At 58.5% G+C, this 51704-nt stretch carries 42 protein-coding genes; 12 read left to right on the forward strand and 30 right to left on the reverse strand.

Going from position 1 to position 51704, the window contains the following annotated elements; translation table 11 throughout:
- Window positions 1-140: 140 nt before the first annotated feature.
- The 11 genes from AC6FTP_RS08080 to AC6FTP_RS08130 form a co-directional block, all read right to left on the reverse strand.
- The gene (locus AC6FTP_RS08080) at window positions 141-416 is read right to left on the reverse strand and encodes a hypothetical protein (protein ID WP_497206398.1); all 276 of its coding nucleotides are present in this window, start codon (window positions 414-416) and stop codon (window positions 141-143) included.
- 23 nt (window positions 417-439) lie between these two features.
- A complete protein-coding gene (locus AC6FTP_RS08085; protein WP_497206399.1) occupies window positions 440-1063 on the reverse strand; it encodes a TylF/MycF/NovP-related O-methyltransferase in 624 nt (207 codons plus the stop codon).
- Between the two features lie 82 nt (window positions 1064-1145).
- Window positions 1146-1886: a class I SAM-dependent methyltransferase gene (locus tag AC6FTP_RS08090; protein ID WP_497206400.1), complete on the reverse strand. Its 741-nt coding sequence runs from the start codon at window positions 1884-1886 to the stop codon at window positions 1146-1148.
- 45 nt (window positions 1887-1931) lie between these two features.
- Window positions 1932-3119 (reverse strand): glycosyltransferase family 4 protein, encoded by a 1188-nt coding sequence (locus AC6FTP_RS08095; protein ID WP_497206401.1) that lies wholly within the window; start codon window positions 3117-3119, stop codon window positions 1932-1934.
- Between the two features lie 26 nt (window positions 3120-3145).
- Entirely contained in the window at window positions 3146-3934 is a 789-nt protein-coding gene (locus AC6FTP_RS08100; RefSeq protein WP_497206402.1) for a class I SAM-dependent methyltransferase, read from the reverse strand.
- 95 nt (window positions 3935-4029) lie between these two features.
- Entirely contained in the window at window positions 4030-6411 is a 2382-nt protein-coding gene (locus tag AC6FTP_RS08105) for a hypothetical protein (RefSeq protein ID WP_497206403.1), read from the reverse strand.
- A gap of 31 nt (window positions 6412-6442) precedes the next feature.
- Window positions 6443-7177, reverse strand: a complete 735-nt coding sequence (locus tag AC6FTP_RS08110; RefSeq protein ID WP_497206404.1) for a HEAT repeat domain-containing protein — start codon at window positions 7175-7177, stop codon at window positions 6443-6445.
- 57 nt (window positions 7178-7234) lie between these two features.
- A complete protein-coding gene (locus AC6FTP_RS08115) occupies window positions 7235-9067 on the reverse strand; it encodes a DUF7453 family protein (protein WP_497206405.1) in 1833 nt (610 codons plus the stop codon).
- 145 nt (window positions 9068-9212) lie between these two features.
- Window positions 9213-10460: an ABC transporter ATP-binding protein gene (locus AC6FTP_RS08120; RefSeq protein ID WP_497206406.1), complete on the reverse strand. Its 1248-nt coding sequence runs from the start codon at window positions 10458-10460 to the stop codon at window positions 9213-9215.
- Window positions 10461-10464: 4 nt separating this feature from the next.
- Entirely contained in the window at window positions 10465-11298 is an 834-nt protein-coding gene (locus tag AC6FTP_RS08125; RefSeq protein ID WP_497206407.1) for an ABC transporter permease, read from the reverse strand.
- Window positions 11299-11369: 71 nt separating this feature from the next.
- Complete coding sequence (locus AC6FTP_RS08130; RefSeq protein WP_497206408.1) at window positions 11370-12581, reverse strand: glycosyltransferase family 4 protein; 1212 nt, start codon at window positions 12579-12581, stop codon at window positions 11370-11372.
- A gap of 136 nt (window positions 12582-12717) precedes the next feature.
- Here AC6FTP_RS08130 and AC6FTP_RS08135 point away from each other — a divergent pair, with 136 nt between their 5' ends.
- The gene (locus tag AC6FTP_RS08135; RefSeq protein ID WP_497206409.1) at window positions 12718-13443 is read left to right on the forward strand and encodes an FkbM family methyltransferase; all 726 of its coding nucleotides are present in this window, start codon (window positions 12718-12720) and stop codon (window positions 13441-13443) included.
- Between the two features lie 33 nt (window positions 13444-13476).
- Here AC6FTP_RS08135 and AC6FTP_RS08140 read toward each other — a convergent pair whose 3' ends face one another.
- Genes AC6FTP_RS08140 through AC6FTP_RS08150 form a run of 3 tightly spaced genes read right to left on the reverse strand, consistent with a single transcriptional unit; the run spans window position 13477 to window position 17266 of the window.
- Window positions 13477-14667: a hypothetical protein gene (locus AC6FTP_RS08140; RefSeq protein ID WP_497206410.1), complete on the reverse strand. Its 1191-nt coding sequence runs from the start codon at window positions 14665-14667 to the stop codon at window positions 13477-13479.
- A 1-nt stretch (window position 14668) separates the two neighbouring features.
- On the reverse strand, window positions 14669-16198 hold the full coding sequence (locus AC6FTP_RS08145) for an MBOAT family O-acyltransferase (protein ID WP_497206411.1): 1530 nt from the start codon (window positions 16196-16198) through the stop codon (window positions 14669-14671).
- A 12-nt stretch (window positions 16199-16210) separates the two neighbouring features.
- Window positions 16211-17266 carry an acyltransferase family protein gene (locus tag AC6FTP_RS08150; RefSeq protein ID WP_497206412.1) on the reverse strand — a complete coding sequence of 352 codons (1056 nt, stop codon included), beginning with the start codon at window positions 17264-17266 and terminating at the stop codon, window positions 16211-16213.
- A gap of 178 nt (window positions 17267-17444) precedes the next feature.
- On the opposite strand from AC6FTP_RS08150, the gene AC6FTP_RS08155 reads away from it, so the two are divergent.
- Window positions 17445-18992, forward strand: a complete 1548-nt coding sequence (locus tag AC6FTP_RS08155; protein ID WP_497206413.1) for a hypothetical protein — start codon at window positions 17445-17447, stop codon at window positions 18990-18992.
- 21 nt (window positions 18993-19013) lie between these two features.
- Here AC6FTP_RS08155 and AC6FTP_RS08160 read toward each other — a convergent pair whose 3' ends face one another.
- Together AC6FTP_RS08160 and AC6FTP_RS08165 are read right to left on the reverse strand one after the other, a co-directional pair.
- Window positions 19014-19328: an HU family DNA-binding protein gene (locus tag AC6FTP_RS08160; RefSeq protein ID WP_497206414.1), complete on the reverse strand. Its 315-nt coding sequence runs from the start codon at window positions 19326-19328 to the stop codon at window positions 19014-19016.
- Between the two features lie 457 nt (window positions 19329-19785).
- Complete coding sequence (locus AC6FTP_RS08165) at window positions 19786-20754, reverse strand: hypothetical protein (protein WP_497206415.1); 969 nt, start codon at window positions 20752-20754, stop codon at window positions 19786-19788.
- Window positions 20755-20981: 227 nt separating this feature from the next.
- On the opposite strand from AC6FTP_RS08165, the gene AC6FTP_RS08170 reads away from it, so the two are divergent.
- Both AC6FTP_RS08170 and AC6FTP_RS08175 read left to right on the forward strand, forming a co-directional pair.
- Window positions 20982-21326: a hypothetical protein gene (locus tag AC6FTP_RS08170; RefSeq protein ID WP_497206416.1), complete on the forward strand. Its 345-nt coding sequence runs from the start codon at window positions 20982-20984 to the stop codon at window positions 21324-21326.
- A gap of 168 nt (window positions 21327-21494) precedes the next feature.
- Window positions 21495-21806 (forward strand): VF530 family protein, encoded by a 312-nt coding sequence (locus AC6FTP_RS08175; RefSeq protein WP_497206417.1) that lies wholly within the window; start codon window positions 21495-21497, stop codon window positions 21804-21806.
- Here AC6FTP_RS08175 and glsA read toward each other — a convergent pair.
- Both glsA and AC6FTP_RS08185 read right to left on the reverse strand, forming a co-directional pair.
- Complete coding sequence (glsA, locus tag AC6FTP_RS08180; protein WP_497206418.1) at window positions 21756-23576, reverse strand: glutaminase A; 1821 nt, start codon at window positions 23574-23576, stop codon at window positions 21756-21758. The genes AC6FTP_RS08175 and glsA overlap by 51 nt on opposite strands.
- 9 nt (window positions 23577-23585) lie before the next feature.
- Entirely contained in the window at window positions 23586-24299 is a 714-nt protein-coding gene (locus AC6FTP_RS08185) for a spermine/spermidine synthase domain-containing protein (RefSeq protein ID WP_497206419.1), read from the reverse strand.
- A gap of 104 nt (window positions 24300-24403) precedes the next feature.
- On the opposite strand from AC6FTP_RS08185, the gene recN reads away from it, so the two are divergent.
- Together recN and AC6FTP_RS08195 are read left to right on the forward strand one after the other, a co-directional pair.
- Complete coding sequence (gene recN, locus AC6FTP_RS08190) at window positions 24404-26062, forward strand: DNA repair protein RecN (RefSeq protein ID WP_497206420.1); 1659 nt, start codon at window positions 24404-24406, stop codon at window positions 26060-26062.
- A 19-nt stretch (window positions 26063-26081) separates the two neighbouring features.
- The gene (locus tag AC6FTP_RS08195; RefSeq protein ID WP_497206421.1) at window positions 26082-26651 is read left to right on the forward strand and encodes an acyl carrier protein; all 570 of its coding nucleotides are present in this window, start codon (window positions 26082-26084) and stop codon (window positions 26649-26651) included.
- Window positions 26652-26801: 150 nt separating this feature from the next.
- On the opposite strand, the gene AC6FTP_RS08200 is transcribed toward AC6FTP_RS08195, so the two are convergent.
- Entirely contained in the window at window positions 26802-28058 is a 1257-nt protein-coding gene (locus AC6FTP_RS08200; RefSeq protein ID WP_497206422.1) for a response regulator, read from the reverse strand.
- On the reverse strand, window positions 28055-29509 hold the full coding sequence (locus tag AC6FTP_RS08205; protein ID WP_497206423.1) for a sensor histidine kinase: 1455 nt from the start codon (window positions 29507-29509) through the stop codon (window positions 28055-28057). The genes AC6FTP_RS08200 and AC6FTP_RS08205 overlap by 4 nt, the downstream gene beginning before the upstream one ends.
- A 141-nt stretch (window positions 29510-29650) precedes the next feature.
- On the opposite strand from AC6FTP_RS08205, the gene AC6FTP_RS08210 reads away from it, so the two are divergent.
- Window positions 29651-30316, forward strand: a complete 666-nt coding sequence (locus AC6FTP_RS08210; protein ID WP_497206425.1) for a DUF1287 domain-containing protein — start codon at window positions 29651-29653, stop codon at window positions 30314-30316.
- A 16-nt stretch (window positions 30317-30332) separates the two neighbouring features.
- Here the strand turns inward: AC6FTP_RS08210 and AC6FTP_RS08215 are convergent, their stop codons facing one another.
- The gene (locus AC6FTP_RS08215; protein ID WP_497206426.1) at window positions 30333-31913 is read right to left on the reverse strand and encodes a hypothetical protein; all 1581 of its coding nucleotides are present in this window, start codon (window positions 31911-31913) and stop codon (window positions 30333-30335) included.
- 106 nt (window positions 31914-32019) lie between these two features.
- Between AC6FTP_RS08215 and AC6FTP_RS08220 the strand changes: the two genes are divergently transcribed.
- Window positions 32020-34398, forward strand: a complete 2379-nt coding sequence (locus AC6FTP_RS08220) for an MMPL family transporter (protein ID WP_497206427.1) — start codon at window positions 32020-32022, stop codon at window positions 34396-34398.
- Here AC6FTP_RS08220 and AC6FTP_RS08225 read toward each other — a convergent pair.
- Both AC6FTP_RS08225 and AC6FTP_RS08230 read right to left on the reverse strand, forming a co-directional pair.
- On the reverse strand, window positions 34388-35800 hold the full coding sequence (locus AC6FTP_RS08225; protein ID WP_497206428.1) for a DUF1501 domain-containing protein: 1413 nt from the start codon (window positions 35798-35800) through the stop codon (window positions 34388-34390). The two genes, AC6FTP_RS08220 and AC6FTP_RS08225, sit on opposite strands and share 11 nt — an antisense overlap.
- Before the next feature lie 4 nt (window positions 35801-35804).
- Window positions 35805-38576, reverse strand: a complete 2772-nt coding sequence (locus tag AC6FTP_RS08230; protein WP_497206429.1) for a PSD1 and planctomycete cytochrome C domain-containing protein — start codon at window positions 38574-38576, stop codon at window positions 35805-35807.
- 177 nt (window positions 38577-38753) lie between these two features.
- Between AC6FTP_RS08230 and AC6FTP_RS08235 the strand changes: the two genes are divergently transcribed.
- Entirely contained in the window at window positions 38754-38990 is a 237-nt protein-coding gene (locus tag AC6FTP_RS08235; protein ID WP_497201465.1) for a hypothetical protein, read from the forward strand.
- Window positions 38991-39000: 10 nt separating this feature from the next.
- Window positions 39001-39885 (forward strand): prephenate dehydratase, encoded by an 885-nt coding sequence (locus AC6FTP_RS08240; protein ID WP_497206430.1) that lies wholly within the window; start codon window positions 39001-39003, stop codon window positions 39883-39885.
- A 6-nt stretch (window positions 39886-39891) separates the two neighbouring features.
- Here the strand turns inward: AC6FTP_RS08240 and AC6FTP_RS08245 are convergent, their stop codons facing one another.
- The 3 genes from AC6FTP_RS08245 to AC6FTP_RS08255 all read right to left on the reverse strand — a co-directional run bounded on the left by AC6FTP_RS08245 (window position 39892) and on the right by AC6FTP_RS08255 (window position 44447).
- Window positions 39892-41190, reverse strand: a complete 1299-nt coding sequence (locus tag AC6FTP_RS08245) for a M20 metallopeptidase family protein (RefSeq protein WP_497206431.1) — start codon at window positions 41188-41190, stop codon at window positions 39892-39894.
- A 64-nt stretch (window positions 41191-41254) separates the two neighbouring features.
- Complete coding sequence (locus tag AC6FTP_RS08250) at window positions 41255-42583, reverse strand: hypothetical protein (protein ID WP_497206432.1); 1329 nt, start codon at window positions 42581-42583, stop codon at window positions 41255-41257.
- Window positions 42584-42698: 115 nt separating this feature from the next.
- The gene (locus AC6FTP_RS08255) at window positions 42699-44447 is read right to left on the reverse strand and encodes an SMP-30/gluconolactonase/LRE family protein (RefSeq protein ID WP_497206433.1); all 1749 of its coding nucleotides are present in this window, start codon (window positions 44445-44447) and stop codon (window positions 42699-42701) included.
- A 112-nt stretch (window positions 44448-44559) separates the two neighbouring features.
- Here AC6FTP_RS08255 and AC6FTP_RS08260 point away from each other — a divergent pair, with 112 nt between their 5' ends.
- Both AC6FTP_RS08260 and AC6FTP_RS08265 read left to right on the forward strand, forming a co-directional pair.
- Window positions 44560-45933, forward strand: a complete 1374-nt coding sequence (locus AC6FTP_RS08260) for a hypothetical protein (protein WP_497206434.1) — start codon at window positions 44560-44562, stop codon at window positions 45931-45933.
- 24 nt (window positions 45934-45957) lie between these two features.
- Complete coding sequence (locus tag AC6FTP_RS08265; protein WP_497206435.1) at window positions 45958-46809, forward strand: M15 family metallopeptidase; 852 nt, start codon at window positions 45958-45960, stop codon at window positions 46807-46809.
- A gap of 12 nt (window positions 46810-46821) precedes the next feature.
- Here AC6FTP_RS08265 and AC6FTP_RS08270 read toward each other — a convergent pair whose 3' ends face one another.
- The 4 genes from AC6FTP_RS08270 to AC6FTP_RS08285 all read right to left on the reverse strand — a co-directional run.
- Window positions 46822-47055, reverse strand: coding sequence for a hypothetical protein (locus AC6FTP_RS08270; RefSeq protein WP_497206436.1), 234 nt, complete (start codon window positions 47053-47055; stop codon window positions 46822-46824).
- A gap of 96 nt (window positions 47056-47151) precedes the next feature.
- A complete protein-coding gene (locus AC6FTP_RS08275) occupies window positions 47152-48063 on the reverse strand; it encodes a ThuA domain-containing protein (protein WP_497206437.1) in 912 nt (303 codons plus the stop codon).
- Between the two features lie 184 nt (window positions 48064-48247).
- On the reverse strand, window positions 48248-48565 hold the full coding sequence (locus AC6FTP_RS08280) for a hypothetical protein (RefSeq protein ID WP_497206438.1): 318 nt from the start codon (window positions 48563-48565) through the stop codon (window positions 48248-48250).
- A gap of 255 nt (window positions 48566-48820) precedes the next feature.
- Window positions 48821-51704, reverse strand: a 2884-nt coding sequence (locus tag AC6FTP_RS08285) for a DUF1592 domain-containing protein (RefSeq protein ID WP_497206439.1), incomplete at its 5' end; no start/stop codon positions are given.

The raw sequence follows: 51704 nt of genomic DNA on the forward strand, positions 1-51704 counted from the left end.
TTTCTGCGGAGCGAAGAGATGGATGCCCGCCGCGATCAAAGCCAGTCCCGCAGCCAGAATGAAACAAGCGGCGGCGATGAAGAAGAGAGGCTGGCCGATCTCCTCCGAAGGCGACACGGTGGCGAGCAGAAGAGCGATCCTCATTTGGTCTCGATGAAGAAGCCCGCAATACCCCAGGCGATGTCCTCGCGCGGCAGGATGCCATCGCCGCCGAGGTAGAAGCGGCTGGCGACGAGGTAGTTGTCTCGCTGGATGCCGCCTTTTTTCCCGCCGGAAAGCAAATCCGCCACGGCCATGCCGACCGTGCCAGCGATGCCTTCTTTCTTCCGCACATGCTCGCGGAAGTCGGCCTCACTTGGATTGGTGAGAGCGAGAACCACCGCGACGGCAGCAAGAAGGAAGAGGAGCTTTTTCATGAGGTTGGTAACGAATCACTAACCTATGCTTTTACCATGTAACAAACCCTTCCGTGAGTTCGGAGTCTCTCCGCTGCTGATTTTTTGCTCAGGAAGTCATGCACCGCCCGCGAACAGCCATCCCAGGCAAAATAGTCATCGATAACGATGATCCCGCCAGGCACCACCTGATCAAACAAGTAGTCGAGACAAACCATCGTCGAATCGTACCAGTCACCATCCAGACGCAACAGGGCGATTTTTTCAGGGAGCTTCAACTGGGGCACCGTGTCAGAAAACCAACCCTTGATGAGTTGGAACTTCTCCGCACCCGCCCGCTTCATGGCATCTGAAGCGTAGCCCTCCTCGGCACGGCAGTTATCGTGGTAGCCAGGGGCCGCTTTGTCAGCTTGCCATTCGAGTGCCGATTTTCCATCCACCTCCTTGGCAGGTGGTAATCCCTCAAAACTATCGAGAAGAAAATAATTCCGCGACGCGCCTAAAACACTGGCGATTCCGCCGCTCATCCCTCCACGCCAAACTCCGCATTCAACAATGCATCCCGGCACTGCCAGCGACATGCGTGCTATCTCGATGTTATCTACATAGGTTTCACAGGGCACCATGGTGAGGTCAGCAAAACGACGGTAAATGCGGTAAAGCGACATCCGTTTGGCGTTTGACCAGAGTAGTCTAAATATTGAAAGCATGTCTTCGTGATTCTTTAACGGGATAAAACAGTAGCGGTGCTTATGCGGGTTGCGGGGCCAAAGTCGGCTTCCGAACCACTAGAATGTTGCTGAAGTAAAGTCTCTCATTTCGAGGCATGATCAGATTCAATGCCAACGCAAGAGGGTTCACTATCGCGCACCAGACGATCTTGCCCATTCGATGCAGGCGCCCTTGACTCGGCAGAAGAGTCTGCACGGCATAAGTGAGCAGTAACTGCGCTACCGACAAGAACCATGTGCCGGTCTTTTCCATGCACTTCACTTCTAGTCCGGAGGATTTCACTAGGTGTGTTAGAGCGAACGGGGTGTAACGCGCATAGTCATAGGGCTCTTCATGCAGCGGCCAGACGAACGGGCAGGTGATGAGAGCAACCCCTCCTGGACGGAGAATGCGCCGGAACTCGGCCAGCAATTCTGCAGGATTAAAGACATGCTCCAGAACTTCGGTCATCAAGATGCTGTCCACACTTTCATCCTGAAGCGGGATGGTGTCGCCGCTGTAAAGCAATGTCGAGTGAGTATGCTTTAGAGGGTGGCCTGGAGCAGCAATCTCCAAGCCCAAGTATGTCTCAATTTGAAACAATGAACGATATGGTGCCGTCCCACAACCGAAGTCCAACATCTTGCCTCGCATCTCGCCTCGATGCTTGTAAATCGCCTCACCTAAGGCACGACGGATCAGGAATGAAGAGTTTACAAACATCCCAAGATGAGATGGGCAGAACTCCTCTTTTTTAAGCCATTGATAAAAGAATCCCATTATTCATTCAGTCATGCCACTCATGTCCATGGATTCAACCCGAAGTCATCGATTAAGTGCCCGCTGATAGACGCAACTCAACTGATCTATAATCCTCTCGATCTTGAACTTCTTCTCCACGAGAGAACCACCAGCGAAGGCGATTCTGGCTCGCAAGTCTCTATCGGCAGCCATCAACTCCAGCGCGGAAGCCCAAGCTTCCATGGTATCATCCTCCACCACTTGAACGACATCAGCCAGCTCAGCCTGTGGAAAGCCTCGAAAACGAGAACTCAATACGGGCAGGCCCGAGGCCATTGCTTCAAGCATGACGTTACCAAATCCCTCCTGCTCTGTGGGAAAAGCAAAAAGGTCCGCCGCCCGATAGACTTCCTCCATGTCGCTCCGTTCACCCAACCAGCGCACGCTTGGCGCTGCGGAATCTATGGCTGCAAAAAGGCGCTCCTGGTAGGCCGCTATTTCCGAACCCTCCTGACTCGAACCGATCGTGGGTCGTTTGGCAGACCCGGCGAGCAGGAGAATGGCATCAGGGAACTGTTGGCTGAGTCTTCTCCACGCATCTACTACAAGATGCGGACGTTTTCGGGGGATTAAATTCCCGGCCAGCAAGCAAACGAAGGAACCTCGGGGCAATTGTAGGCGAGCACGCGCCGCCTCGCGTTCATCCGCACTTGCCGAAGGGCGAAATCTGCTCGTATCGACTCCATTGGGGATGACATGAAGTTTCTTGTCTGGGATGCCAAACTGGCGATGCCAGTTTGCCATAACCTCGGAACTGGTAATGATGGATGTGCAGGGCTTCAAACTAAGCCATGTCGAGCAGTAAAGCTTCCAACGCTGGATGCCTGAGGCGCTTTCCAGTCCAGGTTCCACCATGGTGCAAACCTGTACTAGCCTACGCCCGGAACGCCTGATCTTCCACAGCGATGGAAGTAATCTTCGGTCACTTTTAATGGTCTGCACCAACCCTTTGCCAGGATTTGCGGAGATTCGTGCTGCGGCCCTTTGGTAAAGCACTAGATCTCTCTGCTTTGCATCCGAAGGGACATCCATTCGCTGAACCGGCAGGATGCCATCAATGACTTCGTTCTCAGCTAGGTCGGCAGGATCACGCGCAGTGATCACATCGATTTTAAAACCCACCTTTTGCAGATTTGGCGCATAGCGTCGGAACCGCTCGGCCGCACCTGCGAGCACTGGATGAAAATGAGGGAAGAGCCAAGTTACCATCATAGAGGCCGCACCTCACATTTCTTCGCTCAAACGGGCTTGGAGGCTTCGATGACAAAGATGCTTAGCTTGTCAGCGGTCATCACCGATTCTGGCGGCAGGGGAATCAAGGGTTCTGGAGTCGAATTGAGCACATCCTGAAGTGCCTGGCGGGTGCTGGCCACGGAGAGGGTTTGCTTGCCAAGAACTCGACGGAGAAGGTTTTCAATTTTCACCACCAAGGAACGCTGAAGGGCTAAATCCAACGCTTGAACATGGGCCGCAAGGACATGCGCCAAAGTTGAGGACTGATGGAGGACTTTCTCGATCGTGAGGTGACGCCCCATCAACCCGCGAAATTCGACCAACGTCATTTCATTCACATGGAAGGGGTTATCGTCTTTCTGTAACTGCCCCATCGAGTAGGCCAAACGATTCGGAGTGCTGGCCACCAAGCGCCCACCGGGTTTTAGGCAACGGGCAAACTCGGCCACAACCTTATCGGCCGCCAAAATGTGTTCCAAAGTTTCAAAAGAAACAATGACATCAAAAGAAGCGTCCTCGAACGGCAATGCCGTGCAATCCCCCTTGAGAAAACTGACACCCTGGGTTTGAAAATTTTCGCGCGCGTAGGCTAGAGCTTCGTCGTCAATATCCAAACCTGTTACGGACTTGGCACCTGACTCAGCAATGAAGTGCGAGCCGTAACCAACGCCACAGGCAGCATCCAAGACTACCTTCCCAGCATATAGATGCTGAAAAGTCCGATAACGTTCTGAGTGGTCCGCGTAGCTTTCACGCCAAGCGTTGGTTCCTGGGACAATGCGTTCGACAGCCATATCAATTTGAGGGTAAAACTTGCATAAGCTGCGTGGAGTGTAAGTGCATCTGTTTTTTCCAAGAATACAAATCTTGTACTATGCCAATCTCTGTTTCACGGAGATGCCACGTCGATTTCAAGCCTCAAAAACTTTCTCCCTACCGGTAGCATAGCTTGCTTTAGTCGGTAGGTCACCTGTTCCATCACACCGCCAAACACCGGGACAGGCAGCCCCACCTGTTCCACTTGAATTTGAGTTCTGTCCCAACTCATCAAGTCATCTGAGACTGCCACCGTGTAAACAATGCCAGTACTAACAATATACCTCTCAAAGGTAAGGGAAAAGAAAGGACCGCCACTCGCAGGATCTACAGATGCGGCCGCTGGAGCCTGGATTTGAACTTGTAACTCCACTTGCCCAACATCAAGACTCGACTCGCCACGGACCCGCAAATGATAAATTTGACCAGCCCGCGCCTCGAAAAACAAAATGCTACGCCCCTGTGGGCCAGCGTCATGATTTGCCTGAATCAGCGTCAGAGCAGAAGCATTGCTGCCAGTATAAACATGCAACACTGTGTCGAAGGTGCTGCCCAATGTATCCACTCGTACAATTCCTGTACTAGGTGCTTCCCAGGTCCACCAAGCCGTCTTGGCAGGGTCAAGCTCAGTGCCCGCATCAGGCTCGCCGGTTTCAGACCCAAACAATGCCGAGAGCTCAACACTGCCAGTGACAACAGCCGCGGAACCAAGAGCGATAGCGTTGATGAAATCATCATTGGTCACCACACCTCCACCGGTGAGATTAAGCTGGATGTTACCCTGCTCCCCATAAAAGCCATTGACGGCAATGTGATAGGTTTGTCCCGGAACCGCGATGAATACCACCTCGCTCTGACCAAACACACTGGAGGATTCATCGTTGACCGCCACTTCCGTGAGAGCGCCAAGTCCAACGCCTGTGTACACGGCGAGCACCGTATCAAAGTCACTGCCAAAAGTATCGACAGTTACGGTGGAGACACCAGAGGGTGCGGTCCATTTCCACCAGACAGAATTGCCGCCGATGTCCTCAAGTCCGCTATCATCCATTGGAAGCTCCCCCGTTTCCCGTCCAGTCAAAGCACCAAAGTTGTTACCAATGGAGGTGCCTGAAGTAAATATCCGCCGACTTGCCGCAAAAGCATCATTACTTGGTGCCGCTCCAGAAGGTTCAATGTTAAAGCTGACGTCTCCTTCGATATCTGATGAAGAAAAAAGATCCTCGAGAGATGAGATCGCAATGTGGAAGACTTCACCTGCTGAAGCATTGAAGATGAGCATGTTTGGCAATGCCGGATTGAACCAGGTGGTTCTGGCAATCTGAGTCAAAGAGGTCACGTTCGATCCTGAATACAATCCAATGTAAGGCTGGATCGCACTGCCTGAGGCATCAATGCGCCAGCGACCTGATGAAGGTGCCGTCCATGTCCACCAGACAGTATTGCCCTGACTCAAGGGCTCCAGAGTTTCGCCCACCTCAGCACCAGCGTTTACCGTGGTTCCAGATTGGAGCTGGTTCGCGTTGGCAACAAAACGTCCAGCAAAGCTGTCGTTTGCTGGAACTGGAATAAGCTGACCAACCGTTAAATTGAAGGGGCCCGAAAATCCAAAGTCGGCATCTGCGGCGATCTCATAGGTCACTCCAGCCGTGACTGAGGCTAATATGTCACAGGTGGCCCCTATGCTTTGGCGCTGAACTGGGACTGCTGTTAGGGCATTTAATGTGGTGCCATTATAGAGTGCCAGAGTCGCCAAAAATGCCCCTCCAGAACTGGTGAAGGTAACCCTCCCAGTTGCAGGTGCCGTCCAACTCCACCAAATAGAGCGCTCCCCCGAAGTGAGGTTCCCATGAACTGGCTCACCCACCTGTCGGGTAGCCAAGCTCGTCGTAGCCGCCACAGTTTGAGGGCCAGCAGTTAGGACAGTTCTGTCAGCGAAATGGTCATTGGGTGGCGGGAAAAAGGGGCCGGCTATGGCTAGACTTATCTGTCCCGTGCGGAAGTAGGCACCGTCCACGGCGATCTGATAGTTGACTCCTCCCGTTGCCTGAAAACTGACAAAACTTGTCGTGTCAAAACCGTCTTTGTCATCATTGCGAACCACCAAAGTCAGACCACCGAAGGCACTGCCGGTGTAAACCGCGAGCAATGTGTCGTAATTGCTGCCTGCAGTGCTCATGGTGTACAAACCTGAGGTGGGCGCTGTCCAACTCCACCATACCGAATTGCCTGTATCATCATCAGGCCCATGAAACGGCTCACCAATTTCCTTGGTGGATGCTTCATTGGTTCCTGCCGTGCTTACCGGGCTGCCACTCAGGGAAATTCGGTTTCCAAGGTTATCATTGGCAGGAGCTGCATACCCAATTTGAGGAAGGAGAGATAATGCGAGCAGTAGCGCGAAACCATGTGCATTCCGCCTTGCCAGCCATGATGCACTCAAGCAAAAATTCATAGTTTCGGATGGCCTGTTGGTTGAGGTGGCTTCAGTTTTCGGAGGGTGCCACAGAAGGATTCAGCAGAACCATGCTCGAATCAAATTGGCCGTTTACCTTGGCCCACCAGTCTAGAGCCTCCGTCGTGTTAGCGAATGGCTCCTTTCTCAAGGCTTGCACATTGGGATATATTTCCTGCCAGACTCTCTGGCGAAAATCAGCATCTGGCGAATTCAAGCCTTCCATCATGATTGGCACGGCAGCCTTGGGGTTTTCCCGAGTAAGCTCGATAAGCGCACCATCCCGTGTGTCAGGAAATGTAGAAGACAGAGCTGTTTCCAGTAAATTTAGCCGGAGCACGGGCGCTTTTTCTCTAGCTTCGTGGAGCGCTCGCCGCCGCAGTTCCGCAGAAGTGTCACTCAACGCCTTCCGCAGAACAGGAAGCAACTCGTTGCTTTGAAGATGGGTTACAGCGGCAATTGCAGCCGCACGCACCTCCAAACTCGGGCTTTCGAGGGCACGCATGGCCAGATCAGCTAGCAAAGGCGCATGGCCCCTAGCTTTTTGGTCATCCAAAAACTGGATCTTAGCGTCATCGCTCAAGCCGTCAAAATTGGATGCCGTAGGTGATGCTGGATTTTCCACATTAGAGACACTCGTTCCCCTCACGTCTCCAGCTTCAGCAGATTCATTTTCCTTCGGCAAATCAGATTCAGGCAGCCAGAGGTAAAAAAGAAAGGCGCTGGCCGTGAAGGCCAGCGCCACAAACATGATTTTATTGTTCATAGTGTGAGCGGAGAATACACTTGTGAGAATTCTCCGTCAGGAACGACAGCTACCATTTTAGAATACAAAGGCGATGTATCGGCCAGCACCCACGTACGCGACGGCAAACACTGCGCCCTGGTCATCAATGACTGTTCCATAACCGCCCGTGCCTCCCGCGAGATTGGTCAGATTCGATTGAGTCGCGAGAGAGAAGATGACAGGGTCCAGTTCCGTGAGACGATTGAGGTAAACGCGACCACCGGAAGCGGTGGCCAAGCGCTGGCCGATACCAGAGTCGGCGATAATTACGCTGCGAGCGTCTGAGAGAGTAGATTGGAACATGAAGTTGCCATTGGAATTAACCGAGAAGTTGGTGAAAACGCGGTAGGTTGCAGTGCGCTGCCCCAAAGCCCGGCTGCCTTCTCGGGCAAGAATTTCAACCGAACCACCCGACCAGCGGCACAGGATACCATCATTCGCTGTCGTGATCGGGCCACCGATTCGCATGAATGCTTGGAAGCACACATCACCGGCAGCCGTGACGAAGTGACGGTCAAAGCGATCCCAGATTCCTCCTGCGATTCCAGGAACTGCACTGCCCTCACGAGCAATGACGGTTTGGACACCACCAAGAGATGACATCAAAATTTGGTCATCTGTGCTAAATACCACGTTTTTAAGGAAGAGGTCTGCAACGAACGAGAAGTTGGTGTCAGAGCCAGCCGAGACGCTTCTGTAACTAGTGAAAACAATCGGATTAAGACCCGGTGGCTTGTCCAGCTTGCGCGTAAGCACTGATAATGCACCCGAGACACTACCCACGAGAATGCCTTCATTGCCACCGACACCGCCGGAGAGTGGGCTGACAAACGCCGCACCCGAGCCTGATGCGACAAGCGTGCTGAGGACCATATTCCCGGCGATGGTTCCGTCCACAGCAGCCTGTAGGTTTTCTCGAGCCACCAGACTAGCATCCCCACCGTTCGAAGACCAGATACCGCGGCGGCCCAATGTAGTGGGTGAAAGCGTGCTACCAAAGAAGACTGTACCATTGCCCGCGATGGGAGACCTGTTGTCGTTATCGAGAAAATTCACGCCCGCACCTGGGAAGATCTCGCCACCTTCACGATTAATGAGATTTTCTCCTGCGTTTTTCAGGAACAGCCCACGGTCCGTAGCGGACGAGGCACCCGTGATCTGGCCGTGAAAATGAACGGACCCAGAATCATTCATGGTGATGTGATCAAACACACTTTGGAGGCCGTTACCTGCAAACGTTCCGCCTTGGCGGGCTGCGACAGCCGTCGTAGCAGTAGCTCCGCTCAGAAGCAGTTTTTCATTGAGGCTGGAAGCTCCGCCAACACCACGTTTGGCATAGGCTAGGAAAGTGACAATACCATTGTCCGCGAGCAAGCCGGGCGAGATGAAATCAATCTCTTGAGCTGGTGTTCCGGGAACTTCATCACCCGTTTCAACCACAAAAGTGCGATAGAATGTGGTGAATGAGAGAATGGGGCCGATCGTGGTGGGCCCCTGTGAATTGGTCGCCTTGGCACGGAAGAAATACAATGTGGAATGAGTCAACCCCGAGAGAACAATGCCCACATGGAGAGTGACGGTTTCACTCGTCGTCGTTTGTGCTTCAGAAGTTACGATGCCGGTCAGGAAAGCTGGGTCTGTCGTGTATTCGAAGACGACACTAGCATTTCGACCACCGGCATTGATTTCAGCGTAAACCCAAGCCGAGTTATCCGTAATCTCCGCAGTCCCGCCCGCCGTGACGATTGGAACTGAGAATTGAGCAAACGATGGGCTCGCCAGCATGAACAACATAGATGCTGCCAAGCTTTTCAAGAACAGCCTGAGGTTTAGTGTCGCCCCGTTACGGACGTTTGGATTGCGATTCATAATCGGTTTTAGGTATTTGATTAGATGTTTACACGAGGGGATTTAATTAACCCAAAGAAGTGACTTCAGACAAGCATAAACTGTGTCACATTTGCGACCAATCACTCGAGTGTTTCTCAAGGGTGACAAAATGGTGCCAATGGTATTACTCAATCATTGCCTGTGCCTGCCAATCGCAGTCTTCAAGGTAGGCGGCCTCACCCGGCTCAAATGCGTATTCCAATCGCTGTTTGCCAAGGCATTCGACTTGGAAACCGCAGATGCCCATAAGCGACTGGAATTTTCGGCCGCCGGGGGGTTCCGCAAAGCGAACGTTGAGCGAGTAGTTCCCGACGAACAATCTGGCCTTGGGCATCCGGCAGGTGACTTCATAAACGCCTGGGCTTCGAGCATAAGGCTGCTCTGAATCAAAGAGCCAGGGATTTGTGCTGCAACTCAGCCGGTTGAGATCATTGACCTCAAAACTCAGGCAAGCACCCCGCACCGCAGATGGGCACCAAATCTGGAACCGGAATTCCAGAGGCTCGAGCATGGAGTGAAGACCGCCAGGCCTAGAAGTAAGGACCTCAACACGAAGTATTTTGGGTGTATCTCCCCGCTCGGGAGACTCATAAATCGGATGATTGGCCTCCCCTTGGGAGAGATACTTGGCAACGATCTCATGCGTCGGGCCATCCTGGATGACCTTCCCGCGTGCTAAGTGAATGCAGCGAGAGGTCAATGAGCCCAAAGTATTCATGTTGTGACTCACAAACAGCACTGTGCGGCCACTTTGACTGACTTCGTGCATTTTGCCCAAGCAGCGCTTTTGAAATTCATGATCTCCGACGGCAAGAACCTCATCCACAATCAGGATTTCGGGCTGCAAATGGGCTGCGACGGCGAATCCGAGGCGCGTCTGCATACCCGAGGAATAACGTTTCACCGGCGTGTCCAGAAACCGTTCTACATCCGAAAACGCAACGATTTCGTCGAACCGTGCACGCACTTCGTGCTGCTTCATGCCTAGGATGGCACCGTTCAGGTAGATGTTCTCACGTCCCGTCAACTCCGGATGAAACCCTGTGCCTACCTCTAGAAGTGAAGCCATACGCCCGCGCACTCGGATTTCCCCACCCGTGGGATCAGTGATGCGGCTTAAAATTTTCAGGAGCGTGGACTTGCCCGCTCCATTTCTCCCGATAATGCCAACAACCTGCCCTGCTTTGATCTCGAAGGATACGCCGTTGAGTGCCCAAAACTCCTCCTCGCCTCCCTTCACTTTATCCGAGGGAGCCTTGCGTGAGAATGGCCGCGCCAAGACATCCCGCAGCGTGCCGTAGCGTGCCGTACGCTGGTGCTGCAGACGATACATCTTCGAAACATCTTCGGCGTGAATAACAATGTCAGACATGGCTTTAGATGAAGTCAGCGAATGAGCGTTCGGTGGCGCGGAAGTAGGCCACCCCAATTCCAAGCATCATCAAGCTCACCGAGAGTGAAATGAGGATGGAGGGCAGGAAAATCTCGTTTTGCACACCGATGCACCAGCGAAAGCCGTCGATGACGCCAACCATCGGATTCAGCGAGTAGATGACCCGTCCCCACCAGCCAAGGCGCTCTTCCACCAACCCGCTGACAAAGCCCACAGGAGAAATGTACAGTCCAATCTGGACGACAAAGGGGATCACATAACGGAAATCGCGATAGCGCACATTAAGCGCCGTCACCAGAAGCCCCGGGCCGATGGCTGTCAGCATCGCCGCCGCTGTCAGGACCGGCAGCAGCAGCAGGCGCGGCCCGACTGGAAATTGAAACCAAAGCAACAAGCCAAAGAGCAGGCAGAGGCTGATGGCAAAGTCCACCAAAGTGGCCAAAACGGCACTCAGTGGCAGCAGCAGTCTGGGGAAATAGGATTTCGTAAGCAAAGCCGAATTGGCGATCAGGCTCATGCTGGACTCAGAAAGTGCGGCGGCGAAAAAGTGCCAGGGCAGCATCCCGCCGAGCACCAGCAGTGGGTAAGGCACGCCGCCCGCTGTATCCAGTTTGGCAAAGCGTCCGAAAACGATGACGAACACCGTCAGGGTCAGCACGGGGCGGATGAGCGCCCAGAGCACGCCGATCACCGTCTGCTTGTAGCGCACCAGGATGTCCCTCCAGGTGAAAAGCATCAGCAACTCGCGAAATCGCCAGAGTTCCGCCCAGTACTCGGACTGGCTTTTCTTCGCTCGAATGATGATTTCCTGCTGCATGTGGAGAGTCTGCTTAGCTCAGGTCTGAGGGCACACAAGTTGCAATTCCGCTGCACAGCGAGGAGCCAGGGTCATTTTTTATCAGGCTCGGTCAAATTCAATGCGGGCCGTGCCTCCATGCCCCCCAGTGCCTGACGCAGCTTCTCCACAACCCGCGGCCAGGTGAAGTGCTCGCGCGCATGGCTCACCGCATGAACGCCCAGTCGCGCATCCAAACCCGGCTCTGAAAGCACTCGGAGCAGTGCCTCCTTCAAACTGGTGGCATCCCCTGCTCTGACATGAAGCCCATTCACCTCATGGGTGACAGTCTCCCCCAATGCCCAATCTCCCGTGACCACCGCCGGCATCCCGTGCAGCATGGCCTCCACGGGAGCGATGCCAAACGGCTCATAGAGGGAGGGCAGCGCAAGCACCCGGCATTCACTGAGAAGCTGCTTCATCTTCGCCGCGCCATCTGGGGACGATTTGTCCAAAAACCCATGCCAGACCACCCGTTCCATAGGCAGGCCCTCGGGCGGTCCCTGGCGAGGGCCGACGATGTGGAGCTCTGCTTCTGGAAGTTGGCTTCTCACTCCGGCAAAAGCTTCCAGCAGCACCCGTCCGCCTTTCCGCTCAAAATCGGCCCCGATGAACAGAATGCCCTGCCCTTTTCGAGTTTCCACAGGCACAACCTCAGGCAACTCATCAAGGTTGGCTCCCGCGCCGATGTTCACGACTCGATCCGGTGACACCCCGAAGTCGTCGATGAACGAGCGGCGCAAATACTCGCTCATGGTCAAAATGAGATCCAGGCGATGGTAGAGTCGGCGTTCATAGGCCATGGCCTTCTCCACCAGACGATCTGAAACCAGCAAACGCCCATAAGGACTGCGCAGCCGTAGCGCGAGATTTCCATCGTGATAAGACGTGCAGTAGCCACCTTGGGATTGGATCTCTGGGCCAGAATAGAGCGCGCCAATCTGGAGCAAAGTCCTGCCAGGAGAAGTCGGCCTCAACTTCTGCGCAAGCAGACGCGTCAACGCATCACGATACGCAGGGCGCAGATAGTAGGAAAGGCGCAGACGCTCCTTGCTGGGATGAAAGGAAGCCGCCAGGAGCAGCCACTTGCGCCAGCCTCCCAGTTCGACACCTGAAGCTCCGGAAAGCAGGCCCTGGCGCTGGCATTCGGTGAAAAAATAGTAGCTGCTTCCCGAGTAGCTGCGCTTGTCGAAAGGATCACGTCCGATCAAGCCACTGCCGATGAGACCGTGAAAGGGAGAAGGCTGAACTGGGAGCTGACTCATGCGGCATGAAGTAGGGATCGCCGAGTGACACGGTTTGTCCAAAACTGCAAATTCTCTTCCCACTCAAAAGCCAAAGTCACACATCCTTGGATTGATACTTTTCAAATCACATTGCCCGCCTAATTTCGGCACACCAATGAAACAGCGACTCCGACAGGTTATTCAGGCACTACTTGAGCGAGTAGGACTCCGGCTTCTCTACATCAGCAATTGCCCCCGCGGAACCGCACCCGCAAACTACCGCGACATCCTGGCGAAACTGCCTGCCGATCTCTCGAAAACCGCCATGCTTGATGTGGGTGCCAATTTTGGTGTCGTGACCTCCGAGCTTTTGCAGATCTTCCCAGTCGATGTTCATGCTTTTGAGCCATCGCCCGCCGTCTTTGAAGAACTGCAAAAGAAACACAGCACCAACCAGCGTGTCCACTGCCACCGCAAGGCGATCTCAGACACCCAAGGTGAGCTACCCTTCGAGGCCAGGCCGGACGATCCCTTCCTCGGGCGTTTGGCGGATGCCTCCAGCAGCAGGGGCACCATCAATGTGGAGGTCACCACCGTGGATGCCTTCCTTCAAGCAGCGGGCATCGACTTTGTCCCGCTGATGAAGACTGACACCGAAGGATTCGAAATCCAGGTTCTCAAAGGCGCCCAATCCAGCCTTGCCTCGGGCAAGATCAAATCCTTGCTGATCGAGGTCACGTTTACACTGACCACCCACCGTCATGTGACACTCTCCGATGTCAGCGACCTGCTGCGAGTTCATGGTTATAAGCTCTTCGGTTTATACGATCACCACTACCTCAAGAGCGGACAAAGCCGCTACTGCAACGCACTCTTCAAACACGAGAGCGTGTTCAGTTGAGAGAGTTCAAGCGGGCTTCTTGTGCCGTTTGAGTCACGGCTGCCGGATCATTGCTTCCAGTGCCGCAAGCTCGCCCTGACGCTGCATGCGGTAGCGCTCACGAGCCTTCATCGTTTCGACCTGATGCTGCTCCAGCATCTCCGACGACAAGACGACCCCAAACCCATCTGACGACACTGGTTCTGGAGCCGGTTTCCAGAGGCGTTCGAGGATGAGATCGCCCAGGGCCATGGTGAAATGGCTGTCTTCATAATACCAGCGGCCCAACCCCGAGGCTGGAACTGGCTCCGTCGTGAGAGCATTGTAGCCGCTGAAATCGAGTACCTGAAAGCGTCTGCCGGTCGTGGACTCCTGCGCTGCGATCTCCACGAGCTGACGGAGCCATTCTTTTAAACCAGCTCCGTGTCCGCTGAGGTGCAGCATTTCCTGGAAGCGTGCATGGACGGGCGAAATACCCAGCCGCAGGTCGATCCCACGAGCTTTGGCAAGTTGCAGAATCTCACGGAAACATTGGAAGGCTTGCGGGTCCAACTGGGGGCTCATCGCGGCCAACTGAGGCAGCGTGCGTCTTTCGTAAGCGGCAAAGGCCTTGGCCGCCCCACCCTTCTCGATCACTCGACGATCTTCCTCCGCCGCCACTCGTGCGCCATTCGGCGTGTAGGCTTTCTCTCCGGGCACACCCCGCCACGTTCCCAGGCTACCGATCAAGGCATCCGAAGTGCCCAGCGCCGTGAGCCAGTCCTCCATCGCCGCCAAAGATTGTGGCTTCCCTTCCCTGCTCACAGCCAGCCGTTCCTCGGTGAAGTCGGGAGCTGGATTCGCCGCAGAAAGGAATGCGCTAAAATCCAGCAGCAGCACCGCCTGACGCACCTCGGTCACCGCTACGGCATGTTGGAAATAGCGCAGGATCTCATAAATCGTGGCCTCGCTGAGACCTAGATTGTAAACCGGGCGCTCTGACCAGCAGGCATGATCGGGCGAGAGTCCCGTCTCCACCCGTGAGCTACCCAAAATGACCGCCCTGGGCTGCACGTGCCGCACCTGCGCCGCCTTCACCATGCGCAGATGGGTGTAGGTTTCGGGCTTGGCAGGGCGCACGATCCAGTCCGAGGCAAACAGGCTGTAGGGATTGACCGCCCGATTGATCAGCACCACGGCCAGCAGCACGAGGACCATGACGATCCCGCCGCGCAGGAGAAAAGTACGATGTGGGTCAGCGGCCATGTCAGAACTGGAAGTAAAGGAATTCGCTGAGCTTGCCGAGATTCAGCAGAGAAAGAGCCGCCAGGATGCCCAGCACCAGCGCCCAGCGCCAGCCAGGCTGCCAGGAGAAGAGTGTTTTCCCTTCGGGCAAAGACGCCTCATTCGGTGGAGTGAAGCCCCCCTTGGTCAGTTGGATGGCATTCGGCAGCACGAGAACCGCCAGCAGCAGAATGCCCAGCGTGGCCACCTGCACTGGGCCGGAGAACACGGCCCAGTCTGACCGACCTTCGATCCCCAGTTTGGCCAGCGCCGGCAGCTTCACCAGCCACCCAGCAGGAATCTCCCATCCACTCGCCCCGCCCAGACTCATCAGCATGTGCTTGGCAGCGCGGAGATCGGGCGCGCGGAAAATAGTCCAGCCGAGGATGACGGCCAGAAAGGTCAGCGCCCAGGAAGACGGCAGCGCCAGCAGCCGCGGCACACGGGCCGACCAGCCCGTCTGTCGCCACAGATGATTGATCACCAGACACAGACCATGCCAGAGCCCCCAGAGGCCAAAGGTCCACCCTGCACCGTGCCAGAAGCCGCCGATGATCATCACCAACAGCAGGTTCACATGCCGACGCACCGGCCCCTTCCGGCTGCCGCCAAACGGGATGTAGAGATAATCACGCAGGAAGAGAGAGAGGGTGATGTGCCAGCGCCGCCAGAAGTCGATGATGCTCGTCGCCTTGTAGGGGGAGAAGAAGTTCGCCGGCATCCGCACCCCGAGCATCAGCGCCAGCCCCAGCGCCATGTCCGAGTAGGCGGAGAAGTCGAAGTAGAGCTGGAAAGTGTAGGCCAGCACTGCCACCCAGGCATCCAGCATGGCCACCGGGCCAGCCAGCGCCGCTTGGTCAAAGACTGGCCCGACCCAGGCCGCCACATGATCAGCGATCACCATCTTTTTAAAGAGACCGATCACCAACAAAGTGAACCCGACCGAAAGTTCCGACCACTCAAAGGCCCGCGGCCTGGTCGCCCGCAACTGAGGCAGCATTTCATACGGACGGACGATCGGACCCGCGATGAGCTGCGGGTAGAAAGTCACATACAGCAGGTAGTGCCGGAAGCTGGTGCCCTCCGTCTTTCCGGCCCGGCATTGCAGCAAATAGGTCAGCTGGTGGAAGGTGTAGAAAGAGATGCCCGGCGGCAGTTCCAGTGGAGTCGAGTGCCAGTCCTGCCCACAGACCTGAGCGGCCGTGGTCACCAGGAAGTGCCAGTATTTGTAGTAGCCCAGCAGCCCCAGATTCACCGCCACACCCGCTGTCAGCAGCCAGCCATGCTTGCCGGAGTCAGGTGTCTGCAGCTTCTGGCCCAGCCAGAAGTTTGCCACCACGGAGCCGAGCAACAAAGGAACCTGCGCAGGACTCCACCAGCCGTAAAAAAAGACCGATGCCACGGCCAGCCAAAGCAGCACCGCCTCACGCCCCTTCCAGCGATGCAACAGCGCCACCCCGGCCAGAACGATTGGCAGGAAAGCGAAAAGGAACTCGGCTGAATTAAAGAGCATGGTCAGGACAGATCAGCGGCACCAGCGGCGTGAGGCATTGAGCAAAGGTTTCTCCACCAGCTTGAACAACAGACTGGTGGCAGCGAGCGCGGCCAGGCTCGCCACGAAGGCCACACCATAGGCGAGAGCCGCCGACTCCTTCGCCCAACGTGCCCCTGCGCTGATCACTGCCAGCAAGATCAGCGAGTGGCCGAGATAGATCGAATAGGACGCATCACCCAGCCAGCAGGCCCAGCGCGGCCAGGCTTTTTGTTCGCGGCTCCGCTCCCAGTTAGCCATCAGATAAATCAAAGCCGCAAAGCCCGCCCCAAGGCACACCCGCACCATCAGCGGCTGATCCATCCCATCCGCTGAATCATAGAGCCAGGCTCCGAAGACCAACCCGAAGAGCGCGAGGAGTGCTCCCAGATTTCGGCTCGCCCCTGCGCTCGCGCTTTTGAAGAAAAAGCAGGCCAGAACTCCGAAGACGAACTCCACATTGTGGGCATCAAAAAGCAGCCTCGGCATCCCTTCCAATTTCACAGCGGCACCGCTGAGAATCACGATCAGCGCCATCCAGCCGCCCATGATCCAAAGCCCGGCACGACGCCCGAGCAGCAGGGCCAGCAGGAAGAGCGCGTAAAACAGCGCCTCATGCTGCAAAGTCCACGCCGCCGTGATCACAGGCAGGCTGCCGTCAGGTCCGGGCAGCAGCAGATAGGAGGACAAAATGCGGCTCAAATCCGGTCCGGCACCTCCGCGCTGCCAGGCCACGAGTTCGAGGGCGAGCTTCGCCGTGGTCAGCAAAAAGAGCAGCGGATACACCCGGAAAAAACGCCGCGCCAGATAGCGGGGAGCACAGGCGGGCTGACCTAATTCATCCCCATGGACAAAGGCGATGATGAACCCGCTGAGCACGAAAAAGAAATCCACCCCCAGCTCTCCAAAGTGGTAGCAGCCGCCCAGCAGCACCTGTCCGGCCTGACGTTCCGTGAAGAGTCCGGCGTGATAAACGACCACCCCCAGCGCGGCGACACCACGGAAGACTTGCAGGCAGGAAAGATAGGATGCTCTGGCTTGATCGGACATCTTGCGCCGGGCTTGTAGCGATTTTCACCACCAACGCCAGCAGCATTCTCCTCTGGCGAGTCTCCTCCGATCTTGGGCGTGAGTTTGACTTTCCACTGACGAACTCCAAAGGGTGACTTCCACCATGACGCCCCAGTCACCCATTCTGGATTCCAGTTCACCGAAGAGCTTTCGGCCCGTGCTGCTTCTTTTCATCATCGCACTGGCCTTGACCTGGCTCTTTCTCTCCGGGTCAGGAGCACTGACTTCCGATCTCGGCGGTGACCCCGACGAGGCCGCCCACGCCGTGACCTCTCTCATGATTCGGGATTACCTCGCCGAAGCTCCCGGCCACCACCCGATGCAGTTCGCGAAGACCTACTACGACCACTTTCCCCGCGTCGCCCTCGGCCACTACCCACCTCTTTACTACCTCATCGCCGGCCCTTTGCTGATGCCGAAGGTCTCCATCCAGGTGCTCTTCCTCCTCCAAGCCTTGACTCTGGCCGGACTGGCGGCCCTCACCATGGTCATTGGCAGACGACTCATGCCGGACCCGCTGGCCGCCGTCGCCGGTCTTGGCGTCATCGCCCTGCCCGTGGCCTTGAAACTTGTCCAGCATGTGATGTCGGACCTCATGCTCGCGCTGCTTTGCCTCTGGGCCGCCATCGAGTGGGCGAACTACCTGCGCACACCCACGACTCGGCGCGCGCTCTGGTGGGGGCTCATCGCCGCCGCCGCCATCCTCACCAAAGGATCAGGCATGGGCCTGTGCCTGGTGCCTCCGCTGGCCACCGTGCTCGCAGGGCAATGGCGTCTGCTGCTCACGAAATCGTGGTGGTGCGCCGCCCTTCCCGTGGCCGTCCTGGCCGGCCCCTGGATGCTCTACTCCACGGGTATTTCCAAGGAAGGCATGACCCAGCTTTCCCCGCTGCAATACTTCCTGGAGGCCGTGCCCTTTCACCTGAAGGCCATGCCCGAAGTCTTTGGCTGGCTCATCACTCTTCTAGCACTTCTCGGCATCGCCCAGGGTTCCTTCCTCGGCTGGAAACGCCGCAGTCTCAGCCCCGAGGTCGCCTCCCTGCTCGGCCTCACCATCGGCATCGGCTGCATCCTGCTCCTCATCCCCGTGGGCCTGAGCACTCGCTACATGGTCACACTCACCCCCGTCGTCATGCTGGCGGCCATGTCGGGCCTGGGGCTGCTGCCCTGGCGTTCCATTCTGGGGAAAGCCGCCCTCGGCTCGGTGCTCATCATCGTCTTTGTCATGAGCAAAGGTCTGCCAGTGAAGGAAGTCAGCGGCTTTGACTCCGCCGTCAAACTCGCAGGAATCCCTGCCGCAGACGCGCCCAAACAAAACTGGCTCGTCAGCAGCGATCCACGCGGAGAGGGCGCCGTCATCGCCGCCGCCGTCTTCGCCCTGCCAGCACGCGCACCAGCAAACCTGCGCCTCTATCGCGGCGGCAAGGAGCTCTCCGCCAGCGACTGGATGGGCCGGGGCTACAAGCTCGCCTTCGACACCCCGGAAGCCCTCCTCAAGCACCTCGATGAGCGTCAGATCACCTGGGCCTTTGTGGACAAATCCATGCCCGAGGAGCTTCGCCGCCCCCATGATCATCTGCTGGAAAAAGCTCTGAGCTCCCAGCCAGCGGCCTGGAAGCTCGTCCGCGAACAAGCCATCACCCGCAAACCGGGGCAGCAAGGCACCCTACTCATCTACCAGCGTCAGACCTCTGCCGTCCACTGAGGACCAGAGGCAGCCACTGCCTCAGCCTTCACTCAGCTTCTTCGGTGGCAGCGCCGCCACGACCGCTTTCAGCTCGCGTCCTGGCTTGAACCTCACCACGCAGCGATCCGGGATGATCACCGAGTCTTCGGGTTTGTTCGGGTTTCGGCCCACTTTGGCCTTCGCCACGCGGACTTCAAAAGTGCCGAACGTTCGGAACGTCACATCGTTCCCATCGCTCAGCCGTTTGCTCATCAACTGGATGAATGCATCCACCAGAGTGGAGACATCAGACTGGGTGAGTCCGGTCTGGTCGCTCAAGTCAGACACGATTTCGCGTTTGGTAATAGTAGCCATCTTTTTCGGGGGGGTGCTCTAAATGACTTCTTATAGGGAATTCGCAAGCCAATCCTTAGCTGCCAAGGATTCACCCACGAGGAATGATTCAACCCTCGCCAAGCTCGGCAGAGGGTAAATCGAACTTCCAAATACGGTCTCCAGTTGAGCCACACTTTCAGACAACGAACTCGGAAGCCAACGATTCAGGAGGGGTTCTATTCGTTCTTCTCATTCGCGGATATTCGCGGCCATTCGCGTTGAGAACCCAAGACCGAAGTTTCGCCCTACGCCTCCATGCGCCGAATGCCTTGTTGCGCCCGCATCAGGAGACTGGGTCTGGCATTGGGGCGAATGCCGTGGCGATGCGCCGACTCCGGGCGAAGGGAAGTCAAAAAAGGGCGCTCACGGTCAACGATTGGCAGAAGACTTGCTGGTCTGAATGCCTGGCTTCTTTCCCCGGTACCGCCGCAGGCTGTCACATCCGCTTCTTGAGCAGCAACCACAGCAGGCCGATCCCTGCCACGATCGACACCGCTGCTACTGCCCACGGCGTTGATGACGCTGGTTCCGTACTGGGTGTTATTGAAGAAAGAGGTGTTGTTGAAGAAGGCTTTGTCTCGGGTGCTTTCTTTGCTGTTTGAGTCTGCATTACTGGAGACGGTGAAGTCGCAGTTATCGACCCTAAAGGCTTGCTAGGGGCGGGATGTTTCCATCGCTGGAGCTGGAAAGATCGTTCGACAGAAGGAGCCAGGAATGGTCGCTTTTTGGCTAGGTCTTGCACCAGCTTAACATCCTCTTCAGTGCCGTGCTCGATGAAGATGGTCAACGCTGCCTCGTTGGCAGACGCGCTGATCTCATCCGGTCGTGTTTTGATCATCTCGCGAAGATAGTTAACGTAAGGCTCCATCTTGATTGTTCCAATCCGGGAGATGATCAGTGGGATCATATGTTCGTAAAGGGTATTGTGGTTCTTAGCCATGATGTCGAGCAACAAAGGTGTCGCGCTGTCACCACGTCTTTTCAGATCGTTCAGCGCGGCTACCATCTCAGGCGTGCGGCCATCCACGATCTTTGAGCCACCCAACGCTGACCGGACCAGGAATGCATACGCAATACGCAGCTTTGGGTCGGTGAGCAGCATGCTCCTCAATTCTTCTTCTTTGAGCCCTCTTGGATAAGGTTGGTTGACGAACAGAGGTTCCTCGGGCGCGTAGCCGATCACCTGATCTTCAGCCAATACTAAAAAATGCGCAAAGAGAAGGCAGGATAACAAGGGAATGAAGCTATTGAGCCGGAACATAATGGGGAGAGTTAGTTTTGATGTGCTCGGCATCATCCTTCTCAAAGCGTTTTGCCGCATTTGAGGCGTTTGACCAATGTGAAGCAGCGGGAAGAACGGGGTCAGGCGATATGAAGCACGGAAAATCAAGGGTTCCAGCGGCATTCCCTGGGTAAATCGGAGTTTGCTATGATGGCGATGCCCTGAGCACTCCATCCCATACAACGCCGTCCATCGTCACCGAAGCCGCCACCTTCATCGGTATCGACTACCACAAAAAGTACAGCGTTTATCACGCTGCTGAAGCGCTGACCCAACCCTCGTGTGGTTTTTGAAGCTTCCATGAATTATCCTTCGTGCCTCAGGCTCCGCAGAATGGCTTCGCTATAAGGATGCCGCTCATCGCGGCAGGACGGTGGCACTGGCTCTACGAGGTGTTGGAACAGTCCGTGCCAGCGGAGCACCTCATGCTGGCCAACCCCTTCAAGACTCGCATCATCGCCGAGACACAGGTCAAAACGGACAAGATCGACGCACGCATCCTCGCCCTGCTGCTACGTGCGGGACTCGCCAGCGCAAAGATTGAGGCAGCGCTGCTTCTTCGTGCGGCAGCGCACCAGATTCGGTTCCCGGTTCCGATGAGGTACAAACGAGCAACTACTCGAACAGCGTGGACACGCTGGACACGCCCTTTGCCGACCCGGATGCGGAGGCGCTGCGGCAGGCGTGAGGTGTAGAACGAGTTTGAAACTCGTCAGCTGGTGCCCCGAGTTTCCAACTCGGGGGCGGAGAGGGGCGAGATGCCATCTCGCCACACCCATTTTCAATTTGAAAACTCGCTCTACCGCCACGCCTGCACAACTGCCGGTGGAAAAGGCTGCCAAGCTGGCCGAAGCAAGTGCCCCATGCACGCCGCCGGCCCCAAAAACCCTCTCCATGGCATCACTCTCGCCATGATGCTCGAACAGCTCGTGGCGCACTATGGCTGGGAGATGCTGGGCCAGATGATCAAGATCAACTGCTTCAACTTTCACCCGAGCATCCAGTCCAGTCTGGTCTTCCTCCGCCGCACCCCCTGGGCGCGCGCCAAGGTGGAGGAGCTGTACCTCGACTCCCTGCCCGACCTTCGGCAGGCGACAGCTCCCAAGAGCCACGCCGATGATGCATCAACTCCGGTGCAGGGCGCCGATCTCGATGTTGGCCTGCCGGAGACGTGAGGAGATCTCCTTCATGAGGGCCTGAAGCAGTTTGATCTTCAAGTGCGGAAGCGCATCCGCCAAGGCCGTAAACCAAGTGCGGGTGATGACGAGGCACTCCACCTTGTCCATCGCCACCACATCTGCGGAGCGGGGAGAGCCGTCCAGAAAAGCCATCTCACCCGCCGTCATGCCTGCGGCCAGGACATCCACCCGGCGGTGCAGCCCGCCTTCTTCACGGATCTGCACCTCCACATTCCCCTCGATGATCACGTACATCTCGTCGGAGCTTTCTCCTGCGGTGATCAGCGACTCTCCGAGCGCGAACGAACGCCGCGGCAAATCACGCTCCAGGATGCGGATCTCTCCCGGCGTGCAGGTTTGAAAGACGGCACACTCCTCCAGTTTCAGCTCACCCGCCGAGCGCCAGGAGGCCCCCGTGACCGACATGAGCAGGGCGTCCTCACTGGTTTCGAGTGCCGCATCCACCGTGGCAAAAATGGCGCTGGAGGGAATACCCGCCTCATTCAAACGCGGGGTCAGTTTTCCAGGCTGACATAGGATCACCCGCACTCCCTGCCGCTCCAGACGGGAACGCAGATCGGCCAGCAGTTTCAGGCTCACCGTGTTCGCCGTGACCACCGCACGCAGATCGAAGATCACATGCAGGCAGCCAGCATTCGCGAGCTGGAAGACCTGCCTGACCACGGGCTCGAAGGTGGTGAAAATCAGCCCGCCCTGCAGTTCCAGCACCTGGATGCGCCCCCCATGCGTCTTCAGCGTTTCCCGTGAAGCAAAAGGCAGCCGCCGCCGCGCGGTGACCTCTCCGCCGTGATAGGAAAGCCGCACCGCTGTGCGTGGCGTCGCCGTGGGATTCATCATGTGCAGCGCCAGCTCGCGGGAGAGATCCATGCACACCTTGATGCCGCGCAGGCTGTTCCCCTGCGGGTCCAGAGCCGGTGAAAAGACGCCAATCCCGAGCTGCCCGGGCAGCACCGCGAGGATGCCTCCACCGACACCACTTTTCGCCGGCAACCCCACGCGATAGATCCACTCGCCCGACCAGTCATACATGCCGCAGGTGGCCATCACGCCGAGCACGTTATCGACATACTGGGAGGCGATGGCGCGCTTTCGCGTCAGTGGCTGCACACCTTGATTCGCCAGCGTCGCGCCCATCAGCGCCAGATCACGGCAGGTCACACGGATGGAGCACTGCTGGAAATAAGTCTCCAGCGTCTCATGCGGATCTTCATCCACGATGCCGAAGTTGCGCAGCAGCCAGCCGATGGCTCGATTGCGGTGTCCCGTCTCACTCTCGCTGCGATACACCACGTCATCGATGTCCAGATCACGTCCGGCAAAGCCGCCCAAATACGCCAGCAGCCTTTCAAAGCGGGACTTGCCATCCTTCGGCAAAACCTGCCCGCAGGTGGCGATGGCTCCCGCATTGATCATCGGATTGAAAGGCGCGCCCGTGCCTTCCTTCAGGCTGATCGCATTAAAAGCTTCCCCCGATGGCTCCACGCCGATGCGCTTCAGCACATGCTCCTCACCCCGGTCCTCCAGCGCGAGACCGTAGGCCAGCGCCTTCGAGATGGATTGAATCGTGAAGAGCTGCCTCGTGTCCCCCACCTCATAGACGTGGCCGTCGCGCGTGGCGATGCAGATGCCGAACCACTTCGGGTCGGCTTTGGCCAGTTCGGGGATATAGTCGGCGACATGACCCTCCATGACAGGCGCATAGCGGGCATGGAGCGTCTCAAGGTACTCTTGGATGGGAGAGAGCATCCCATCTGCCTAAGCAGGGATGGTGCCGGGAGATTCTTTATTTTGTCCCCCTGCCCGATCCGCCACAAAAATGGTATGCGTGCAGCGCTTCGCCTGCGGGTAGGCTTTGCATGGCACGACGGCGACTTTGAAGCCTGCTTTCACCAGCTTCTTCTCGAAGCGCCGGTCCGAGCTCGCGGACCAGAAAGTCACCCGCGCTCCCGGCTTCAGCGCCTGGATGATCGCCACGAAACCCTGCGCCTGATACAGCCGCTCATTGCCGTCCTGCACCATCGCGATGGGGCCATTGTCCACATCCAGCATGATCGCATCGTAGTGTCCCTTCGGTGCCTCCGTGATGGTCTGATACACATCCCCCACGATCACCTTCACCCGAGGATCGTCCAGCAGCGCTCCATTCACCTCGCGCAGATGCTCGCGATTCCAGGCCACGATCTCCGGCAGCAACTCCGCCACCTCCACCACCGCATCCGGCCCCACCATCTCCAAAACCCGCCGCAGCGTGAAGCCCAGCCCCAGACCGCCGATCAGCACCCGCATCCCCGGCTGCTCGACGAGTCGCGTGCAGGCCAGCTCCGCCAGGGCCTTTTCCGACTCATTGGCGTTCGTGCCCATGAGCGGCTGCCGGTCCACCCGGATATAAAAGTGCGTGTCGTGAGAGTGCAGCGTCATCTCTGCACCCTCGGGAGTGCGGGCCGAGGCCAGTTGGAGGAAAGGTTTCAAAGTCCGCCGCCCATCGTCTGAAATGTCGCAGCACGCATCTTGAAAAGATTCGCGCACTTCCCATACTCGCACGAACAGCACCCCCAGATCTCACCCCCCGCGCCATGCTTTCCTTCCTGAAAATCCGTAACCTCGCCCTCGTGGAAGATGTGACTTGGGAGCTGGCTCCGGGGCTCGTCGGCGTCACGGGCGAGACTGGCGCGGGGAAATCCATCATCGTCGGTGCGCTGAAACTCATCCTCGGCGAGCGCGCCGACCGCAGCCTCATCCGCACGGGGCAGGACACCTGCACCGTGGAGGCCAGCTTTCACCTCAAAGACAGCCGCGCCGTGGATGCCGTGCTGGAGGACGCCGGGTTGGAACCTTGCCAGGACGGTGAACTGCTCATCAAACGCGCCGTCAGCGTCGGCGGGGCAAACAAGCAGTTCGTGAACTGCTCCCCCGTCACCATCCAGGTGCTCAAATCCCTCGGCGAGCTTCTCGTCGATCTCCACGGGCCGCATGATCATCAGTCGCTGAACTCGCAGGAGCGCCAGCTCGAGATGCTGGACAAAGCCGCCGGGCTCGAAGACACACTCGCCACCTACGAGGAATCTTGGAAGCAATGGCGCGCGGCTTTGACCGAACTCGAAGACCTCGAAAACAGCGAGCGCGCCGGCACCCAGCAACTCGACATGCTGAAGTTCCAGGTCAACGAGATCGCCGCAGCCAACCTCAAGCCCGGCGAGGAAGAAGAGATCGAGTCACGCCACCGTATCGCCGCGAACGGCGCACGTCTCGCCGAGCTCTGCGGAGCCATCACCAGCCGTCTCAGTGGCGATGAAGGCGGCGTGCTCGATACCCTGCGCGAGATCAGCCGCAGCATCCACGACCTCGAAAAGATCGACCCCGCGTCAGCAAAAATGTTTGAGGGCTTCCAGTCCGCACTCATCGAACTCACCGACCTCGAAAGCAGCGTCCAGGACTACGCCGACGACCTCGAGATCGACCCCGCCGAACTCGCACAGCTCGACCAGCGCATTCACACCATCCAGACGCTCAAACGCAAATACGGCCCCACCGTGCAGGCCATCCTCGACTTCCTCGCCGAAGCCGAAACGAAGCTCAGCAAGATCGAGAACCGAGGCGAAGAGCTGGAGCGACTGGGCAAGCTCGTCAAAGACCGCCGCACGCAGGTGGACAAGCTCGGCAAACAGCTCAGCGAAAAGCGTGGCAAAGCCGCCCCCAAACTCGCCAAAGAAGTCGCCACCCACCTCGCCGACCTCGGCTTCAAGCGCAGCGTCTTCGAGGCTCAGCTCACCACTCTCGGCGAACCCGCACGCCACGGCTTCGAGGAAGTCGATTTCCAATTCGCCCCGAATCCTGGCGAGCCATTAAAACCCCTCCGCCTCACCGCCAGCTCGGGCGAAATGTCCCGCGTTCTGCTCGCCGTCAAAAGCGCGCTCGCGAAACAAGACAGCGTCGGTTTGCTCGTCTTCGATGAGATCGACGCCAACGTCGGCGGCAACATCGCCGAAGCTGTCGGCCGCAAGATGGCCTCGCTCGGAGCCACGCATCAAGTCATCGCCATCACCCACTTCCCGCAGGTTGCTTCCTTGGCGCAGAGCCACTTCGTCGTCACCAAAGACATCGTCGGCGACCGCACCAAATCCACCATCCGCGAGATCGCCGCCGACGAACGCATCGAAGAACTCGCCAGGATGCTCGGCGGCAAGATCGAGTCCGCGAGAGAGCATGCGCGCGGGTTGCTGGCCGGAGCGTGAAATGCTTGTCACCAGATCTATGGGATTAGATTCTGTCGAACTCGTGCTGAATTTTGAAGCCACGTTTCAGATTGAGATCCCTGATCGTGAAGCAGAGAAAATGCTGACACCAGCTCATGTGATCGACTTCATCTGCCGTGAGCTTGGCATCTCCCCTTCTGCACAAGACCATGCTCCCAGAATACTTTCTGCGGACAACTACTGGGCCAAGCTGGAGAAGGCGCTCAGACAGCTTTTGCCTAAAGCTGATGTGAGGCAGTTCAGCGACCTCGAAGCACTTTTCCCAGAGCGGGCAGAACGAAAACATCACTGGCACGAGCTACACGACCTTCTCCAAGCACAGTACTGGCCGAGTCTGGGCTGGCTGGGAATGGGCACCGGATTTCCAAAAGATATCGAGACGGTTGGAGACCTCGCCGAGTGGCTTCGTCAACGTGCTGCACTGCCCTTTTCCACTGAGGAACGACAATGCTTGAGCCGTGAGGATGTGGCTGAAGTCATCAAAGCGATTGTGATCTGCCAAATAGGCGTTTCAGATGCCAACTACGCGGAGCATAAACGCTTCGTCGAAGACTTGGGCGTGGACTGAGCTGCTGGCCGGGGCGTAGCTCGGCTTTCAAAGCCGAGTTCAATGAAGGTGACGACCTTGTGAGCCCTCCGCGCTCCCAGAACTCGGCTCTGGAGAGCCAAGCTACGGATTCGATCCCGCCTTAGCGTCCGGCGGACCAGAGGCGCATGATCACGCCGCCATTTCCACGGCTTTGCTCCACTTGGCGTCACCGGTCAGAGTGCCGCGCAGGTAGGTCTCGGCTTCCTGGCAGTTCTTCTCAGGATCAAGCGGGAGACGCAGGGTGAGTTCGAGGCCTTGAGGTGAGAGACGCTTGGCGGAGACGGTGCCGCCGTGGAGGTGCATGGTGACGTAGCAGGCCATCATGTTCACGCCGAAGTCATCCGGCTTGCGGCTGCGGGTGTAAAAGGGATCGAAGAGATTGGCCCCACTGTCATGCGGGCCACCCCAGGCCGCATTGTCGGTGAGGGTGATAATGGCGTAATAATCGCCAGTGGCATCGGTTTGCAGACTGGCCTGGATGTGGATGCTGTCTCCGGGCTGGAGGTGGGTGAGCTCCTCGATGAAAAGCAGCCGTAGGAGCTGGCGGAAGCGCTCGCCATGCACCAGCAATGCCGGGAAGTTCTGCGCGATCTCGATGCTGAGCTGGACTCGGTTTTCCTGAAAGTGCCCGGCGTAAGCAGCCTGGGTCTCGCTGAGCAGGTCATGGAGGCTGACCTGCTCGGTGCGGGCGAGTTTGCGCGCGTGGGAGGCGTGGGCGAGGTGAGTGAGCAGGGACTGGATGCGGTCGATCTGAGTGGCGGCTTGATTCTGGGTCTCGATCCAGAAGGAGGGGTCACGCGGAGGCCGCGCATCGATCTCCTCCATGAGCTTCATGGGGGCGAGGTCGATGAAGGCCCGCACGACGGTGAGGGCGTTGCGAAGATGATGATTCAGCCCTTCAGCCAGGATGCCCATGCCGCTTACTTTGTCCGCCATGAGCTGGGTGCGGAGGTCGTCGGCTTTTTCGTGGAGGAGCCGCTCACGGTTGAGCAAGGTTAGGTAGGCCTCCATGCCATCCCGGAGCACGAGAGCGAATTGCTCGGGATCCACGGGCTTGTGCAGGTAGCGCCAGGCGCGGCCTTCATTCACGGCCTTCACCGCGCTGTCATAGTCGGTGTAGGCGGTGACGAGGATGCGGATGACATTGGGCTGGAGCCTGCGGGCGCGTTCCATGAGCTCCACGCCGCTTTCGCCGGGCATGCGCTGGTCAGTCAGGAGGATGCCGATGCGCGCACCATGCTCTTCCAGAATGCGGAAACCATCGGCGGCATTCGTGGCCGTGTGGATGACATACTCATCCTCAAAGATCTGCCGGAAGTAGCGCAGAGATTTTTCCTCATCATCCACGTAAAGGATGTGAAAAGGGTGCTGGGCCTCGCTGGTCATGGGCTGTCGGGTGCTGGATTGAAGGTCAGGATAAACTCGGTGTATTCGCCCGGCTGGCTGTAGGCCTCGATCTTGCCGCCCATGCCCTGCATCATGCGGTAGCAGAGGCTGAGCCCGAGGCCCATGCCCTTGCCGACTTCTTTCGTCGTGAAGAAGGGATCAAAGATGCGTTGAAGGGCGTCCTGGGGGATGCCGGTGCCGTTGTCGCGCATTTGTAGCTGGATGTGATCGCCCTTGCGAATGATGCTGAAGGTGATGGCCGGATCTTCCCGTCCCGCGAGCGCATCCACGCTGTTCTGGATCAGGTTGATGAGGATCTGGACGATGTGGTTTTCATCTCCGAGCACGATGATGTCCTCGGGCAGATCGATGAAGAGTTCCATTTCGTGGTCGGTCACCTGCTGGTTCATCAATCGCACAGCCTTGGCCACGGTTTGATTCAGGTTCACCGGCACGCCGCCTTTGTTTTCGGGATGAGCAAAGGTGCGCAGATCATTCACGATCGAGGCCACGCGGTCCACGCCTTCGCTGATGTCCGAAAGGATTTCCTGCACCTGCTCCACCATTTCGGGCGGCATGGTACGGGACTTTTTTTTCAGTACATAGACCGCAGACTTCACGAAGTTCAGTGGGTTGTTGATCTCATGCACGATGCCTGCGCTGAGCCGGCCGATGGAGGCCAGCTTCTCGCTTTGAGTGAGCTGAGCCTCTGTTTCACGCAGGCGCTGGAGCGTGGTGGTCAGTTCCTCATTTCGTGAACGCAGCTCTTCACGCTGGGCCTCTACTTTGCAGCGGTTCACGAACTCACTCAGCCGGATGCCGTAATGCTGGCGGCTGCCGAAATAGAGGATCACGCAGGTCAGCAGCAAAAAGAGCGTGTTGTTGAGGAAGAGACCATTGGCTCTCAGCCCGGCACCGAAGTGCAGATTCGGCACGGTGGCGGCGAAGTAGCACAGCAGCACGAGCCCGACGGTGAGCCCGATCTCCTCGAAGGTCCACTGGAACACAAAGGAGGTGCCCACGAGGCAGAGCAGCAGCCCGGCGTAGTAGGACGAGCTGGCGTTCCCGGTCAGGAACAGCATCACGCAGATCGCTATCGCAGGGATCAGAGGTAGTATGACCGGATAAACGCGGTGGTAACGCGCCGCCCACGGGCGGTCCAGGGCCAGCAGAAGCGGGACGCAGAATAGGGAGCAGACCAATCGAAGGACGAGGAACTCCCAGAAGCGCAGTGGGTAGGCCAGCCAGTCCAGCACCGAGCAGAATGGCACCAGGATCATCACGAACCACGCGCCCAAGCGCGCATTTCGCATGTTCAGCTCCTGGATCTCCGTCGCAAAGCGTCCCGAGCGCTCGGCTTGCGCCAGGACTTTGGCATCGATATTCGGTGCGGCTGCCGGAGGCGATGGCGCAGCCTCATCCAACTGCACGAAGTGCAGCGGGGTAGTCATGGAGGGGACGGCAAAGTGTGACATAAAGCTCTAATTATAGAAATTACACTCAGCTTAATTATTGTGCAAACAGGAAACTGGGGGTTCTTCAACCATCTCGGCCTTCCAACGCCCTCCCTTCAGCTCTGTCAAAGGCCCGTCATGCTATCTCCCAGGCGCACTTTCACTATCCGTCTCCTCGCCGTCTTTGGCCTTCTCGCCATCTCCATCTGGAGCCAGCGTGCCCTCTGGGCTGACACGAGCGACCTCGCCGAAAAAGCCCGCCGCCATGCGCCGAAGGACGAGACCTTTGCCTCCCGGCTCGTCGATGCCGCGCTCAACCGCCCCAGCCAGCGCGTTCGCTACGATCCCGCCTACGTGAAGCTCGACTACCCCGGCGGCGATGTGCCCGCCGACACCGGCGTCTGTACCGATGAGGTCATCCGCTGCTACCGGGCGCTCGGCTTCGATCTGCAAAAACTCGTCCACGAGGACATGAAGCGCGCCTTTTCCGCCTACCCGAAGAACTGGGGCCTCAGCACGACGGACAAAAACATCGACCACCGCCGCGTGCCAAATCTCCAGACCTTCTTCAAGCGCCAGAAAGCCTCCCTGCCCGTCACCCAAAATCCCGCCGACTACCTCCCCGGCGACCTCATCACTTGTACCGTCGCTGGCAGACTGCCCCACATCGCCCTCGTCGTCCCCGCCCCAGACGGCAGCGAGCGCCCCTGGATCGTCCACAACATCGGTCAAGGTCCGCAATGCGAGGATCGTCTCTTCGAGTTCCCACTCACTGGGCATTACCGCTGGCATCCGGGGAGGTGATAAGCGGTATCTTCGGCTAATCGACCTTTTGCGGCTTCAACACGGCTGCCCAGGGATTTTGGAGCTCCACCTTGTCTCGATTTCGCTGCCACCAGCCCAGCATCTCCTGATGATAGGCAGCTTCAAAGGTCGCGGCATCTTCTTCTTTCTGGGCTACCCGCATCTTCGGCAGACCAAGCTGATGATGAAAAGCCGTGTTTGAGAGGACCACGAGCAATCTGTTTCTCGTGGCGCGAAACAGAGCACTATAAACGTAAGGATTGTCGTCTTTGTGAAGCACTGGGTCGAGCATGGTCAGGGCACGCTGCATCGCCTGCTTGTCGCCACGTTCGATCATTACGGTGGCCGCCCAGTCACCTGCAATACCCGGCACTTCGGACAGCTTCTGCAACTCGCGAAGACCAGCCTGTTTATCCTCGAAGCACAAATAGACAGCCGCTGCGACACGAACGTAGGGATCTTTGGCCGTCAGCAGTTTGGTGAAATTCTCCGCTCGGTTTTTCCCGCATTGGAAGCAGAAGGCTGACCCAGCTTCGTAGCCCAGTTCAGTTACTTCCCCCCACTTGTTTAAACTCGTCCAGGACAATAAAGCCTCGGCCACCAATGCTGGATCGTGCTTCACGAGAATGTCGAAGACCTCGGAGCGTTTTGGGCCCCATTCGTTGGCCTGAAATGTCTTGCGAGCTTCCTCGATCCGCTCGGCACTCACCAATGGCTCAGGCTGAGGAGTATCGGGAGACTTCCTGGGAGCAATCGTGGCTTTGGAATCACGTAAATGCCGTCGTAAAGACTCGGTCGTAGCTTTATGCAGCTCAGCCCCCAATGGAGAGTTCTGTGGTAGCATCGCCTCCACCGCCGCAAGGGTCTTTTCTCGACCTCCATAAGATAGAATATTCTTCAGTCGGTGCTTTTCACTTTTTCCTTCAAGAGGCATATCAAAGAGCGCCGTCAGGATCTGCTCCACGGTTTTTGCAGATACAACCTCTTGGCGCAGTTGCTTGGAATCAGGCGACTCAGCACCATCTGATGTGACATAATCATCAAGTGTCTGCAGAGCCCGATCTCGAAGTGTGAGCAGTTCCTGGTCATTGAAAAACTGATACTCCATCACCTTTGTGCGCACTTGATCGAGAGTGCGGACGTTTCTGCCGAATGAAGATGCCAGTCCATATGCTTCGTCAGGTGATCCATTAAGCGCCCACTGCCCCTGGAAGAGCGGCAGAGTATAGTCTGGCTGAACCCTACGCCACCAGAGAGGAAAATCTGGAGCAAAGCTAAAACTCGATAAGCGGATCTGAGCTGCTCTTGAAGCCATTATCAAATGCTTGTCTCCGGTAAGTACCGTGGGGAACCGATCTCCATGAGCATCAGGCGGAATCGCCACTAGCATCTTCGTTCCTTCGGCCTGTCCCTTCCAAGATTCCACCACCTTATAACCTGCAACGATACCGCCCGCTTCGACAAACTCTACAACCCCCACAAAGTCAGCGTTCTCGAAGAGCTGTTCCCAAGTTTGAAATGGAACAGTTGTGCCTGATGCCTGAGGTGCCTGCCAACCGATCAGGAATGCGGCGATGAGACTTACAGAAGCTTTCATGAGTCTGATTCTAAGTCACCTGCTGCGATAGATACAAGAAGCAAACCCGTGGCTCTAATACCGTGCTTGCATCTACTCGTGTCCCCTTCCACCCATCGCGTCTCGCATGAAAAAATCCTGGCTCGTCGCGCTCGTCCTTTTGCCTCTCGTCGTCATCGGACTGGCGCGGCTGCGGCTGGAGACGGATATTTTGGCCACGCTGCCGGGCGAGGTGCCGGAGGTGCGGGCGCTGAAGCTGCTGCGGGATGGCTTTGCGGGCGGGAGCGATCTCGTGATCGCCCTAGAGGCGGAGGATGAGGCGAATTCGGAGGAGCTGACCAGCGCTCTGGCCGAGCGACTGCAAAAGCGCACCGATCTGGTGAAGGAGGTGCGCTGGGCGCAGCCGATGGAAGCGCAGGCGCAATCGGGCGCGGCGCTGCTGGCGTGGTCGTTGCAAAACACGGACCCAGGGAAGCTGCGCGCCGTGCAGGCGCGGCTGGAAGGCGATGGCGCGAAGGCTCAGCTGCAAAAGGCACTGCAAGCCGTGGCGACATCGCTCGACGCCGAGCGTGTGCAGCGGGCTTCGTATGATCCACTCGGGCTCCTGGAAAGTCTCGACACCTCCGCAGCAGGTGCGCTGGAGGGCTCGCTCTTCGGCCTCGTCTCGGAAGACGGTGCCTTCCGTGCGCTGATGGTCACGCCAGCGACCAGCGTGGGCAATTACAAGGTCGCCGGAGCCTGGCTGGAGCAGATCAAAGCCGAGGTCGCGCAGGTGACGAAGGATCAAACCGCCACCGTCCGCTACACGGGCGAGCCAGCCTTCCAGGCCGAGATCGGCGCGGGGATCGAGAAGGACATGTCGAGCACCATTGGCATGACGGAGGTCTTCATCGCGCTCCTGTTCTGGATCATGTTCCGGCGCTTGAAGCCGCTGCTCTGGATTCAGGGTCTCGTGGCGTTGAGCATGGTGCTCACGCTCGGCTTTGGCGGGCTCATCGTGGGGAAGCTCAGCATCATGTCCCTCGGCTTCGCGGCCATCGTGCTTGGGATCATCATCGACTACGCCGTGCTCATCATCCAGGAGGCGCGGCAGCATCCTCAGCTCGATGCCAGTGCTTTGAGAAAGCTGGCCGCGCCGGGAATCGCCGCCGGTGCCTGCACCACGGCGGTGGTGTTTCTCTCGCTACTTTTCAGCGGCCTGCCCGGCATGGCGGAGATGGGTCTGCTGGTGGCGATTGGTGTCATCGCTGGTTTGGGCGTGATGGTCTTCTTTGTGCCAAAACTGGCCGCTGGGAAGCAACTCGAACAACCCGCGACCTCCGCGCCTGCTTGGCATTCCCATCGCGGACTCGCCGTGGCCGGAACGCTGGTGCTCGTGCTCGGCATCGCGGGCATTCTTGCCCTCAAAGGTCTGCCTGCTTTCCAAACCAGCGCCGAGGCCCTGCGCCCGACGAAGAGCGAGTCGATGGACACCTTCCAGTGGGTGCAGGAGCGGCTCGGTCGTGACACCGAAGCCAGCCTTCCTGTGCTCATCACCGGCCCTGCAGCCGACCTGCGCGCACGAACTCAGGCACTGAGCACAAAGCTCGATGGAGCCGTGAAGTCCGGCACCCTCGTCCGCCACATGCTGCCCACCATGCTCGTGAGCGATCCCCAGGCTCAGGCAGCGAATCGTGCCTTCATCGACTGGCTCCAGCGCGAGCAACCGAGGCTGGAAAAAGAGATCGACGCCGCCGGTTTCACCGAAGCGGCCATGGGCCTGCTGCGAGGCGTCTGCGGCGTGTGGAAACAAGGCGACACCGAAGCTGCCGCCGCCTCCATTTTAAATCGTGTGCTCGCCACCGGCACTCGTGCCGAGGCCGCAGGCATGAAGCCGGGCGAGGGCATCGTGCTCGCCTCCGTGAGCGTGCCTGGAAAACCCGGCCTGCCGGACCGGGCCAAACTCGCCGAACTTCAAAAGCTCCTCACGCCCGAAACCGGTGCCTGGGTGGCAGGTTGGGAAACTCTCGGCGGAGCGCTTTCCACTCTGGTCCGCGCGGATTTGAACCAGCAGTTGATCCCCATCGTCGGCCTGATTGCGCTGACGCTCTTCATCACCTTCCGCCGCTGGCGGGATCTGCTGCTCTCTGTGCTGCTGCTCGCGGGCGGACTCGGTGCATTGGCCGCCACGATGAGCCTGCTCGGACTTGGCTGGAATCTCGCCAGCCTCGCGGCGATCCCTCTCCTGCTCGGCACCGGCATCGACTACGGCATCCACATCCTGCTCGCCCTGCAACGCACCGGCAACGACGTCCGCCAAGTGCAGGCCAGCACCGGCCGCGCCGTCTTTTTCTCCGGCATGACCACCGTGATCGGCTTCTCCAGCCTCTTCTTCGCCGGTAATCGCGGCATCTCCAGCCTCGGCCTCGCCTGCTGCCTCGGCACGCTTTGGATTCTCATGATCGTCCTCTGGCTGCTGCCGCACTGGCGGGCCTGGATCACGCCGACTGCGCAGCCTACGCGATGAGTTCCTTCACCACATGCCCGGCGATGTCCGTGAGGCGGAAATCGCGGCCGGCATAGCGGTGCGTGAGGCGCTCGTGATCCATACCGAGGAGGTGCAGGATGGTGGCGTGTAGATCGTGGATATGGACTTTGTTTTCCTGGGCGAACCAGCCGTAGTCGTCCGTGGCTCCGTAGGCGAAGCCGGGCTTCACACCGCCGCCTGCCATCCACATCGTGAAGCCATAAGGGTTGTGATCGCGACCATCATTGCCCTGTGCCGTGGGCGTGCGGCCAAACTCGCCGCCCCAGATGACGAGTGTGTCATCCAGCAGACCGCGCGAGCGCAGATCCTTCAGCAGACCGGCGATGGGCTTGTCCACCTCGGCGGCGTTTTTGCTGTGACCTTTGTAGAGATTGCCGTGCTGATCCCACTGCACCTCGCTGTCGCTGTGAGTGACCTGCACAAAGCGGACTCCTTTTTCCAGGAACCGCCGCGCCATGAGGCATTGGCGGCCAAAGTTTGCCGTCACCGGATTGTCGAGACCATACATCTTCTGAGTGACAGCGGTCTCGTGCGTGATGTCCTGTACCTCGGGCATCGTGCCCTGCATTCGGAAAGCCAGCTCGAAGCTGTTGATGCGACCTTCGAGCGCCAAGTCAGCACCCGCGAGCTTGAGGTGCTCCTGATTCGACTCCGCGAGGAAGTCGAGCTGGCGACGCTGCATCGTCTCGCTCAGGCGCGGGTTGCGGATGTGCTTCACGAAAGCCTGGCTGGAAGGAATGCTGGCATTGCCGATGGGCGTGCCCTGGGTCCACGCGGGTAGGAAAGCCGCGCCCCAGTTGTTCACGCCACCATGAGCGAGTGTGGGGCAGATGGTGATGAAGCCCGGCAGGTCATCATTTTCCGTGCCCAAACCATAAGTGATCCACGACCCCATGCTCGGCCGCACCTGCGTGTCGCTGCCCGTGTGGAGCTTCAGCAAAGCACCGCCGTGAGCGGGATTTGTGCCGTGCAGAGACCGCACCACGCAGAGTTCATCAGCACACTGCGCCACATTGGGGAAGAGCTCGCTCACCGGCAGCCCGCTTTCGCCATACTGACGGAATTTCCACGGCGACTTCAGCAGCTTGCCCGTGGCCGCAAAGGTCACACGCGGCACTTGGAAAGGATACGCCTTCCCATCATCGCGCTGGAGCAGCGGCTTCGGATCAAAGGTGTCCACATGCGATGGCCCGCCCTTCATGAAGAGGAAAATCACCCGTTTCGCCTTCGGCGTGAAGTGCGTCTTCTTTGCCAGCAGCGGGTTCAGTATTGCTGAAGGTGCCGCAGCGCTCGACTGAGCCAGCATCGCATTCAAAGCCAGATATCCAAAGCCCCCGGCGGAGCTTTGGAGAAGTTGGCGGCGTGAGAAAGGCGTCTTCATGGTTTTAGCGAAGGTACATGAACTCATTCGCCGCGAGCAGGGACTGGCAGAGCAGTGACCAAGCTTCGTCCTTGTTGGGGCTGCCTTCGATGAAGCGGGTGGCGCGGTCGAGTTCGCGGGTGTTCGGCTCGCGCCCGTAGGCGAGGTCGTAGGCACGGTGGAGTCGGGCGGCGATGGAGCCGTTATTCGTGTCGCGAGCGAGGCGTTTAGCCAGAGCGGCGGCGGAATCCATGACGACGGGGGCATTCATCATGATGAGCGCCTGCGGGGCGACGACGGTGGCGTTGCGGCTGCCGGTCGGCATGGTCGGATCAGGGTAATCGAACTGCTCCAGCATGTCGTAAAGATGATTGCGGATGATGGGCAGATAAAGAGCGCGGCGAGGTGTCTCGTAGGAGGTGTGGTCGCGGGAGGTGTGGTTGAAGACGAACTCGCGATTGCGCAGCGGGATGGTTTTCCCGCCGATCTGCTGACTGAGGGTGCCGGCGACGTGGAGGATGCTGTCGCGGATCTGCTCAGCTTCGAGACGCTGGATGTTGAAGCGCCAGAGCAGGCGATTCTCAGGATCGAGCATCGCAGGATCTGGCGATGAGGAGGCAGTGCCGGAGCTGGGATGACTGGAGGCCATCTGGTAGGCGCTCGATTTCATGATGAGGCGGTGCATGTCCTTCATGGACCAGCCGTTCTCGATGAAGACGCGGGCGAGCCAGTCGAGCAATTCGGGATGCGAGGGCTTGTCGCCAAGCACGCCGAAGTTGTCGGTGGAGGTGACGATGCCTTTGCCGAAATGCCAGCGCCAGAGGCGGTTCACCATGACGCGGGCGGTGAGCGGATGCTCGCTGGAGGCCAGCCAGCGGGCGAGTTCGAGACGACCGCTCTGCTTCGCGGGCAGCACGGGTTTCGTCATGGAGGTTCGCATGACTTCGGGGAAGCCCCGCTCGATCTCTTTGCCGAGCGTCAAATAGCTGCCGCGTATGTGGATCGGCATGGCGCGGATGGTCGCGGCTTCGCCGACGCCCATGAAGGCTGGCGGATCGGGCGTTGCACCCTCGACCGTCATGAGGTCGTCCATCATGGAGGTAACCTTCGCCAGCGTGGCGGCATCAAAGGCATCTGCATCTTTGTCCGGGATGGCGAGGAAGCCCGCGATGTCATCGAGCGCGGCACGAGCTTCGGCGACATCGACAGCGGGCTTGTCTTTGGCCTTCGGGTCGAGTTTCAGCGCAGCTGCAAAGAGTGGCGCGTAGTGCTGGCGAACCTCTGCGGACTTCTTCGCAGCGGTCAAAGTGCGCCATTGGGTGAAGAAGGGATGCTCGTTTTTCCGAGTGAGATATTGGCGGCAGGTGAGCAGGTAGCGCGGACGGAGTTTGGCGGCAGCGGCGAGCTTTTCGACCTCGGCAAAGTCAGGATCATCCGGCAACTGCGCGGAGGCGGTGAGATACTCGGCTGCTTGAGAATGCAGTTCGGCTTTTAGTTCGGCACGAGCTTTGGCGGTGAAGGTGGTGACGACCTTCCGCTTCTCAGCGGCTTTGGCTTCGTGGGCTTTTTTGGCAGCGATCTGTTCGGGCGTGGCCATCTGGTGCTCATACCAGAATTTGATGGCACCCATCTTTTCATCCGAGAGCGAGCGAGTGCTGCGGAAGATGGCGGCGAGCGCGTAGTAGTCAGCCTGGGTGACGGGATCAAATTTGTGATCGTGGCAGCGCACGCAGCCGAAGGTCATGCCGAGGAAGGCCTTGCCGAGTGTGTCGAGCTGCTCGTCGATGATATCGAGCTCCATCTTCTTCACGTCGGGCTCGGCGAGCACGCGACCTCCGAGCGCGAGGAATCCCGTGGCGGCAAGAGCTTCGTGACGATCCGCCGTGTCGTGGGCTGGCAGCAGATCGCCGGCGACTTGCTCGATGAGGAATTGGTCGAAGGGTTTGTCGTTGTTGAAGGCGCGGACAACGTAGTCGCGATACCGCCAGGCATGGCCGAAGGCGACGTTTTCATCCATGCCATTCGAGTCGGCGTAGCGCGCGACATCGAGCCAGTGACGGCCCCAGCGTTCACCATAGGCAGGTGAGTTCAGCAGGCGCTCGATGACGCGGGAGAAGGCATCGGTGGACTCGTCTTTGAGGAAGGCTTCGACCTCCTCAGGCGTCGGCGGCAGGCCGGTCAAATCCTGCGTGGCACGGCGGATGAGGGTGCGTTTGTCAGCCGGTGGCGATGGCGAGAGGTTCTTCGATTCAAGCTGGGCGAGAAGGAAGGCATCGACGGGGGTTTTCACCCAGGCAGTGTTCCGCACAGCGGGTGGCGTGGGCGACGCGAGCGGCTTGAAGGACCAAAACTCGCGCCCGGTTTTCAGATCCATGCCCATCGTGGTCTTCGCCACGGGAGCGGAGCCGGTGCGGGGATCGGGCGCGCCCATTTTCACCCACTGCGTCAGCGCTTCCTGCTCGGCAGCGCTGAGCGGGCTCTTCGGCGGCATCTGCATGTCCTGATTCTTGTAGCCGATGGCCTCGATGAGCTTGCTCAGCTCCGGCTTGCCAGCCACCAGCGCTGGGCCGCTGTCGCCACCCGAGAGGATGGAATCCCGTGAATCGAGGGAGAGGCCGCCTTTGACCTTCGCCGTGGTGGAGTGGCACTCGAAGCAGCGCTCCACCAGCACGGGGCGGACTTTCTTTTCAAAGAACTCGATGCCCGCAGCATTCGGTGCCGCCTGGGAGCACAGCGCCACCCCGGCGGTCAAACCGCCGAGCAGGAGAACTCGGAACTGTGGAATCGGGGGGTGCATGACAGAAGACGGCCCAGTGCATACGCAGCAAGGATGCCGACTTTCTCATACGGGCCCGCAATGGCCGAGCCTGATCGACAAGTGACCTGTTCGCATTCCTGAGTGTGACGCCGCTTGCCACGCGAGAAATATCGTTTACACCACGGGCAGCAAACGTAGCATCATTCACACACCCACATGAGCGCCCCCGAACAGCCATCCAACAACAGGTTGAAGCAGGCGGAGAAAATCACCAGCCATCCTGAGCAGTACAAGGTCTGCGAGGCTTGTGGTTCCATCGTGGTGACGCGTGCGGTCACCTGCCCGAGCTGCCATGGCTATCGCTTCGACACCTCCGCTTTCCGCGTGGTGTCACAGGCGAAGGATCTTGCCATGCGCGCGGCGAACTCCGTGCTGGCCTCGGATCTGATGTGATCCTTCGGAAATGACGAAGCCCGAATGTCGAATGACGAACGCCGCACCAGAGCTGTCCGATTCATTCGTCAATTCCAGCATCGCCTGTCTCGGCCCTGACGGGAGCTTTTCACATTTGCTGACCCAGCAGCGCTTCCCAGGAGCGCCCGTGCAGCTCATGGCGAACATCGGCGAGGTCTTCGATTACCTAGGCACTCATCCCGACGCTCTTGGGCTGGTGCCGATCGAAAACTCCTCCGGCGGGTTCATCATCGACACGGTGGACCGGCTCGTGGATGAGCGCTGCCACTTGAAGATCATCGAAGAACTGACGCTCGATGTGAAGCTGGCCCTGCTCGGCAAATCGGGAGCAGCGGTGCAGACCATCCACTCGCACGCGATGCCCTTTTTCCACTGCGACGAATGGCTGCGGGCGAACTACCCGGATGCGAAGCGTGTCATCGAAGCCAGCACGGCGAAGGCGGCGGAAAAGGCCGCCACGCAGGCCGGAGCGGCAGCCATCGGCCCACGGCAGAACGCCGAGCGGCACGGCCTCGCGCTGCTACACTTCCCCATCGCGGGAGAGGTGCCAAACATCACGCAGTTTTACCTTCTGGGGCATCAGGAGAACTCCACCTCTACAGCCAACAACCGCACCGCGCTTGTCGTCGAGCTGCCGGATCGTGCGGGCAGCCTGTGTCGATTTCTCACGCCGCTGAGTGAGGCTAACGTGAATCTGAAGCGCCTCGAATCCCGCCCCATCCGCGGGCAGCCGAACAAATATCGTTTTTACATCGAGATCGAAGGCAGCCCAGCCGAGCCAAGCTTCCAGTCTGCGCTTGAGCAAACGCGTGCCGACGGTGCCATGATCCGAAGTGTCGGCTCGTATCCAGCGGGTCGGCGCTTTGAATCGTAGGCGGGCCTACTTCTTCATCAGCCCGATCACTGCTGAGGTCATCGCCTTCACACCGGCCTCGATGCTTGGCTCTGGGATCGGTTTGAAGAAGGGCGAATGCAGTGACGGCAGCGTGGTGCCTTTCGCTTTGGCCTCTGCGACGAGTTCCGGCGGCTGCGTGCCGAGCCAGAACATGCACAGCGGCACCTTCTCTTTGGTCAGGCCGTATTCGGAGAAGTCCTCGGCTCCCATCACAGGTTCACGCGTGAGCACGTTCGCAGCACCCAGGGTCTGCTCGAAGATCTGGCGCACCTCGGCGCAGAGAGCGGGCTGATTGTAGAGCGCGTTGGCGCGATCATCGGAGACGATCACCTCGGGCATCTTGTCGGCGGGCATGTTCGCGGATTTGGCCTGGGCTTCGACGATTCGTTTGATGGAGTCGATAAGATGCTGGCGTGTCTCGGTCCGGTAGCTGCGCAGGGTGAGTTGGAGACGCACTTCATCGGAGATGATGTTGCTCTTCGTGCCACCGTGGATGCTGCCCACCGTGACCACCGCCGGATCACCGGGCTTCACCTCCCGGCTGACGATGGTCTGCAAAGCCAGCACGATCTGCGAGGCGAGCACGATAGGGTCCTTCGCCAGATGCGGCATGGAGCCATGCCCGCCGACGCCTTTCACCACGATCTCCACGCTATCGACATTCGCTAAAGCGAAACCTTCGACGATGCCCACCTGCCCATGCGCCATGTCGGCAGAGCAATGCAGCGCGATGGCTTTGTCCGGCTTCGGGAACTTGGAAAACAAACCCGCGCGCAGCATCAACCGCGCCCCGAGCACCCGTTCCTCGGCATGTTGCCCGATCATGACGACGGTGCCCTTCCACTGATCCCGCAGTTGGCTCAAAGCCCGCGCCGTGCCGATGAAGCTCGCCATGTGGACATCGTGCCCGCAGGCATGCATCACGTTCACCTCGCGCCCCAGATCATCCTTCACGATCTTCGTGCTCGCATACGGAGCGCCAGTTTGTTCCTTCACGGGCAAGCCATCCAAATCGGTGCGCACCAGGATCACCGGCCCCTCGCCATTCTTCAGCACACCGACGAGCCCGTTGCCACCGACCTTCTCCGTGACCTCAAAGCCGGCCTCCCGCAGCTCCTTCGCGATCCGCGCCGCCGTCTCGACCTCATGCAGCGAGAGTTCCGGGTTCTGATGCAGATCCTGATAAAGCGAAACCAGCGACGGCAACTCCTGCTTCGTCGCCGAGGCGACATCGGCGGCGAGAATGGACGACGTGAGGAGCAAAGAAAGGCAGAGCGGCTTCATGGGAATAGGTAAGCGGACATTGGGCCGGTCTTGCAAGCCTGTAAGTGCTCACGGCAACCATGAATCACTCGGGCTTGCTGGCATATTCAAGATGACGCCCCGAGGTATTGATCAGCAGTGTCCCACTGTAGCGTGGCACCTCATCAATAGCATCGCCCAGTGCTTCAATATTGAGAAGGCCATGCGTTCTTCCGTCGGCAGCACGGACATAAACAGCCGAGCCTGGAGAGTTACCTGGATTCTCGATGACGATCTCCGTGTGATACCCGTCTTTGGGGGCGAACGTGTAAGTGTTCTCATAAGACAGCTCTGAAATCATTCGAGGCTTGGGGTGCTCAACGAGGAAAACGTGCACACCATTGAGCCCTCGGACGCGAAGCCGTTGGTCACGGAAACGAGTTTGGGTGGCGGAGAAATACTCCAGTTGCAGGTCTCCTGACAGATCCGCTGTGAATTTGCCTGTCTCAAGGTCGAGGGATTTAGGAGTGATCGTGCGAGACAAGTCGTTCTTCGAGTAGAGAGAAAATCGCCGGACTTCCGAGGATGGTGCATCAGAAGATGGGGAAAGATAGAGAGGCAGATGCAATGGCTCGGTTGCAAGAATTGCCCCAGAGGCGACGGCTCTCGATTCGTAGGTTGCGATCACGATGCCGCGAGTTTGGTCGCGATCTGAAAGCTGCATGTTCATCTTCACGGTGAGGTCACGAAACCCATTCTTGGAGATCTTCATGTTCGTTTCGTAGCGACCTCTCCTCGAAGGCACATTCACAAGACCCGCTTCATTCGAGTAAAGGGGGCCTCCACTCTCATCGAAAACATGTTTACCTTCAGCGCCGCATCCGTAGCGCTCGAATGTAACTGCGGCACCCACCAAAGGTGCACCTGATGGATCGTGCAATTGGATGATGATCTGCTGGCTGGTGGCAGCCCTGTAACCAGAGCTACAGGCCACAAACATCAACAATGTGTTCAAAGTGCCAATTAGTAGCATGGCAAGGGACCATGCCTTGGGACGTAACATCCCGCCGACCAAGGCCATCGCTCCAAGACTTGCAGCGATCATCAGCATCATCAGAACGGCAACCCCCTCCAATGCGCCAGCACTCGGACCCGAGGTCGATAAAGACAAGCCTTGTCCTAACATCACCATGCTTCCAACAATGGCGAATAAGACCAGAGGCACCCACAGGATCAGCGTCCATGCGTGTTGGCGTGAAAGGAGATGGGCCACGATTACCACAGCAGCCCCCATGGCTGCGGCAGCCATGGCCTGAGATTCAGTGTCTTTGTTTGCTGAAAATGCGATAAACAGCACCGTCGGCAGCCAACTGAGGGCAATGGCTGCAATAATGGCCATCCATCGGATAGGTCGGGTGTCGTTTTCAGGTGTCATCCGGCTTCAAGGATAGTGTATGCGATTTGATCCTGACGGCACAGCCTATTGATTGATTGCTCGTATCCCGACCTTCCCGTCGCCTTGAATCGATCTCAACCAATCTCTGACCCGCTTACAACCTCGGTTTCTCCGGCTTGATCGGTGCATCGGCGGAGCGCACGCCTTTGACGGTCGTCTTGCGTTTGTAGATCTTGTCGCTGCTGCATGCATAGAGTTCATCAAAGTTCGCGCCGCCGAAGACGGCGTTGGCCAGCCACTTGCGCTGGGGTTTGGCGATGATGCCATTCACGCGGCCTGCCTGATCGCAGAACTGGATGCCGAGATGGGTGGTGACGTAGAGGCGGCCTTTGCTGTCCACGGTCATGCCATCGGCGCCGCTTTCCATCACTCCATCAGGCAGACGCAGGTGATGGTAGGGCTGCTTGGCGCTGAGTGAGCCATCGGCTTCGATGTGGTAGCTCCAGACGAACTGCCCACGCATGTCAGCGACGAGCAGCAGGCTTTGATCCGGCGTCAAACGCACGCCATTCGGGAAAGCGATACCGCCTTTGTCATTGGTATCCACCACGCGCTTCTCACCCTTGGGCGTGATGAGCCACACCTGCTTGTGCGGTGGATCAGTGACGTAAAGATTGCCGTTCTGGGCCACGCACAGGTCGTTGGATTCGATGCCGTCGGCGATCACGGTGACCTTGCCTGCCTCGTCATAGGCCACGATCTGCTTCTTGCCATTCGCACAGGCAAAGAGGCGGCCATCGGGGCCGAACATGAGGCCATTGGCCTTGCCGGTGTCTTCGGCGAAGACGCTGACCTTGCCATCGAGTCCGACTTTGTGGATGCGGCTATTCGGGATGTCGGTGAAGAAGACTTTGCCTTTGGCATTCACGGCGGGGCCTTCGGTGAAGCCGTGGCCTTCGCTCACGAGCTGCCATTCGCTATCGGTGCCGAGCACTTCCATCACGGGAGCGCGAGAGTTCACGCCCTTCGTCACGGGTTTCGGCCAGTCTTTCCAGATCCAGCGCATGGCATCGGGGAAGATCGCTGTGGCGTGTTTGCCATTGTGGCCGCCATCGCCCCAGATGTGGTTCACTTCGTATCCGGCGAACTCAAAGGCCGAGAGCATCTCTTGGTTCGCGAGGAACCAGTTCCCACCGGTGCCGTTCGCATCGTTGCTGCCGTCTTGAAGGAACACGCGCAGAGCCTTGGGCTCAAACTTGCGGATCATCACCGGGTAATCATTGCCGCCGCGCTGATCGACATAGGTGCCGATGGTGCTGAACACGCGGCTGAAGGCCTCAGGCCGCTCCCAGGCTGCCGTGAAGGCAGCGATGGCTCCGCTGCTGCTACCGGCGATGCAGCGGTCATTGCCGCTTTGGGAAAGGCGGATCGCTCGGCCATCACTGGTCTTTTGCTTCTCCACCTCGGGCAGCAGTTCTTCGAAAAGGAAGCGCGCATAGGCATCACCGAGGCCGTCATACTCCACGCTTCGATTGAAGCGATCCAGCGCCGTGCTGCCATCGCGGGCAGGCACACGACCGTGCATCACGAAGACGCCGATAGTCACCGGCATCTCCTTTTTCGCGATGAGGTTATCAAACACCACCGGTGCCTGATTTTGAATGCCGTCCTGGTTCACATGCACGCAGGCCGGTTTGTCCGGCGAATACTGCGCTGGCACATAGATCCAGTAGTCCCGCACCGTGCCTGGGAAGATCTTGCTGCCCTTGAACTCAAGCTTGATGACCTCGCCCTTCGGCACACCGGGCTGCGGTTTGGAGTCGGGACCGGGCACATAGTCATCCGCCGCAAAAGAAGGACTGGAGACAAGAAGGGTAAGCGTCAGAGCGCGAAAGAGAGTCATGGCGGCGCGGAGTCTGAGATCATGACTTGGAATGTCAAAGGAAAGGCCGTGGTTTGGCGCAGACTCTCGATCCTGCCGATGAACTCGGCCTGATGAGTGCGTAACAGAGTCCATGCACTTCCGTTCCCTCATCGCATTCCTGTCGTGGTCGCTGCTCGCATCGAGTGATGCGCAGGAGATCAAAGACGGCCAGTTTCCTGTCATCTCAAACCTCCGGGCTGGTGTCGCGAAAATCGACATCACACCGCCCGATGCCGCAGCCACCAAGATCGTAGGACATGTGCGGCAGGTCACTGGCGTGCGCGATCCATTGCACGCAGGTGTCTTGATCCTGGATGACGGCGAGACGAAGGCCGCCATCGTCACGCTCGATACCATCGGTGCCTGGGAGGACATGGTGCGGGATGCACGGACGAGGATCGAGACCGAAACCGGTGTGCCTGCGGCCAACATCCTCGTCGCGGCTTCGCACAATCACTCCGGTCCAGGCTATGTCGAAAACATGCGCTGGGCGGCCGACCTCATCAACAAACTCGGCACCGCCGCCAAACAGGCGGTGAGCGCGATGAAGCCGGTGAGCATCGGCTATGGCGAAGACCGCATCAGCTTCGGCATCAACCGCCGCAAGACCTACGATGGCCGCGCCGTCGTGAGTCTGAATCCCGATGGTCCGAACGATCCGCGCGTAAAGGTGCTGCGCTTCGATGATGGCACCTCGCTCACACCGATGTCGGTGATCATGCATGCTGTCTGCCATCCTTGCTTCTTCACATGGGGAGACAAAGGCTCGCAGCCCTATCCCAAAGGCTACCCCAAGATGAGCGCCGACTTCCCCGGCGAAGCGCAGAGCTTTGTCGAAATGTGCTACGCGCAAAAGACCAGCGTCATGTTCATGCAAGGCTGTGCAGGCGACATCCGGCCCAACTTGCCCGGCTATCCCTATCGCTGCGCGGATGAGGCGGACATCCAGTGGGCAGGCCGCGATCTCGGTGGAGCTGTGGCACGCGCCACGGCTTTCAGCGTTACTCGTGAGCAACTGCGCAAGCGCGAGACCTTCTACCAGATCCGCGTCGCCAGCGAGGTGGTCGAGCTGCCTGGCAAAGAGGGGCCCGTGAATGCCGAACTGATGGCCTTGAAGATCGGCCCCTACCTGCTGCTCACCATGCCCGGCGAGCCGATGGTCGAGTTTGGCTTCCAACTCGAAAAAGCCATCGCCGACCGCGCCACGCCGATCATTGTCGGTTATGCCAATGGCAACATCGGTTACATCGCCACCGCCGCTGCTCACAAGGTCGGCGGCTATGAGCCGAACCGCTCCATCCTCAAGCCCGAGGCTGAGAAAGTGATCATCAAACAACTCGGATCGCTCGCTGACCGCGTCGTCGGAGATGTCTTCGAAAGCTTCTCCAAGCATCCTAAAGACATGCAGAAGCGCGAGTCCGAGGAAAAAGCCCGCCTAAATACCGCACCCGTCACGAAACCCTGATCTCCACTCTCAATAACCCCCGCCATGTCCACTTTCAACGACGAAGCCGCCCGCCGCGCCTACTGGGCCGATCAAATGGAACAAGGTTACGCGATCGTGCAGAAGCTGATCGAGTTTCCTGTGAACGAATGCGGCGAGCGCTTCGCCTCACTGCCCGAGGCCGCCGCAGCAGCCAATGTGGAGATGCTCTTCTCCAGCAGCAAGATCGCAGGGGAACTGGAGCGCGTTTACTTCATGCGGGAAAGTCTCGTGCAGGACGTCGTCACCATTGGCCGCGAGATGAACGAGCGCAGCTGGGTGTTGAAGATCGAGGACTGCTTCCGTTCCCTGGACATGCAGCGGCAGTTGGTGCGCAAGCCATCCGTCTTCGACAATGTCTTGAAGAAATGCATCTGGGAACTCGGTGGCGCGATTCCGACCACGGAGATGATGTTTCGCCGCGCCATTGTGCTGACGGCAAACATGCCCAAGATCGGCGCGCACATGTCCGGCTCTGCCATCGACATCTCCGTCTTTCATCGCGACGACGGCACCGAAGTCTGGCGCGGTTATCCCTATCTCGAAATGAGCGAATGCACCCCCATGCGTTCCCCCTTCGTCGCTCCCGAGCATGTCGCCACACGCCTCGAAATCGCCTCGATGATGGAGAAGCATGGCTTCATCCACTTCCCCTTCGAGTTTTGGCACTTCGACAAAGACGACGCTGGCATGCACATCCTCACCGGCAACCCAGCTCCCTGCCGCTTTGGTCCCGTGAACTGGAATCCGCAGACCAACGAAGTCACCCCCGTCGAGAATCCGCTCGAACTCCTGAACCCACTCTCCGTAATCGAGAAAGAGATTGCAGCAGCTTTAGAGCGAATGCAGGCCGCCTGAGACCCTGTCTCCTCAGGGATTCATCCAGGCATCAAAGGCCGCATCCACGCGCTGGAGCATCTCCGCCGTGCTGCGCTTCGCGTCCGTAAACTGATTCCACTTCGTGGCATCCTGGTTCTTCCCCGAGCCTTCGATCTCCGCGATGAACTCCTCCACGAGCGACAACTGCTTCGAGTGCTGCTCACGCAGATGCGTTTTGCAGGTGGTGCCGGTTTGGTTCAGACGATTCTTGGTGCCGATGCTCATGGTTCACCACCCTGACGCGGAAATGGTCGGCTGCCTCTCTTTTCATGCGCTATAGCACTTCAAGTCATGCATGAACTCCGAAGCCGGTTCCACACTCTACTCTTTTGACGCCTTTTTAAGGAACACCTTGCGGTCCCAGTTCTTTTTCAAAGCCTCGGGCGTGACGTCTGAGGCCAGGCCATTCGCGGGCACGTCGAGCTTCGCGGCCCAGAGGATGCCGTTGAGGACGAGGAGGCGCTGATTGGCATCGCCCCAGTTCGCGTGGAGATCACAGCCAGTGAAGCCGAAGCTGCGGCCGCCATTCGTGCGCTCATAGCTCCAGGCGACGGTCTCGGCGCGGCCTGCGTGGGCTATGGCGTCTTCGGTTTTACGGCTGCTGTCGGGCATGGGGCAGGCGAGGATGTGGGTCACGTTTTTGTCGGCGAAGTGCAGGTTGTAGAGCCAGCCGTCTCCGGGTAGTGCGAAGGGCTTCATGCCGCGATTGATGGCGTGGGTGGGAATGGCATCGAACTTCACATCCCAGTGGCCACGGCAGCCGATGTCGCCCTGGAAGACAGCGCCGAACCAGTCTTTGAAGGTCGCTGCTTTATCGGCAGGGCAGTCGATGCCTTGATGCAGCACGATGAAGCCGGTGCCTGCATCGGCGAGTGATTGCATCTTCGCCCATCGCGTGGGTTCGAGGAAGGAAAGCTTCGTGCCGCCATCGAGGAACAGGAGCACGGCCTTCGCGCCATCGAGCACGGCCTCATTCTTCGGCCAGCCATCGGCGACCATGACCGGCGCGATACCGGACGCGGTTTTCAGCCAATCCATCAGCAATGCACAGCCCGCGAAGTATTCGTGCTGCCCCGGCTTGTTGCTCGTGCTGCCGGCAATGAGCACGACCTTCGCGAGCGAGTTGTCTTTCGGCAGCACCTCCAGAGGCACCTGCTGCTGCTCAGGCGTGAGTTCGGCGTGGAGGCTGGTGGCGAGGAGAAGGCAACCGAGAAGTGTGCGGGAATAAAGCATGGAAGGGATGAGAGAACCTTGGTTGGACGAGGCGCGAGGTTCCATGCAACGCTCCGTCAATGCCGATCCTTCCTCTTCATTTGAGGATCATGAGGAAGCCCGTCTCTTCGTCTCGATTCATCACGACGCGGCTGACCTGCATTGCAGATCAGCCGCGCACGCGGTGACATGAAGACCTCAGCGATCAGTCATCGCTCAGAGTGCCGGTGGCGAGGAGTTGGAGGAGTTCCTCATCGGTGAAATCTGCGACGCGAGGGCAGTAAGGGGCTGGCAGCGGCTTGGGGGATTTCAATTCATAAGGATACTGGACGGATGTGCCCAGTGGAGCGGGCTGCTGAATCTGGTAGGGACCCTGCGAGCTGGTGAGTTGATAGGGGCCTTGTATGCTGGTGTACTGATAGGGTCCCTGTGAACTTGTGAGAAGGTTTGGGGCTGAATCTCTAGCTTGAACAAGCTGAGATGAGATGATGGCGAGGATGAGGATGAGGCCTTTGGTTTTCATGATGGTTTTGGATTGGTGTTTGTTAGCGAAGCGAATCGCTTGCACACTTATAGATGATCCAAATGGGCATCTAAGGTTTCACTTCTGCTTTTCTTTTTTCAGTCGCCCTGTCTCCTTTGTGATGCATTTGATCGACGAAGCGTAATCGGCGCGCACACAAAAACGCACACTCGGAGCGGAGGCGTAGAACGAACTCCCAAGTTCGTTCCATCTATGTGTTGCTGACTTACTTGAGACCGAACTTGGAAGTTCGATCTAGTTCCCCGCCACCTGCGGCTCCGCGCGTCGATTCAGGAACTGCCTGCTCTTCACGATCTCCAGCACGGCGGCGGAGAATTTGCCGTTGTTCGCTTTCATCGAGGCTTGCATCTGCTGGAGGAGTTTCTTGTCGCTAGGCAATGTCTGGCGTCCCAAAGCGTAGCCGAGGAGTTTGCGGGTGAACTGGGTGAGGAACTGGGGCTCGTTCTTTTTTAGGTAGTCGCGAAGGCCGGGGAGGCCGGTGAACTTGGTGCCGTCCATCATTTCGCCGGTGTCGTCGATCTTGCCGCCTGCTTCATCGGTGGGGCGGAAGCGGCCGATGGGGTCATAGCTTTCCAAAGCGAAGCCGAGGGGGTCGATGCGCTCGTGGCAGACGGCGCAGGCGGAATCGGTGCGGTGCTGCATGAGGGCCTCGCGCAAAGACGATGGTTTGCTGGTTTCTTTGAGTTCGGGGACGTTTGGCGGCGGCGGTGGGCTGCTGAAGCCGAGGACGACCTGATAAAGGTAATCACCACGCACGACGGGGCTGGTGCGGTGCGGGCGGGAGGTCTTCGTCAAGATGGCGCCCATGCCGAGGAGGCCGCCTCGGTTTTGCTGCGCGGCTTTGACCTCGCGGAAGTCGCCGCCGATGACGCCGGGGATGCCGTAGTGCTTGGCGAGGCGTTCGTTGAGGAAGGTGTAGTCACCGCCGATGATGTCGGAGACGTTGCGGTCATCGCGGACGAGGTGGGTGAAGAACTCGACGGCTTCGTGCTGCATGTCGTTTCGCAGCTCGGGCGTGAACTGCGGGAACTTTTTCTCATCGACGGTGCTCTTCTCGTCGAAGCCATTGAACTTCAGCCACTGGCCCGCGAACTCTTTGGCCAAAGCGGAGGCTTTCGGATCACGCAGCATGCGCTGGGTTTGTGCGGCGAGCACTTCGGGCTTGAGCAGGCTGCCGTCATCGGCGGCTTTGCGGAGCTGCCAGTCGGGAAAGGAGGCCCAGAGGAAGTAGCTGAGGCGCGAGGCGAGCTCGTGGGCGTTCAGCGGCACGTCGGGAGTCTTCGCATCGGCGAGCTGCGGCAGTGTCTCGGCTTTGAAGAGAAAATTGGGCGAGACGAGCACGCGCACGAGCACTTCACGCGCGGCGGATTCGCGGTCGAGTTCTTTGGCGCGGCTGGCGAAGTAGAGGGCGTCGAGTTTTTTGGTTTCTTCCTCGGTGATGGGCCTGCGCCAGGCTTTCTTGGCGAACTCATGCAGATGCCAGAGCAGCGAGCCGTCGTATTCCTGTTGCACCTGTTTGTTAGCGTTCGGGTTGTACACGAGGCGCCAGTCTTTCTTCATCGCGACGAGCATATCCCTGTCCCTTTGGCCGAGGAGTTCGCCGAGTTGCTCATCTGCGTAATAATAGACGCCGAGGCCGGGTGAGCTGCGGTGCATGTTCTCGGCCACGATTTCGAGTCGGCGCTCAAACATGTCCGCAAAGGTCTGCTTCATGGAATTGAACTCGCCCATGGTCTGCTGGGAGGCCTTGGTGCCGCGTTTCCAGATGGTGACCACGCCGGACATGACTTTCGTCACATCGCGTGGCTTGTCGGTGCTGAGTGCCCACTGGATGGTGGCGTTTTCGACCTCGGAGTTTTCCATGTCGAGGCGTGTGTCCACCTTCAGCCAGTGTGCGCCTTCCGGGAGCGGCATGGTGAAAACGGTGGGCGCGGTAAAGGCGAGCACCTGCGGCTCGATGGTGCGGCCGGGCTGCGGATGCTTGCCATAAGCGGCGCGCATTTTTTCCAACTCGGCAATGCGGGTCTTCAGCACGTCGAGATTCGGCGGTGGTGGATTCGCAGCGGCCAGCTTTTTCTTTTCGTCGAGCGTCTTGGTGAGCCAGTGGAAGTAATTGAGCTTCTGCTTGCCGACGCTGACCTCGATATAGGTCACGAGGGCGATGTCGCCTTTGTTGCCATCGGCGGTGTCGCCAAAGCAGAGGTGAACGTGCGTTTTGCCATTCACGGAGGTCTGCATCGGATACGGGCGGATGCCGTCGCTGTCCTGCTGCCAACGCTGGGGCCCTTCGCCGGGGCGCTTGGGATTGTTCCAAGACTGGCGATCCGCCGCGATGGTCTGGATGATGCCGAGAGCGGCTTTTTCATCCGCAGGCAAGGCCCGCCAGGGCACGCGGGTGAGGTCGAGGAAGCGTGATTTCGGCTCCGTGTTGTTCAGGTGCTTCCACCAGTTCGCGAGGAAGTAGATGTTGAGCTTCATGTCCTTCGCGAGCTGCTCCAGCGGCACTTTTTGATGCTGATGCTTCCAGCAGGCGTGCATGTAATCAGCCTCGCGCAGCGGCTGATCGTCCGTCGGCAGATGCGGCGCGGCCTTCTGCTGAAGCCACACATACAGACCCTGCTGCGCCTGCGCTTTCACCTGTTCGGGACCGCGAAGACCGATGCGGTTGGGGTTAAACACGATGCCTGTGCCGGGCATGATCGTGGCATAGTCCGCGAGTTTGCGTGCCGCGGCGAAATACTTGTCGATGGCCGCCGGGCTCATGAAAAGCACGTCGCCTGTGTTGGTGAATCCCTCGCCGCCACCACCGTCGGTTTGGAATTCTTTGGCCAGGGCGTAATCGCGGCCGGTGAGGTCGCGGAGGGTGTAGTCATACTCGGCATTCGTGAGGCGACGCATCGTCACAGGGCCGGGATCGCCGGATTTTGCCTCGGCGAGCAGATCGAGCGAATGCTGCACCCAGCCGGTGATGCCCGCTTTTTCCTCGGGAGTGAGCTGCTTGGCCTTTCGCGGCGGCATGTCGCCGTTGTCGATGGTGTCCTTCACGGTGTTCCAGATCTGGAAATTCACCGGCACATCCGGATTGCCCGCGAACTGCTTCAAATCGACATCGCCCTTC

The organism is Prosthecobacter sp. (assembly GCF_044378005.1).
GTDB lineage: Bacteria > Verrucomicrobiota > Verrucomicrobiia > Verrucomicrobiales > Verrucomicrobiaceae > Prosthecobacter.

What these genes read in the sequence shown, in the direction of transcription:
- AC6FTP_RS08080 (WP_497206398.1), bottom strand. Translation starts at nt 416, where the DNA reads ATGAAAAAGCTCCTCTTCCTTCTTGCTGCCGTCGCGGTGGTTCTCGCT.
- AC6FTP_RS08085 (WP_497206399.1), bottom strand. Translation starts at nt 1,063, where the DNA reads ATGTCGCTTTACCGCATTTACCGTCGTTTTGCTGACCTCACCATGGTG.
- AC6FTP_RS08090 (WP_497206400.1), bottom strand. Translation starts at nt 1,886, where the DNA reads ATGGGATTCTTTTATCAATGGCTTAAAAAAGAGGAGTTCTGCCCATCT.
- AC6FTP_RS08095 (WP_497206401.1), bottom strand. Translation starts at nt 3,119, where the DNA reads ATGATGGTAACTTGGCTCTTCCCTCATTTTCATCCAGTGCTCGCAGGT.
- AC6FTP_RS08100 (WP_497206402.1), bottom strand. Translation starts at nt 3,934, where the DNA reads ATGGCTGTCGAACGCATTGTCCCAGGAACCAACGCTTGGCGTGAAAGC.
- AC6FTP_RS08105 (WP_497206403.1), bottom strand. Translation starts at nt 6,411, where the DNA reads ATGAATTTTTGCTTGAGTGCATCATGGCTGGCAAGGCGGAATGCACAT.
- AC6FTP_RS08110 (WP_497206404.1), bottom strand. Translation starts at nt 7,177, where the DNA reads ATGAACAATAAAATCATGTTTGTGGCGCTGGCCTTCACGGCCAGCGCC.
- AC6FTP_RS08115 (WP_497206405.1), bottom strand. Translation starts at nt 9,067, where the DNA reads ATGAATCGCAATCCAAACGTCCGTAACGGGGCGACACTAAACCTCAGG.
- AC6FTP_RS08120 (WP_497206406.1), bottom strand. Translation starts at nt 10,460, where the DNA reads ATGTCTGACATTGTTATTCACGCCGAAGATGTTTCGAAGATGTATCGT.
- AC6FTP_RS08125 (WP_497206407.1), bottom strand. Translation starts at nt 11,298, where the DNA reads ATGCAGCAGGAAATCATCATTCGAGCGAAGAAAAGCCAGTCCGAGTAC.
- AC6FTP_RS08130 (WP_497206408.1), bottom strand. Translation starts at nt 12,581, where the DNA reads ATGAGTCAGCTCCCAGTTCAGCCTTCTCCCTTTCACGGTCTCATCGGC.
- AC6FTP_RS08135 (WP_497206409.1), top strand. Translation starts at nt 12,718, where the DNA reads ATGAAACAGCGACTCCGACAGGTTATTCAGGCACTACTTGAGCGAGTA.
- AC6FTP_RS08140 (WP_497206410.1), bottom strand. Translation starts at nt 14,667, where the DNA reads ATGGCCGCTGACCCACATCGTACTTTTCTCCTGCGCGGCGGGATCGTC.
- AC6FTP_RS08145 (WP_497206411.1), bottom strand. Translation starts at nt 16,198, where the DNA reads ATGCTCTTTAATTCAGCCGAGTTCCTTTTCGCTTTCCTGCCAATCGTT.
- AC6FTP_RS08150 (WP_497206412.1), bottom strand. Translation starts at nt 17,266, where the DNA reads ATGTCCGATCAAGCCAGAGCATCCTATCTTTCCTGCCTGCAAGTCTTC.
- AC6FTP_RS08160 (WP_497206414.1), bottom strand. Translation starts at nt 19,328, where the DNA reads ATGGCTACTATTACCAAACGCGAAATCGTGTCTGACTTGAGCGACCAG.
- AC6FTP_RS08165 (WP_497206415.1), bottom strand. Translation starts at nt 20,754, where the DNA reads ATGCCGCTGGAACCCTTGATTTTCCGTGCTTCATATCGCCTGACCCCG.
- AC6FTP_RS08170 (WP_497206416.1), top strand. Translation starts at nt 20,982, where the DNA reads ATGCCGCTCATCGCGGCAGGACGGTGGCACTGGCTCTACGAGGTGTTG.
- AC6FTP_RS08175 (WP_497206417.1), top strand. Translation starts at nt 21,495, where the DNA reads ATGCACGCCGCCGGCCCCAAAAACCCTCTCCATGGCATCACTCTCGCC.
- glsA (WP_497206418.1), bottom strand. Translation starts at nt 23,576, where the DNA reads ATGCTCTCTCCCATCCAAGAGTACCTTGAGACGCTCCATGCCCGCTAT.
- recN (WP_497206420.1), top strand. Translation starts at nt 24,404, where the DNA reads ATGCTTTCCTTCCTGAAAATCCGTAACCTCGCCCTCGTGGAAGATGTG.
- AC6FTP_RS08195 (WP_497206421.1), top strand. Translation starts at nt 26,082, where the DNA reads ATGGGATTAGATTCTGTCGAACTCGTGCTGAATTTTGAAGCCACGTTT.
- AC6FTP_RS08200 (WP_497206422.1), bottom strand. Translation starts at nt 28,058, where the DNA reads ATGACCAGCGAGGCCCAGCACCCTTTTCACATCCTTTACGTGGATGAT.
- AC6FTP_RS08205 (WP_497206423.1), bottom strand. Translation starts at nt 29,509, where the DNA reads ATGACTACCCCGCTGCACTTCGTGCAGTTGGATGAGGCTGCGCCATCG.
- AC6FTP_RS08210 (WP_497206425.1), top strand. Translation starts at nt 29,651, where the DNA reads ATGCTATCTCCCAGGCGCACTTTCACTATCCGTCTCCTCGCCGTCTTT.
- AC6FTP_RS08215 (WP_497206426.1), bottom strand. Translation starts at nt 31,913, where the DNA reads ATGAAAGCTTCTGTAAGTCTCATCGCCGCATTCCTGATCGGTTGGCAG.
- AC6FTP_RS08220 (WP_497206427.1), top strand. Translation starts at nt 32,020, where the DNA reads ATGAAAAAATCCTGGCTCGTCGCGCTCGTCCTTTTGCCTCTCGTCGTC.
- AC6FTP_RS08225 (WP_497206428.1), bottom strand. Translation starts at nt 35,800, where the DNA reads ATGAAGACGCCTTTCTCACGCCGCCAACTTCTCCAAAGCTCCGCCGGG.
- AC6FTP_RS08230 (WP_497206429.1), bottom strand. Translation starts at nt 38,576, where the DNA reads ATGCACCCCCCGATTCCACAGTTCCGAGTTCTCCTGCTCGGCGGTTTG.
- AC6FTP_RS08235 (WP_497201465.1), top strand. Translation starts at nt 38,754, where the DNA reads ATGAGCGCCCCCGAACAGCCATCCAACAACAGGTTGAAGCAGGCGGAG.
- AC6FTP_RS08240 (WP_497206430.1), top strand. Translation starts at nt 39,001, where the DNA reads ATGACGAAGCCCGAATGTCGAATGACGAACGCCGCACCAGAGCTGTCC.
- AC6FTP_RS08245 (WP_497206431.1), bottom strand. Translation starts at nt 41,190, where the DNA reads ATGAAGCCGCTCTGCCTTTCTTTGCTCCTCACGTCGTCCATTCTCGCC.
- AC6FTP_RS08250 (WP_497206432.1), bottom strand. Translation starts at nt 42,583, where the DNA reads ATGACACCTGAAAACGACACCCGACCTATCCGATGGATGGCCATTATT.
- AC6FTP_RS08255 (WP_497206433.1), bottom strand. Translation starts at nt 44,447, where the DNA reads ATGACTCTCTTTCGCGCTCTGACGCTTACCCTTCTTGTCTCCAGTCCT.
- AC6FTP_RS08260 (WP_497206434.1), top strand. Translation starts at nt 44,560, where the DNA reads ATGCACTTCCGTTCCCTCATCGCATTCCTGTCGTGGTCGCTGCTCGCA.
- AC6FTP_RS08265 (WP_497206435.1), top strand. Translation starts at nt 45,958, where the DNA reads ATGTCCACTTTCAACGACGAAGCCGCCCGCCGCGCCTACTGGGCCGAT.
- AC6FTP_RS08270 (WP_497206436.1), bottom strand. Translation starts at nt 47,055, where the DNA reads ATGAGCATCGGCACCAAGAATCGTCTGAACCAAACCGGCACCACCTGC.
- AC6FTP_RS08275 (WP_497206437.1), bottom strand. Translation starts at nt 48,063, where the DNA reads ATGCTTTATTCCCGCACACTTCTCGGTTGCCTTCTCCTCGCCACCAGC.
- AC6FTP_RS08280 (WP_497206438.1), bottom strand. Translation starts at nt 48,565, where the DNA reads ATGAAAACCAAAGGCCTCATCCTCATCCTCGCCATCATCTCATCTCAG.